General features: G+C 69.9%; 32 protein-coding genes and 1 pseudogene (1 of these 33 cut by a window edge). 15 read left to right on the plus strand and 18 right to left on the minus strand.

All coding sequences use genetic code 11. The features are described 5' to 3' along the window. The 4 genes from AB0E90_RS40010 to AB0E90_RS40025 form a co-directional block, all read left to right on the plus strand. Window positions 1-105 carry the 3' end of a Txe/YoeB family addiction module toxin gene (locus AB0E90_RS40010; protein WP_360417487.1) on the plus strand. 162 nt of this gene lie to the left of the window's left edge, so only the last 105 of its 267 coding nucleotides appear in the window; its start codon lies beyond the left edge, outside the window; it ends in the stop codon at window positions 103-105. An 18-nt stretch (window positions 106-123) separates the two neighbouring features. Continuing rightward, window positions 124-408, plus strand: coding sequence for a hypothetical protein (locus AB0E90_RS40015; protein WP_360417489.1), 285 nt, complete (start codon window positions 124-126; stop codon window positions 406-408). Between the two features lie 292 nt (window positions 409-700). Further along, window positions 701-1,393: a response regulator transcription factor gene (locus AB0E90_RS40020; RefSeq protein WP_360417491.1), complete on the plus strand. Its 693-nt coding sequence runs from the start codon at window positions 701-703 to the stop codon at window positions 1,391-1,393. Continuing rightward, the gene (locus AB0E90_RS40025) at window positions 1,390-2,838 is read left to right on the plus strand and encodes a HAMP domain-containing sensor histidine kinase (RefSeq protein WP_360417493.1); all 1,449 of its coding nucleotides are present in this window, start codon (window positions 1,390-1,392) and stop codon (window positions 2,836-2,838) included. The genes AB0E90_RS40020 and AB0E90_RS40025 overlap by 4 nt, the downstream gene beginning before the upstream one ends. A gap of 205 nt (window positions 2,839-3,043) precedes the next feature. Here AB0E90_RS40025 and AB0E90_RS40030 read toward each other — a convergent pair whose 3' ends face one another. Then, entirely contained in the window at window positions 3,044-5,131 is a 2,088-nt protein-coding gene (locus AB0E90_RS40030) for an MMPL family transporter (RefSeq protein WP_360417541.1), read from the minus strand. Window positions 5,132-5,348: 217 nt separating this feature from the next. Here AB0E90_RS40030 and AB0E90_RS40035 point away from each other — a divergent pair, with 217 nt between their 5' ends. Both AB0E90_RS40035 and AB0E90_RS40040 read left to right on the plus strand, forming a co-directional pair. Further along, entirely contained in the window at window positions 5,349-6,275 is a 927-nt protein-coding gene (locus AB0E90_RS40035) for an ATP-binding cassette domain-containing protein (protein ID WP_360417495.1), read from the plus strand. Continuing rightward, window positions 6,272-7,015, plus strand: coding sequence for an ABC transporter permease (locus tag AB0E90_RS40040; protein ID WP_360417497.1), 744 nt, complete (start codon window positions 6,272-6,274; stop codon window positions 7,013-7,015). Before AB0E90_RS40035 ends, AB0E90_RS40040 begins: the two co-directional genes overlap by 4 nt. On the opposite strand, the gene AB0E90_RS40045 is transcribed toward AB0E90_RS40040, so the two are convergent. Next, the gene (locus tag AB0E90_RS40045; protein WP_360417499.1) at window positions 6,999-10,028 is read right to left on the minus strand and encodes a BTAD domain-containing putative transcriptional regulator; all 3,030 of its coding nucleotides are present in this window, start codon (window positions 10,026-10,028) and stop codon (window positions 6,999-7,001) included. The two genes, AB0E90_RS40040 and AB0E90_RS40045, sit on opposite strands and share 17 nt — an antisense overlap. A 64-nt stretch (window positions 10,029-10,092) precedes the next feature. Here AB0E90_RS40045 and AB0E90_RS40050 point away from each other — a divergent pair, with 64 nt between their 5' ends. Further along, complete coding sequence (locus AB0E90_RS40050) at window positions 10,093-11,274, plus strand: hypothetical protein (protein WP_360417502.1); 1,182 nt, start codon at window positions 10,093-10,095, stop codon at window positions 11,272-11,274. A gap of 173 nt (window positions 11,275-11,447) precedes the next feature. Here AB0E90_RS40050 and AB0E90_RS40055 read toward each other — a convergent pair whose 3' ends face one another. Together AB0E90_RS40055 and AB0E90_RS40060 are read right to left on the minus strand one after the other, a co-directional pair. Then, a complete protein-coding gene (locus AB0E90_RS40055) occupies window positions 11,448-13,757 on the minus strand; it encodes an EAL domain-containing protein (RefSeq protein ID WP_360417504.1) in 2,310 nt (769 codons plus the stop codon). An 18-nt stretch (window positions 13,758-13,775) separates the two neighbouring features. Next, window positions 13,776-15,971: a bifunctional diguanylate cyclase/phosphodiesterase gene (locus AB0E90_RS40060; RefSeq protein ID WP_360417506.1), complete on the minus strand. Its 2,196-nt coding sequence runs from the start codon at window positions 15,969-15,971 to the stop codon at window positions 13,776-13,778. A gap of 137 nt (window positions 15,972-16,108) precedes the next feature. Between AB0E90_RS40060 and AB0E90_RS40065 the strand changes: the two genes are divergently transcribed. Together AB0E90_RS40065 and AB0E90_RS40070 are read left to right on the plus strand one after the other, a co-directional pair. Then, complete coding sequence (locus AB0E90_RS40065) at window positions 16,109-17,680, plus strand: ricin-type beta-trefoil lectin domain protein (RefSeq protein WP_360417508.1); 1,572 nt, start codon at window positions 16,109-16,111, stop codon at window positions 17,678-17,680. Window positions 17,681-17,816: 136 nt separating this feature from the next. Further along, window positions 17,817-19,277: a TIR domain-containing protein gene (locus AB0E90_RS40070; protein WP_360417510.1), complete on the plus strand. Its 1,461-nt coding sequence runs from the start codon at window positions 17,817-17,819 to the stop codon at window positions 19,275-19,277. Between the two features lie 265 nt (window positions 19,278-19,542). On the opposite strand, the gene AB0E90_RS40075 is transcribed toward AB0E90_RS40070, so the two are convergent. Both AB0E90_RS40075 and AB0E90_RS40080 read right to left on the minus strand, forming a co-directional pair. After that, window positions 19,543-20,394, minus strand: coding sequence for a hypothetical protein (locus tag AB0E90_RS40075; protein ID WP_360417512.1), 852 nt, complete (start codon window positions 20,392-20,394; stop codon window positions 19,543-19,545). 138 nt (window positions 20,395-20,532) lie between these two features. After that, a complete protein-coding gene (locus tag AB0E90_RS40080) occupies window positions 20,533-21,504 on the minus strand; it encodes an IS30 family transposase (RefSeq protein WP_360417542.1) in 972 nt (323 codons plus the stop codon). 589 nt (window positions 21,505-22,093) lie between these two features. Between AB0E90_RS40080 and AB0E90_RS40085 the strand changes: the two genes are divergently transcribed. Beyond that, window positions 22,094-23,854, plus strand: coding sequence for an NAD(P)/FAD-dependent oxidoreductase (locus AB0E90_RS40085; RefSeq protein ID WP_360417514.1), 1,761 nt, complete (start codon window positions 22,094-22,096; stop codon window positions 23,852-23,854). Window positions 23,855-23,901: 47 nt separating this feature from the next. Here the strand turns inward: AB0E90_RS40085 and AB0E90_RS40090 are convergent, their stop codons facing one another. From AB0E90_RS40090 to AB0E90_RS40105, 4 genes are all read right to left on the minus strand, one after another. Next, a complete protein-coding gene (locus tag AB0E90_RS40090) occupies window positions 23,902-24,945 on the minus strand; it encodes an NAD(P)-dependent alcohol dehydrogenase (protein ID WP_360417543.1) in 1,044 nt (347 codons plus the stop codon). A gap of 59 nt (window positions 24,946-25,004) precedes the next feature. After that, on the minus strand, window positions 25,005-25,490 hold the full coding sequence (locus AB0E90_RS40095) for a RidA family protein (RefSeq protein ID WP_360417516.1): 486 nt from the start codon (window positions 25,488-25,490) through the stop codon (window positions 25,005-25,007). A gap of 11 nt (window positions 25,491-25,501) precedes the next feature. Beyond that, window positions 25,502-27,148 carry a subtype B tannase gene (locus AB0E90_RS40100; RefSeq protein WP_360417518.1) on the minus strand — a complete coding sequence of 549 codons (1,647 nt, stop codon included), beginning with the start codon at window positions 27,146-27,148 and terminating at the stop codon, window positions 25,502-25,504. Window positions 27,149-27,334: 186 nt separating this feature from the next. Then, window positions 27,335-28,147 (minus strand): DNA-formamidopyrimidine glycosylase family protein, encoded by an 813-nt coding sequence (locus AB0E90_RS40105; RefSeq protein ID WP_360417520.1) that lies wholly within the window; start codon window positions 28,145-28,147, stop codon window positions 27,335-27,337. A 17-nt stretch (window positions 28,148-28,164) separates the two neighbouring features. Between AB0E90_RS40105 and AB0E90_RS40110 the strand changes: the two genes are divergently transcribed. Continuing rightward, window positions 28,165-28,881: a hypothetical protein gene (locus AB0E90_RS40110; RefSeq protein ID WP_360417522.1), complete on the plus strand. Its 717-nt coding sequence runs from the start codon at window positions 28,165-28,167 to the stop codon at window positions 28,879-28,881. On the opposite strand, the gene AB0E90_RS40115 is transcribed toward AB0E90_RS40110, so the two are convergent. The 3 genes and pseudogenes from AB0E90_RS40115 to AB0E90_RS40125 form a co-directional block, all read right to left on the minus strand. Then, window positions 28,865-29,629 carry a phosphotransferase gene (locus AB0E90_RS40115; RefSeq protein WP_360417524.1) on the minus strand — a complete coding sequence of 255 codons (765 nt, stop codon included), beginning with the start codon at window positions 29,627-29,629 and terminating at the stop codon, window positions 28,865-28,867. The two genes, AB0E90_RS40110 and AB0E90_RS40115, sit on opposite strands and share 17 nt — an antisense overlap. Window positions 29,630-29,669: 40 nt before the next feature. Next, window positions 29,670-30,467: pseudogene (gene dctP, locus AB0E90_RS40120) on the minus strand (TRAP transporter substrate-binding protein DctP); the annotation flags it as partial. Between the two features lie 58 nt (window positions 30,468-30,525). Further along, window positions 30,526-32,691 carry a transglycosylase domain-containing protein gene (locus AB0E90_RS40125; protein WP_360417526.1) on the minus strand — a complete coding sequence of 722 codons (2,166 nt, stop codon included), beginning with the start codon at window positions 32,689-32,691 and terminating at the stop codon, window positions 30,526-30,528. Between the two features lie 101 nt (window positions 32,692-32,792). On the opposite strand from AB0E90_RS40125, the gene AB0E90_RS40130 reads away from it, so the two are divergent. Then, complete coding sequence (locus AB0E90_RS40130) at window positions 32,793-33,809, plus strand: NADPH:quinone reductase (protein ID WP_360417528.1); 1,017 nt, start codon at window positions 32,793-32,795, stop codon at window positions 33,807-33,809. Here AB0E90_RS40130 and AB0E90_RS40135 read toward each other — a convergent pair. Both AB0E90_RS40135 and AB0E90_RS40140 read right to left on the minus strand, forming a co-directional pair. Then, complete coding sequence (locus AB0E90_RS40135) at window positions 33,802-34,287, minus strand: glutathione peroxidase (RefSeq protein ID WP_360417529.1); 486 nt, start codon at window positions 34,285-34,287, stop codon at window positions 33,802-33,804. The two genes, AB0E90_RS40130 and AB0E90_RS40135, sit on opposite strands and share 8 nt — an antisense overlap. A gap of 116 nt (window positions 34,288-34,403) precedes the next feature. Further along, window positions 34,404-35,801, minus strand: a complete 1,398-nt coding sequence (locus AB0E90_RS40140; protein ID WP_360417544.1) for an OFA family MFS transporter — start codon at window positions 35,799-35,801, stop codon at window positions 34,404-34,406. Between the two features lie 154 nt (window positions 35,802-35,955). Here AB0E90_RS40140 and AB0E90_RS40145 point away from each other — a divergent pair, with 154 nt between their 5' ends. Beyond that, complete coding sequence (locus tag AB0E90_RS40145) at window positions 35,956-37,107, plus strand: SpoIIE family protein phosphatase (protein ID WP_360417531.1); 1,152 nt, start codon at window positions 35,956-35,958, stop codon at window positions 37,105-37,107. After that, entirely contained in the window at window positions 37,104-38,636 is a 1,533-nt protein-coding gene (locus AB0E90_RS40150) for an ATP-binding protein (RefSeq protein ID WP_360417533.1), read from the plus strand. Before AB0E90_RS40145 ends, AB0E90_RS40150 begins: the two co-directional genes overlap by 4 nt. Here the strand turns inward: AB0E90_RS40150 and AB0E90_RS40155 are convergent. The 3 genes from AB0E90_RS40155 to AB0E90_RS40165 all read right to left on the minus strand — a co-directional run bounded on the left by AB0E90_RS40155 (window position 38,611) and on the right by AB0E90_RS40165 (window position 40,874). Further along, the gene (locus AB0E90_RS40155; RefSeq protein WP_360417535.1) at window positions 38,611-39,648 is read right to left on the minus strand and encodes a glycosyl hydrolase; all 1,038 of its coding nucleotides are present in this window, start codon (window positions 39,646-39,648) and stop codon (window positions 38,611-38,613) included. The two genes, AB0E90_RS40150 and AB0E90_RS40155, sit on opposite strands and share 26 nt — an antisense overlap. A 79-nt stretch (window positions 39,649-39,727) precedes the next feature. Continuing rightward, entirely contained in the window at window positions 39,728-40,189 is a 462-nt protein-coding gene (locus tag AB0E90_RS40160) for a DUF3291 domain-containing protein (RefSeq protein ID WP_360417537.1), read from the minus strand. Window positions 40,190-40,220: 31 nt separating this feature from the next. Beyond that, a complete protein-coding gene (locus tag AB0E90_RS40165; RefSeq protein WP_360417538.1) occupies window positions 40,221-40,874 on the minus strand; it encodes a transcriptional regulator in 654 nt (217 codons plus the stop codon). 71 nt (window positions 40,875-40,945) lie between these two features. Here AB0E90_RS40165 and AB0E90_RS40170 point away from each other — a divergent pair, with 71 nt between their 5' ends. Further along, window positions 40,946-41,764 (plus strand): SDR family NAD(P)-dependent oxidoreductase, encoded by an 819-nt coding sequence (locus tag AB0E90_RS40170; RefSeq protein WP_360417539.1) that lies wholly within the window; start codon window positions 40,946-40,948, stop codon window positions 41,762-41,764. Window positions 41,765-41,854 lie beyond the last annotated feature (90 nt).

Genomic DNA, 41,854 nt, shown 5'->3' on the forward strand with positions numbered 1-41,854 from the left:
TGGGCATCGCGGCGCATCACCGAAGAACACCGGCTCGTGTACCGCGTACTGGACGCCCAGGACCAGTTGGAGATCATGTCCTGCCGCTATCACTACGGTCGATAACGCTTCGTTCCTGATCAGGTGCTGCTGGCCTGGCCGGGCTTCCACCTCGGCGGCCGGTGGGTTTCCATGGCCGAGTTGTTCGGATCCGGCGAGCAACTCACCGCCGGTGGTGGGTTCACCGGCGGCGACGGAGAAATGTTCTTTGCCGCCGTGGCACGCACTGCTGTGGACTGGGACGGGGTGGCCCACGGGTTGATCTTGACCGCTGATCGTGGATACACCAGCGCGGCGAGGTGGACGAACGGTGAGCCGGGTCAGGGTATGCGTCGGCGCACGGCCGGTAGCGTCACGATCGGGCCCTGAGCTGCGATTATCTGGTTCTTATTCTGCCAACTATGGTCCACCAATAGTCAAGGCTAGTTCGCCGCCTGCCTGCGGACCTGGTAGTGCTCCTGGCGCGCCGGCACTCCGTTCTCGCAAATATCCGTGCCGGCGGTCCCACGATTCGTTGCTATCCCGTCAGTGGTCAAGTCTGAGCTCAGGCATCCGTAGAGCACGACCCGCGGGGCACCACAGAGGCGACGGTTCTAATACTGGCTTCAGGTTGGTCGGGGAGGATGAGCGGCAAAGCATCGACTGGAAGGGGCGGGCCGGCGTGCGGATCTTGATCGCGGATGATGACGGGGCCATCCGTGAGTCGCTGGAGCGGGTGCTCCAGGTCGAGGGTTACGACACCAGCACCGTCGCCAACGGTCTCGCCGTGCTCGACGCGGTCGCCGGCACGGGCGGTGACGCGCTGGATCTGCTGATCCTCGACGTGATGATGCCTCGCCTCGGCGGGTTGGAGACCTGCCGGCGGTTGCGGGCCGCGGGCCGGGATCTGCCGGTGCTGATGCTGACCGCCCGTGACCAGGTCTCCGACCGGGTCGCGGGGCTCGACGCGGGCGCTGACGACTACCTGCCCAAGCCGTTCGCCACCGAGGAGATGCTGGCCCGGGTGCGGGCCTTGCTGCGCCGGCGCACGCCGGCCGACGGGGAGTCGCAGATCCTGTCGTTCGCCGACGTCCGGGTCGATCCCGACAGGTTCGAGGCGTGGCGTGGCGGGCGGCCGCTGCGCCTGACCCGGACCGAGTTCTCCCTGCTGCAGGTCCTCCTGCGCAACGCGACCCGGGTCTTGACCCGCGACGCGCTGTTCGAGGCGATCTGGGGCTTCGACATGAGCGCCACCGCCAACAACCTGCAGGTATACGTGAGCTACCTGCGCCGCAAGATGGAGGCCGAGGGTGAGCCGCGATTGATCTACACGCTGCGCGGTCTGGGATACACATTGCGGGAGACTCCTCCGTGAGCAGGCCCGCCGGCCGGGAACCGCACCGGCTGACCCGATGGTGGCGCCGGCGGTCCCTGCGGAGCAGGCTGACGGTGATCGCGGCGACGGCCATCGCGGTCAGCGTGTTCGCGGCCTTCCAAGTGGCCAGCGAGCTGATGGACCGGAAGCTGCGGGACACCGCCGAGGAACAGCTACGCGCCGACTCCCGCGTCCTGGCGACGAACGCGGAGCGCGCCGGTCTGGCGCAGGTCGAGCTCCCGCCGTACCCCGGATCCGGTCGGCTGGTGCGGGTCATCCTGCCCGACGGCTCGACCCGGACGCCGGCCGGCCAACCCGCGCTGCCCCCGGTCAGCGAGCACGCCGGGCGTGTGGCGCAGGGCGCGTCGACCGACCTACTGGAGTCGACCGACTGGAACGACGGCTACCGCATCTACACGCTGCCGGCGGGAGACGGCGCGGTCCAGGTGGCCGACCTCGCCGACGACACCCCGATCAACCAGTTCGGGTTCGGCATGCTGCTGATCGGGCTGTTCTGCGTGGTCGGCGGCGCCCTTGTCGGGCGGACCGTGGCGCGGACCGGGCTGGCACCGATAGACCGGCTGACCGCCGCCGCCGTACGTGTCGCGCACACCCGGGATCTCGACGCCGACATCCCGGATGAGGGCGGTGGGGAGATTCGGAGGCTGATCCAGTCGATCAACGACATGCTCGCCGCGCTCCGGGACTCCCGGCGGGCCCAGCGGCTGCTCGCCGAGGACGCCGCCCACGAGCTCAAGACCCCGCTAACCAGCCTGCGCCTCAACGTCGAGCTGCTGGTCCGGCTCGATCGGCGCGGCACCCTGGACAGCGCACTGCCGGCGGAGAGCCGGACCCGGCTGCTCAACGATCTCGGCGCCCAGGTGGCCGAGTTGAGCACCCTTGCCGCCGAGCTGACCGAGGTGGCCCGCGGTGACGTCAGCGACGAGAGCACCGAGCTGCTCGACCTCGCCGACGTGGTGGTGGCCGCCGCGACCCGGGCGCGTTCCCGCGTGCCCGACATCGAGGTCGCACTCGACGTGACCTCCGTGTGGGTGAGCGGGCGTCCCGCTGCGCTCCAGCGGGCGGTGCTCAACCTCATCGACAACGCCGGCAAGTGGTCCCCCGCGGACCAGCCGGTCCAGGTCCGGCTCCGTGCTGAGGGCGCGTCGGCGGTGCTCGAGGTCGACGACGCCGGGCCGGGCATCGACGCCGTCGACGTACCGCGGGTGTTCGACCGGTTCTACCGTGCGGACAGCGCCCGGGGGTTGCCGGGATCCGGTCTGGGGCTGTCGATCGTGGAGCGGGTCGTCGACGCCCACGGCGGCCGGGCCGCTGTCGCCCGTTCCACACGCGGTGGGGCGCTGCTCCGGGTCGACCTTCCGGCCGCGGCCCCGCCCGCCCCGATCGCGCGCCGCGCCGCCGGGGAGGACACCGCGGCGCGCTGACCCCCTCCCGGCGGTGCGGCGCAGGACAAGAGACGGCCGCTTTCGGGCATGAGCCTGCGCCGTTCACCTTCGGGGCCGGACACCGCGACGCGCCGACCCCAGGCCCGGCGCGTCGCGCAGGACCGGAGGGCGGCGGCCGTCGGGCCACCGAAAGGACACGGGATGGGCTGGATGCCCGTCCCGGATCTCGTCCGTGCCACCGCGCTCACCGTTGCAGCGCGGGCTCCTCCTCCTCCTCGTCGGCGAGCGTGTGTCGACCGATCGGCGGCCCTGCCGCTGCACGAGACAGCCGGCTCGGCCACCAGATCCGCCGGCCGATCAGCAGGGTGAGGGCGGGCACCAGGACCGACCGCACCAGCAGGGCGTCGAGCAGCACGCCGAAGGCGACCAGAAACCCGAGCTCGATCAGCATCACCAGCGGAAGTGAGACGAGGACCGCGAACGTGGCCGCCAGGACCAGGCCGGCCGAGGTGATGACGCCGCCGGTGGCCGAGAGGGCTTTGAGCATGCCCTCTCTGGTGCCGAGCCGCACGGTTTCCTCCCGGGCCCGGCTGGCCAGGAAGATGTTGTAGTCGACGCCGAGCGCCACCAGGAACATGAAGGCCAGCAGCGGTACCGAATAGTCGACGCCCTTGAACCCCAGGATCTTGTCGAAGACGAACACGCTGCCGCCGAAGGCCGCCGCGAACGAGACGATCACGGTGGCCATCAGGATCATCGGGGCCGCGATAGCACGCAGCAGCAGCCCGAGGATTATCAGGATGACGGCGAGCACCAGCGGGATCACCAACTTCTGGTCGCGGCGGGTGGTCACGTCGGTGTCGAGGTGCTCCGCACTCGGCCCGCCGACGATCGCCTCCGCCCCGTTCACCGCGTGCACGGCGGTGCGCACCCGCTTGATCGTGTCGTACTCCGCGGTGGTGTCCGGCGCGTCCTTCGGGAACACGGAGATGTCGACCCAGCCGCCCCTGGTCTCTCCCGGGATGGCCTGGGCAACACCGGGGATGCCCTGGACGACGTTGAGGACCCGCTCCTGGTACGCCGGCTGTGTGAAGACCGTCATCGGCTGGCCGCCGAGCTCGGGGAAGTGCTGGCCGAGAACGGTGAAGCCGGTGACCGACTCCGGCGTGGACAGGAATTGGTCCTGCTCCCGCAGAGTGCTGGTGTTGCCCGTCAGCCCGACGGTGAGCACGCCGAGGACTCCAAGCGAAGCGAGCGTCGCCACCCACCGGCGGCGGCTGATGGCGGCGCCGAGGCGTCCCCACAGCCCCGGCTTCTGCTCCACAATCGTGGCGGAGAACCGCGGGATGGCCGGCCAGAAGATCCGCCGGCCGAGCACCACGAGCACCGCCGGGAACAGCGTCAGCATGGCCACCAGCGCGCACAGGATGCCGGCCGCACCGATCGGCCCCAACCCGCGGGTTTCGTTCAGGTCCGCGACGAGCAAGCACAGCAGGCCGGCGACCACGGTGGCCGCGGACGCGACGATGGCCGGCGCCGCGCCGCGTAGCGCGTGGACCATCGCGACCCGGACGTTTTCGTGGTGGTGCAGTGTCTCCCGATATCTAGCGATGAGCAACAGCGCGTAGTCCGTGCCGACGCCGAACACCAGGATCGTCAGCAGCGCTGAGTTCTGGCTGTTGATCACGATGCCGAAGCCCTTGACGAGCAGGTAGACCGTCGCCATCGCGGTCAGCGCGGCCGCGCCCACGGCCATCAGCGGGATGAACCACAACACCGGGCTGCGGTAGGTGAGGATGAGCAGGAGCGCGACGACGACGACGGTGGTCAGCAGCACCTGCACGTCGATGCCGTCGTAGACAGCGTCCATGTCGGCGTCGATCGCGGCCGGGCCGGTCACGTCGAGTTCCAGGCCGGCGGGGCGGTCCTTCGCGGTGTCACGCAACGGGCCGATGAGGACCGACGGCTCACCGTAGGCCGTGCTCACGTTGAGTGTGAACATTATCGCCTTGCCGTCCTTGGAGCGTTGCGTCGGCGGGCCCTCGCCGTGCTCGCCGGCCTGCGGCGCCACCTGCGGCGGGTACCGCTTGGCAAAAGTGTGGTAATGACGCTCGATCGCCGCCCGGTCGGCATCAGTCACACCGCCGGCACGGTGGTACACGAAGACGAACGTGTTGTCCTCCCCACCGGGAAGCCTGTCCTTCAGCGCCGCCACCTTGGTGGACTCGGCACTGGCGGGCAGGGCGTCCACGGCCCTGTCTTTGGTGACCGAGCTCAACTTTCCGCTCAACGGCACCATGACCGCCGCCAGCGCCACCCACAAGCCGATCACCAACCACGGCACCCACCGGCCTGCCAACCGACCGGGCGGCGCTTTCCTGGGCGGCGCTGCGTTGACTGACATCAATAGCCTCCTGATGGGTTGCATCGCTTGTCTGAGGCCAACTTCGTACCGAGCGAATCTGAGACGACCGTTAATCCGGTGATCAGACCGTTCGTGTCAGGGGCGTGGCGGAGGCGTGTCAGGGCTGGGCTTGATCGTTGTCGGCATGAGAGCGATTGAAGTGAGCGGGCTTCGTAAAGCCTTCAAGGACAAAGTCGTACTGGACGGCATTGATCTGGCGGTGGAAGCCGGCACGGTCTTCTCGCTGCTGGGGCCGAACGGCGCGGGCAAGACCACCACCGTCAACGTGCTGACCACGCTGATCAAGGCGGACGGCGGCACCGCCCGGGTGGCCGGGCACGACGTCGCCGCTGAGGCCAAGGCGGTGCGGGCGGCGATCGGGGTCACCGGGCAGTTCGCGGCGGTCGACGAGCTGCTCACCGGGCAGGAGAACCTGCAGCTGATGGTGGACCTCAGCCGGGCGCCAGGGCGGCGCACCGTTGCTGAGCTGCTCGAGCGGTTCGATCTGAGCGAGGCGGCCAAGAAGCCGGCCTCGACCTACTCCGGTGGCATGCGCCGCAAGCTCGACCTGGCCATGACACTCGTCGGCGAGCCGCAGATCATCTTCCTCGACGAGCCGACGACCGGGCTCGACCCGCGCAGCCGCCGCACGATGTGGGACATCATCCGGGGCCTGGTCGCCGAGGGCGTGACCATCTTCCTCACCACGCAGTACCTGGAGGAGGCCGACCAGCTCGCCGACCGCATCGCGGTGCTCGACCAGGGGCGCCTGGTCGCGCAGGGCAGCCCGGAGGAGCTCAAACGGCAGATCCCCGGCACCCACGTGCGGCTCCGGTTCGGCTCCGTCGCGCAGCTCGCCGCGGCCGCGGCGGTCTTCACCGAGGCCACCCGGGACGACGAGGCGCTGGCGCTGCGGGTGCCCGGTGACGGCGGGACCGCCTCGCTGCGGGCGCTGCTCGACCGGCTTGACGAGAACTCGCTGGTCGCCGACGAGTTCTCGGTGCAGACCCCTGACCTCGACGACGTTTTCCTAGCCCTGACCGGTCACGCCTCGGAAGTGGATGCCAAATGAAATCTCACTCGCTCGTCATGCTGCGCCGCGACTTCAAGCACATCACCCGCAACCCGACCGCGGTGTTCAACGCGGTGCTGATGCCGATCGTGATCATGCTGATGTTCGTCTACGTGTTCGGGGACGCGTTCGACGTGGGGGTCGACTACGTCGACTATGCGACGCCGGGGTTGCTCCTGCTGGCCGTCTGCTACGGCCTCGGCGCCACCGCGACCTCGGCGAACTCGGACATGACCAAAGGCATCATGAACCGGTTCAAGGTCATGGACGTGTCCCGCGGCGCGGTGCTCAACGGACACGTCGTAGCCAGCGTGCTGACCAACCTGATCGCGATCGCGGCCCTGCTCGGGGTGTCGTTCCTGCTCGGGTTCAGCCCGGCGGCGAGCTTCGCCGACTGGCTCGGGGTGATCGGCGTGATCGTGCTGCTGGCGTTCGCGACCGGCTGGTTCTCGGTCGCTCTCGGGCTGGCTGCGAAGACGCCGGAGACGGCCGGGATGGCCGCCGTGCCGCTGGTCATGCTGCCGTTCTTCAGCAGCGCGATCGTGCCGGCCGACCAGATGGGGCCGGGCATCAAGCAGTTCGCCGAGTATCAGCCCTTCACGCCGATCATCGAGACCCTGCGTGGGCTGCTCAACGGCGCTCCGCATGCGGGCGACGTGATCACCGCGGTCGCGTGGTGCGTCGGGATCGCGCTGGTCGGTTACGTGTGGGCGTCCTCGACGTTCACGAAGCGAGCGTGACCGCGGCGAGCTCTTCCCAGCCCGCCGCGTAGTGAGCCAAGTCATGAGCCGCCTCGGCCGACCCGAGGCGGCTCCGCGTTTCCCGCTCGATCCGGGCCACGTCCGGGTGCGAGCGATCGGTGAGGCCGCGGACGGCGGCGCTCGCCGCCAGCAACCGGGCCGCCTGTTCGGGCTGGTCGCGGCGGAGCGCGAAGTCGGCGACGCCGACCAGCGCGACGGCGATCAGGGCCGGGTGCCCGGCCTCGGTGGCCGCCGCGAGAGCCGCGGCACGGTGCCGGCGGGCCTCGTCGAGATCGTCGGCGAGGTATCCGAAGGAGTCCTCCACCACGGCGCGGATGAGCGCCTGGTCGGCGGCGCTGCCCAGCAGGTCGGTCGCGGTCCGGAGCTGCCGGCGTGCCTCGTCAAGGTCGCCGGACCCGCGGGCGATCGTGGCCTTCGCCAAGGCCAGGTCGGCCAGCGCGTCCGGCCAGGCGACCCGCTCCGCCAGCAGTTCCGCCTCGGTGATCGCCGCCGCGGAGGACGCCTGGTCGCCCAGCAGGCGGTAGAGCTGGGCCTGGCGGGACCGGATGCCGATGACGTCCTCGGTGGCGCCGAGCTCGGTGGCCACGGCGATCGCCTGTTCGTAGAGCTCGCAGGCGCCGGCGAACCCGCCGCGGCTGGCGATCCGGTCGGCCAGCTCGGTCAGCGAGAACCAGATCCCGAACCGCTCGCCCAGGGCCCGGAACTCGGCCAGCGCCGTCTCGAGGAGCGCGTCCGCCTCCCGGCCGCCGCTGCCGAGCACGATCCGCATCTTGCCGACCTGCAGCCGGGCCAGGGCGCGGGCCCACGGATCCGGGGCTGCCAGCAGGGCCTCGAACGCGGGCACGACCTCCTCCGGCGCCGTCAGCATGCGCTCCAGCGGACCGATGAACCCGAGCAACGGGTGGTCGGGACGAATGCCTTCGCTGGCCCGGTATGCCTTGTGGATCCACTCGGCGGCCCGGCGTTCGTCGGCCTTCCCATCGGTCAAGAAATGCACGGCCAGCGCGTACGCCGTGGCCCGCGCCCGATCGTCCGCCTCGCCCGGCAGCGAGGCGGCCGCCAGCACCAGCTCCATGCCTTCGGCCTTGCGCCCGCTCAGCCACCAGTACCACCCGGCCGCCGCCGCGAGTCGGATGGCCGCCGCGGTCTCGCCGGCCGCGAGCGCGCCCCGCATCGCGGCGCCGATGTTGTCGTGCTCGGCCGCCAGCACGGCCAGCCAGTCCAGCTGCTCGGCCCGGCGCAGGTGCGGCTCGGCGGTCTCGGCCAGCTCGGTGAACCAGGCCAGATGTGCCTGACGAGCCAGGTCGGCTTCGTTCGCCTCGGCGAGCCGCTCGGCGGCGTACTCCTTGATTGTCTCCAGCATCCGGTAGCGCAAGCCGCCGGTGCCCTCGCTGCGCAGCAGCGATTTCTCGGTCAGCGCGGTGAGCAGGTCGAGCACGTCGTCCGGATCGACCCCCTCGCCGGCGCAGACCCGCTCGGCCGCTTCCAGGCTCGCGCCGCCGGCGAACACCGCGAGCCGGCGCAGGACCGCGCGCTCGGCGTCGGTGAGCAGCTCCCAGCTCCAGTCGACCACCGCGCGCAGCGTGCGGTGGTGGGGCAACGCGGTGCGGCTGCCGGTGGTCAGCAGCCGGAACCGGTTGTCGAGGCGGTGGGCGAGCTGCTCGATGGACATGGTGCGCAGGCGGGCCGCAGCCAGTTCGATGGCCAGCGGCATCCCGTCCAGTGCCCGGCAGACCCGCTCCGCGGTGGCCAGGGTCCGGCTGTCCGGCGTCAGCCCGGCCCGATCAAGCAGCAGTTGTACGGCTGGCTCCCCGCGCAGCGGTTCGACCGGCCACAGTGCCTCGCCGGTGATGCCGAGCGGTTCCCGGCTGGTCGCCAGGATCCGCAGGTCCCGGCACTCGCCGAGCAGCCGGTGGGCGAAGGTCGCCGCCGCCTCGATCACGTGCTCGCAGTTGTCCAGGACGAGCAGCGCCTCCCGCTCGCGCATCGCGGCAACGAGGCGGTCGGTCGGGTCGTCGCCGCCCGCGCTGCCGAGCAGGGCGTCGCGCAGGCCGAGCGCGGCGAGCGTCGCCTGGGCCAGATCGCCATCGGCGCCGATCGGGGCCAGCTCCACCAGCCAGGCGCCGTCCGGCAGGTCGGCGAGCAACCGGCGCGCGGTCTCGGTGGCCAGCCGGGTCTTGCCGGTGCCGCCCGGCCCGATCAGGGTGGTCAGCCGATGGCCGGCGACGAGCTCGCGCACCGCGGCGACGTCGGCGTCCTTGCCGACGTAGCTGGTCAGCTCGGCCCGCAGATTGGACTCCCGCCGCCCCGCCTCGTCGCGCCCTTGCTCTCCGCGCAACAACGCCACGTGCAGGGCGGACAGCTCCGGCGAGGGGTCGGCGCCGAGCGCGTCGGCGAGGGCCTCCCTCGTCCGCTGGTAGACCTGCAGCGCCTCGCTGCCGCGGCCGTCCGCGGCGAGCGCCCGCATCAGCGCGGCGGCGAGCCGCTCCCGCAGCGGATGCGCCGTGACCAGTGCAGTCAGTTCGGGGATGGCCCGGGACGGGCCGTTCTCCAGCGCGGTCAGGCGCAGCTCGGCGAGGCGGGTGACCGCCGCGCCGAACGCCGCGCTGTCCGGCAGATCGACGTCCTGCATCGGCGCGCCGCGCCACAGCGCGAGGGCCTCGCCGGCCCGGCCGGCCGCGACGAGGCGTTCGAACCGCACCGCGTCGACCGCGTCCGGCGCCACCGCCAGCCGGTAGCCGTCGGTCTGCCCCTCGACCGATCCCTCCGGCAGCACCTTGCGCAGCCGGGAGACCAGGCGGTGCAGGGCGTTCGTCGCGTCGGCCGGCGGCCGCTCACCCCAGATCCAGTCGACCAGCGTCGCCTTCGAGAGCACCCGGCCCGGCTCGAGGGCGAGGGCGATCAGCAGCGCGCGCAGCCGGGCGCCCGGCACGTCGGCGACGGCGCCGTCGTCCGTCCGCACTTCGAAAGATCCGAGTACTCCGATTTGCACGCGGCAGATTTTGCCATGGGCCGGCGGAACGTGAGGACCTATGCTCGGCCGTGAGGAGGCCGTCGTGGGCGACTACAGCGCGGTGCGTCCCGGCACCGACCTGTCCCGGCACGCCCGGGACCTGCTCCGGGTGCACGATGCGGTGCTGGCCGGCGACCGGCCGCCGCACCGCCCCCGCGCGCTGGTCGAACGCTCCTGGTCACGCGTGCTCGGGCTCGGCCTCGACCCGAGCCACGCCAACGCCCGTGACCCGCTTCCGCCGGGCGAGGTCGAGCGCCGCCGCCGCACCTCCGCGCTCGCCCCGGTCGCCGGCGACCTGCTCCGGATGGCCGAGGACGCCGCGTTCCTGCTGGTCGTGACGGACGCCGACGGCACCATCCTGTGGCGGGCGGGGCCGTCCGCGCTGCGCCGTCGAGCCGACACGCTCGGCTTCGGGGCGGGCGCGCTGTGGACCGAGGCCGCGGTCGGCACCAACGCGATCGGCACGGCGCTGGTCGAGGCCGCGCCGGTGCAGTTGTTCTCGGCCGAGCACTTCGAGCAGGCCCAGCACGCGTGGTACTGCTCGGCCCACCCGGTGCACGACCCGCGCACCGGCGACCTGCTCGGCATCGTCGACGTCAGCGGCCCGGCGCTGACCCTGCACCCGGCGATCCGGGTGCTGGTCGAGACCGGGGTGCGGCTGGCCGAGGCCCAGCTGTGGCGGCACCACGCCGACCGGCTCGAACGACTGCGGCGATCGGCGGCGCACGTGGCCGGCACCGTGCGCGGCCCGCTGCTGATCGTCGACGACCACGGCTGGGTCGCCCATGCGAGCGGAGTGGCCGTCCGGGACCGGATCGGCGCGCCGCGGGCCGGCGCGCCCCTCGGCGTACCCGGCCTGGGCCTTTGTCTTGCCGAACGCCTGCCGGAAGGCTGGCTGGTGCGCCCGGCGGGCCCGCAATCGGCGATAACCGCAACGCTCGACCTGACCGGAAATCCGCCGCTCCTGGAGGTGCGCGGCGAGGGCGAGCCGTGGCGCACGCCGCTGACGCGACGGCACGCGGAGATCCTTGCGCTGCTGCACGGCTGCGGCCCGGCCGGCCTCACTGCGCCCCAGCTGAGCCATCTCCTGTACGGCGATGCCGACCACGTCGTCACCGTCCGAGCCGAGATCAGCCGCCTGCGCCGCGTGATCGGCGCCCTGGTCGCCACCAACCCCTACCACCTGACCGAAGGCATGACCCTGGAGCTGCACCGTCGGACCTAGTGCGCGATTCACCCGGCTGGTCGAATAGGAGACGGGTCCGGTGCCGCCCTGGCCGCCGCGCTTTCGGGCCGCCTCCGACGTCGTGGCCTGGGCTGACGCCGAGCACACCGCCAACGTCCGACGACTCGCTGGGCTGATCCGCCGGGCCGGTCCGCACGGGCATCCGCCGGCGGTCAGGCCGCCGGGCGCTGCTCGGCGGCGGCTGGCCGGTAGGTGGCGATCTCCTCGGCCGGCAGGGGGCGGGCGTAGTGGTAGCCCTGCGCGAAGCGGTATCCCAGCCGGTAGAGCTCGGCGGCCTGGTCGGCCGTTTCCACGCCCTCGGCCACCGCGCGCAGGCGCATGCCGTCGCAGATGCGGATCAGCGCCGCCGCGACGACCGCCTCGTGGCCGCCCGTGACGATGTCGTCGACGAAGGACTTGTCGACCTTGAGAATGTCGGCGGGGCAGGTGCGCAGCAGGCCCAGTGACGAGTGGCCGGTGCCGAAGTCGTCCAGGGCGATCTTCACGCCCAGCGCGGCGATGGCGCGCAACTCCTCCAGAGCGGTGCCGCCGTCGAACACCGCGGTCTCGGTGACCTCCACGGTCAGCACCTGCGGGGGCAGGCCGGTGCGGCGCAGCACCGCGTCGACCTCCGCGGCGAAGCCGGCCTCACGCAGCTGGCGGGCCGACACGTTCACGGTGACCGTGCGCGGGGCGGCGTTGCCCAGTTCCTCGAGCCAGCGCACCGCCTGCATGCACGCTTCTTCGAGGATCCAGGCGCCGAGCGGCACGATCAGGCCGGTGCGTTCGGCGGCTGGGATGAAGGTGGCCGGGCCGACCTGGCCACGTTCCGGATGCGTCCAGCGCACCAGCGACTCCACCCCGAACAGCTCGCCGCCCGGCATCGACACGATCGGCTGGTAGAGCAGGTAGAGCTGGTCGGTGTCGAGCGCGATCCGCAGGTCGGCGGCCATCCGGGCGAGGGCGGCGGTGCGCTGGTCCAGCGCCGGCTCGTAACTGACCAGGCGGCCCTTGCCCAACGCCTTGGCCTCGTACATCGCGACGTCGGCGCGGCGCAGCAGCTCCTGGGCGGTGTCCGTGCTGCGGGCCGGGGCCACCCCGATGCTGGCCTCGACGACCAGCTCGTAACCGCCGGCGAGGACCGGACGGCGCAGCTGGGCCGTGACGTCGGCCAGGGTGGCGGCGGCGTCGCCGCGCAGCAGCATCGCGTACTCGTCGCCGCCCAGCCGGGCCACCACGCCGTCGGCCGGCAGGGTCGCGGCGATCCGGGCGGCGACGGCGGACAGCAGGGCGTCGCCGACCGCGTGCCCGAGGTCGTCGTTGATGGCCTTGAAGTCGTCGAGGTCGATCAGGGCCACGCTGAACACCGACTGTTCGTAGGCCAGCGCGGTGGTGATCTCGCGGACCAGCACGGTCCGGTTCGGCAGCCCGGTGAGCGCGTCGTGGTCGGCCTGGTGGGCGAGCTCCCGCTGACGGGCGTCGAGGTCGTCGAGCAGCCGGGCGTTGTCCCGCAGCGCCACCAGCTGCCGCAGGGCGACCAGCAGGGTCACGCTGACCGAGCCGGCGGCGATCACCTCCAGGTCGGTGGCCCCCGACCGGGCGACGGACATCAGCAGGGCGCCGGTGGCCAGGACCGCGGCGTACGGCATCAGGCTCAGCCGGCGCGGCACCGGCCGCGGCAGTGGCCTCCCGGCCCGGGTGGCCCGCATCTGCCGGTCGGCGGCCAGGCAGGTCAGCAGGCAGGTGCAGGGCAGGATGACCCACGCGGAGTTCAGGTGCGGGTGACTGGCGAACAGGGGCGCCAGCGCGCCGCCGCCGGCGCCGACCGCCCCGGTCAGGGCCAGGATGTGCAGAGCCCGCCGGTCGATCGGCCCGGTGCCGGCGAAGGCGACCTTGATGAACGCGAAGACGCAGATGAACCCGGCCGCGAGCACGACCAGGAAGGACACCGCGGCGGTCGCGCTGCCGCCCAGCCAGCTGTGCCAGCGGGGATAGAACAGGTGCCAGGAGAACGTCACCACGGTGACGATCACGGTGGCGATGTCCAGCAGGAACCGGGTCCACTCGATCCGGGTTCGGTGCGCCCCGCGAATGCGCAGCAGCCCCAGCAGCATCACCGCCAGCCCGGATACGTACACCACCGAGGTGAGCGCGCTGATCGGTCCGGCCAGCGCGCCGCCGTTGAAGTAGTCGCGGGCGGCGGACGCCGCGCCCAGGCCGACCAGGCCGACGCCGACCGACAGGTAGCGCCAGAACGTGCGGCCGTGCTGCCCGGCCCGCCACGCCGTCAGCACCGCGAGCGGCACCGCCACGAACAGGGTCAGCCAGCCGAGCTCCGGCGGCGTGCGGTAGGCCAGCCCGATCGAGAACCAGGCCACCGCGGCCGCGGCCAGGCCGATGGCGGCGGCGAGGACGCGGGTGAGCCGCCACGGCGGAACCATCGCCGCGGCCGGTTCGGGTCCGGGATCCGGAGACGCGTGCACAACGGTCCCATCGGCCGGTTACCGCCGGGAGGTGAGACTTCGCGCCCCGAAAATGTCCGGCCGCGCCGAAAAGTCGGGTTCGGCGACCGGCCGGCCGAAGTAGTACCCCTGCAACAGCCGGTACCCGAGGTCACTCAACGTCTCGGCCTGCTCGGCGGTTTCCACGCCCTCGGCGACGGCGATCAGGCCGAGTCCCTCGCTGATCTCGATCAGCGCCTTGGCGATCACCGTGTGCCGTCCGGCCTCGGTGATGTTGTCGACGAACAACTTGTCGAGTTTGAGGATGTCCACCGGCACGGTCTGCAGCAGGCCGAGCGAGGAGTGGCCGGTCCCGAAGTCGTCGAGCGCGATGGTGACGCCCAGCGCGCGCAGCTCGTGCAGCGCGGTGACGGCCTGACCGCCCTGGAAGACCGCCGTCTCGGTCAGCTCGATGGTCAGGCACCGCGCCGGCAGCTGCGCCTCGGCCAGCGCCCGGGCGACGGTGCGGGCGAAGCCGGGCCGGGCGAGCTGGCGCGCCGAGGCGTTGACGCTGACCTTGAGTGGGGCCAGTTCCCCCAGTTCCGCCCGCCACCGGGCCAGCTGCCGGCAGGCGGTGGCGAGGATCCACTCGCCGAGCTCGACGATGAGGCCGTTCTGCTCGGCCACCGGGATGAACTCGGCCGGGCTGACCGGCCCGCGCTCCGGGTGCTCCCAGCGCACCAGGGCCTCCACCGCGGCGACCCGCAGGCCGGGGACGGCGACGATCGGCTGGTAGACCACCCGGAACTGGCCGGCGTCGAGCGCGACGCGCATCTGCGCCCCCAGCCGGGTGTAGTGGCTGGTGCGCTCGTCCATCGCCGGGTCCCAGCGCAGGTACGGGTCGCCGGTCTTCTTGGCCGCGTACATCGCCACCCCGGCCCGGCGCAGCAACTCGGCGGGTTCGATCGCGCCGTCCCCCTCGCTGCCGCTGCCGCCGTTGCTTTCGCTGAGCCCGACCCCGGCGCCGAGCAGCAGCTCGTAGCCGTCCACCCGGATCGAATCGTGGACGGTGGCGGCGATCCGGCGCACGGCGGCGGGCTCGTCGCCGGGAACCAGGACCGCGAACTCGTCGCCGGCCGTGCGGGCCACGACGGCGCCGTCGCCGGCGGCAGCGCGCAGCCGGTCGGCGAACGCCACCAGGAGACGATCGCCGACCAGGTGACCGAGCTCGTCGTTGATGGCTTTGAAGTTGCTGAGCCCGAGCATCGCGACTTGCGCCCGCCCGCCGGCCAGAGCGCCGCTCATCGCCTGGTAGAAGTGCCGGCGATTGCTCAGCCCGGTCAGGTCGTCCTGCATCGCCAGCCGATGGATCTTGTTGACGAAGCCGACCATCCGGGTCATGCCGAGCAGGAACAGGGCCACCGCCGCGGCCCCGATGACCAGCCGGTCGACCCCGTCGGCGCCGATGCCCGGCAGGAACAGCAGGCCGGGCGCCAGGACCGCGGAGGCGCCCAGCGCGGCCAGCCGGAGCCGGCTGACGCGGCCGTCCCTGCCGGGATCCACCGCAGCGGCGGGCGCCGCCATCGACGGGTGCAGCGCGGCTGCGGCCCAGATCACGTACGACGCCATCCAGCCGCCGTCGAGCAGATGGCCGTCGTACGACCAGTAGAGCGAGGCGACCGAGAACCCGACGTCGAAAACCAGCAGCAGTACGGCGGCGAGCCCCAGCAGGGTCGTGCTCGGCGTCCGGGAGGCCGGCTCGACGAACAGCCGGGCCAGCATCGCCAGCAGCAGCGCGTCCAGCGCCGGGTAGGCGGTGCTGATCACCCGCTCCAGCGTCGACGCCGACGCCCCGGCCACCACCGGGTGCAGGACGAACACCCACATCGCCAGGCCCAGCCCGGTGGCCACCATCGCCGCGTCGATCAGACCGGCCGTGTCACCACCACGCCGGCGGCGCAACAGCAGGAACAGCCCGGCGACCAGCGGCAGGTAGGACGCGACGTAGAACAGATCGGCGAACGACGGGTACGGCTCCTCGTGCCGGACGTACTCGTAGTACTCCCAGGTGAAGTCGCCGAGGACGGACAGGATCTGGCCAGCGGCGAAGAGCCGCCACATGCCCGGCCGGCTGGGCCGGTAGAGCCGGACCGCGACCAGGATCAGCAGGCCGGACGCCAGCCCGACCGCGTCGTAGCAGAGATTCGCGGTCAGGCTGTCGTCGGGCAGCAGGTAGTAGGCGCCGGTCGCCAGCAACCCAAACGCAATCCACCAACGCCACAGCCCGGATCCCCGCACGACCGACTATCGGCACCGAACGTCCGGACCTGAACGAAGTGCATTGCCGGGCAAACATCTAGATGTATCGATTAATTTTGTTTACGGTCGTGGGCATGACCCGCGTCTTCGCGATCGTCGCAGCCACCGTCCTGGCCGTCGTCCCGTTCTCCGCCACACCAGCCGTCGCCGCCGACAACGGCCTGGCCCGCACCCCGCCGATGGGGTGGAACGACTGGAACGCCTTCGGCTGCGACGTCTCCGAGGCGCTCGTCAAACAGACCGCCGACGTCATGGTGTCGTCCGGGATGGCCGCCGCCGGCTATCAGTACGTCAACATCGACGACTGCTGGATGCAAAGCAGCCGCGACTCCGCCGGCAACCTCGTGCCCGACCACGCCAAGTTCCCCGACGGCATCGCGGGCACCGCCGCCTACGTGCACGGCAAAGGGCTCAAGCTGGGGATCTACGAGGACGCGGGCACGCAGACCTGCGCCGGCTACCCCGGCAGCCTCGGGCACGAGCAACAGGACGCCCGGTCCTTCGCCGCCTGGGGCGTCGACTACCTCAAATACGACAACTGCAACAACAACGGCAGCACCACCACGCAGCAGTACGTCGAGCGCTACACGGCAATGCACGATGCGCTCGTGGCCACCGGCCGGCCGATCGTCTTCAGCATCTGCGAGTGGGGTGTGAACGCCCCGTGGACCTGGGCGCCCGGCATCAGCAACCTCTGGCGCACCACCGACGACATCAACACCGGCTTCGACAGCATGCTGCGCAACTTCCACCAGACCGTCGGCCTGGCCCGCTACGCCGGACCGGGCGCGTGGAACGACCCGGACATGCTGGAAGTCGGCAACGGCTGGTCCGCCACCGAGGACCGGGCCCACTTCAGTCTCTGGGCGATGCTGGCGGCCCCGCTGATCGCCGGCAACAACCTGACCACGGCGAACGCCACCACCCTCGGCATCCTGACGAACCGGGCGGTGATCGCGATCGACCAGGACCCGCTGGGCAGCCAGGGCGTCCAGGTGCAGACAGCCAACGGCGGCGACGTGCTGGCCAAGCGCCTGTCCGGCGGCGACGTGGCCGTCCTGCTCTTCAACGAGAACACCTCGGCCCGGACCATCAGCACCGACGTCGCGACCATCGGCAAGACCGGCGCCTCGTCGTACACCCTGACCGACCTGTGGACCGGCGCCACATCCAGCACCAGCGGGCCGATCAGCGCCACCGTCCCCGGGCACGGCGCCGCCCTCTACCGGATCAGCGGCGGAGCCGCCGGCAACCCTGCCGCACCGGCGAACGCGCTGGTCAGCGCCGCCTCGAACCGCTGCCTGGACGACCCGGACTGGCGCCAGGACGACGGCGCCCCGATCGAGATCTGGGACTGCAACAACGGCAACAACCAACTATGGACGCGTACGCCCGCGGGGCAACTGGTCGTCTACGGCAAGTGCCTCGACGCGTACGACAACCAGACCGCGCCGGGCACCAAGGTCCAGCTGTGGACCTGTAACGGCGGAGCCAACCAGCAGTGGCACCTCAACGCCGACGGATCGATCACCGGCATCCAGTCCGGCCTGTGCCTCGACGTCACCGGCGCAGCCACCACCAACGGCACCCTGATCGAGCTCTGGACCTGCAACGGCGGCAACAACCAGCGCTGGACGGCCATCTGACCGGCTCCGATCACCTGTAAGAGGGAACAGTGGGGCGGTTTCTGCCAGCTACGCTGGCAGAAACCGCATAAACCCCGTGTTCAAGATCGGGGGTAAAGCCCCGGTGCAGGCGTGGCGAATGACTTGGAGCCGCCCGATGGCCGCTGCGACCCTCGATCACGAAAGCTCTGCGGGCCAGGACGACTCCACCGGCCAGATAATCACCTTTTATTCGTACAATGGCGGCGTCGGGCGAACTATGGCCGTCGCCAATGTTGCCTGGGTCCTGGCTCGTGCGGGCAAAAAGGTGTTGACGGTCGATTGGGATCTCGAATCACCGGGCCTCCACCGCTTCTTCCACCCATTCCTGCGCGACAAGAATCTGCACGAGACCGAAGGCGTGATCGAGATGATCCGCCGTTTCTCCGACGCCATGACGGGCAACGACGACGACCCCCTCGAAACGACCGACCTCCATACCTACACGGTGCCGCTTGAGTGGGACTTCGGCACCGGTCGCTTGGACTTCCTCGGTGCCGGTCGCCAGAGTCCGCAGTACTCGCGGATCGTCAGCACGTTCGACTGGGACGCGTTCTGGCGAGCCAGGGGCAGCAAGTTCTTCCCTGAACTGCGACGACAGATGCTCGATCAATATGACTTCGTACTGATCGACAGCCGGGCCGGCCTCGCCGACACTGCTGGCATCTGCACCGTGGAGATGGCGGACACGGTCGTGTGCTGCTTCTCGATGAACATGCAGAGTGTCAACGGTTGCGCCGCGGTCGCGAGCTCGATCAAGCGGACACGGGAAGCCCGTGGGCAGGCCGCCCGGATACTGCCGGCAGCTGTGCGCGTTGACGGCGACGAGATTGGTGTGCTCGGCGGTAACACGGGTGGCTACGTCCGCCAGCGGTTCGATCGGATTGTGCGCAACGCGGGAATGGACGACCTGGACGCTTACTGGCGCGCTTGCGAGATCCCGTATAAAAGATCTTATTCGTACGGTGAGATGCTCGCGGAATTCGCCGACCATCCACGGCGAGGCAATGACCTGCAGTCTGCCTACGAGCGCCTATCGGGAGTCGTGGCGGGCTTTCCCTGCACCACGGCGCCGATCGCGGCCGCAGAACGAAAGCGCATCCTCGCCGAATTCGAATCCCAGATGCTACGGCCGACGGCCACCCCGACACCGCCGCGTGCCTTCATCTCCTATGTTCGGGAGGACACCGAGGCAGTTGATCGCATTGCCGAAGCGTTGCGACTCGTCGGTATCGACGTTTGGCTCGATCGGACGCATCTCAAGGCGGGCGACCGGTGGACCGAGGTCATTCGCACCGCGATCTCCGAAGGGGACTACTTCGTCGCGTGCTTTTCCGCCTCATACGCCGGGCGTAAGGCCACATACATGAACGAGGAGCTGCTCATCGCCGTCGAGCAGCTGCGCCGCCGCCCCCGCGACCGCCGCTGGTTCATTCCGTTGACCCTCGACGGCAGCGATATTCCCAAGATTCCTATCGGCGCCGACGAGACACTCGAGCACCTGCACCGGCTCGACTTCTCCGGCGACTGGTCCCGCTCGATCGCCGACCTCGTCAAGTCAGTCGTCGAATACCGCTGAGCCAGGTGGCGCGTGGTGACCGGCGCCGGTCCCGGTGAACTCTTCCGTTTCATGGAGCGATCATGGGATCTTGAATTTGGCTCATGCGCCTGCAGACCTGCGCAGATAGTCTATGAATGTCCGTTCGGTCGCGTCCCTGTGTGGTGGTGACTTCGGAAGGCCGTCCGCCGATGCGCAACCTTGGTCGAGATCGTCCAGGCCGTTGGGCGCTTCTATGCCCCCAGCCGGGCAGCCAGGTGGTAGCTGACAGCGAGTATCGAAGTGCTCAGAAAACGCGTGCTAACCATTTCAGGAAGTCAGCGTCGGTCCAATTAACTATATAGCCGATTACAAAGCTGACTAGGACAAGGACGGCTTGGACAGCAAAGCTCCGCCATCGGCTAACCTTTTGGTACCTTCCGATAGCCGCAACAAGCTTGGGATCACCTTGTATCGCATCTGACAGCTGGCTATTAATCTTACTTTGGCGGTCCAAGGCGTTGTACTCGCGAGCCAAGTCCTGCGTTACTTTGTCCAGTTCGAGTCCGACGTTGTCAAGCTTCTTCCTCGTCCGTTGCAGATCGGAGCCAACTCCTGTCATTTGATTCTGAAGGTGTGATATTCGCCTGCGTACAATCGATTGCTTCCTGCTTGTGTTGAACTGCAGGGCTGAGCCTGCGATTAGTGTGACGAGCGCGAATATAGCTATCCCTTTTTCTCCGGGAATGGGATCGGCCGTGATCGAGGATAGGACCACTAGAACGGCGGCAATGCCTCCCGCGCTAGTCAGTAATTTCCCGAGGCGATGTAGGGCAATCGATACCGTCTCAAAAAGCTGATTTGCAATCCCAGGGAGTCCTCTTCTCTTCAGTTCGGAGAAGCTACCTACTTCCCAGGCGAAGTATGAAGCGAGAACGACCAAGCACCAAACTAGCAGGAATATGCCGTCTGTTAGCCGGTCGCCCGCGTCGCGGTTCGAGGACACCATACCGCTGAATGACGTTAAGCCTAGGAAAGACGCTAACGTCCCGACTGCGACCACGATTGCGAGTTGGACCTTGCTCGGCCCTGACACGTCGCTTTCATGCGGGGTGGACTGGTCAGGATCTTGACTGGACTCAGAGCGTTCTTGATCCATTTATTGCCTCTCCAGCAACTGAGCCTTCAGCTCGCCTCGGCTAAAGCGTGTCAATGATGGGCGAGGCCCTGAAACGCCGCAATCCACCATGGAGGGCAACTTGTGTCACGGAGCCTCTGCGACGTCGAGGCGGCGAATTCAGGCAGTGGAAGCATTTTCCTCGACGAGTTCGGCGAATATCTCGGAGGGCTTCTTCCAATTATGGATCTTACGGGGACGGTTGTTGATATCGGAAGCCACCCCGGCCAGATAGGTGGGGTCGGCGGTGATCGGTACGCCTTTCGGGAAGTACTCCCGGACGATCCGGTTCAGGTTCTCGTTGCTGCCGCGTTCCCACGGGCTGTGCGGGTGGGCGAAGAACACGGGCAGACCGGTCGCGGTGATCGTGGCGTGCCGGGCCATCTCGGCGCCGCAGTCCCAGGTCAGTGACCGGCGGATCTGTGGTGGCAGGCCGCCGGTCGCGGCGATCACCGCGTCGCCGACGGTCAGCGAGTCTCGGCCGGTCAACGGCACGAGGATCAAGAACCGGGACGTGCGTTCGACCAGCGTCGCCACGGCGGTTTTGCCGCCCTTGCCGATGACCAGGTCACCTTCCCAGTGGCCCGGCACCGCGCGGCCTTCGACTTCAGCAGGCCGTTCGTCGAGATAGCGGGGCTCGCGGATCCGCGGCGCCGGCTCCGGGCGCGGCCCGGACCGGCGGGCCGGTCTCCCCGTCCGTAAGCGGATCAACTCGCGGGCGAGGGTGGACACCGGCTGGGCGTAGATCCACTGGTAGATCGCTTCGTGGGACACCCGCAAAGCATGATCGGCACGGTAGTCACCCGGCAACCTGCCCGCGATCGACGCCGGCGACCAGCCTTCGCGTAGCAACCCGGTCACCACCGACCGCAACCCCGGCGACCGTTCGACCGCGTACAGCTTCGGGCGTTCCCGGCCCGCCCGGGCAGTCAGGTCCGCGGCCGCCGCCCGGTACCCGGCCCGGCCGCCGTGCCGGTCCACCTCACGCGAGATGATCGATGGATCCCGGCCTACCCGGACCCCGATTTCCTTATACAGCAACCCTTCCGCGAGACCACGGGAGATTTCTTCACGGTCGGGCAAAGTCAACATCACACGCACGGCGGGAATCCTGTCCCACCGAACCAACAAGATCAAATGCTACGACCGTCTGAACTCGCCGGCTTCTACCTGGCCAGAGCGCTCTTGTGGCCCGCTATCATCCCGTCACGCTCGACCCGCCCATCGTGGGAGCGGCGCACCGCCGGCGCCTGCCGCGTCAACACGGCCTTGATGCTCGGCACTCAGGCTGGCGCCAGCGAGGTCTGCTCGGCTTGCCCGGGGCCGTGGCGGTGTACGCGACTATCCCGGAGCCGGAGTGCCCCCATCGATGGCGAAGTAGCCCCAACCACCTCTTAGCCCGCCTGCGCACTGCGGCCACGGGCGGGCAGCTCGGCCGCGTCGCCCAGACTTTGGAAGGCGTGCTGGGGAAAGCCCTCAGGGATTCGAAGTCCTGGACGGCGTCTTCGATGCTCAGAGTGGCCATGTCCATTGATTGGACCTGGCCTCTGAACTGGGGGGCGATACGGGGAGCGAACCAGTGACCTCTTCCGTGTCAAGGATGCCTTCAACCGGTCTTCGAGCCCCGTGCAATGTGTTGCAACCCTGTTGCGGTACGTGGTCGGGGCTGTTTCGTGGGGCTATGACTTCCGCTGAGCAACGTGTCGAAGAGTGGCTGGCGTCGTTCGAGTCCGCGTTGCGGGCGGGCGATGCCGAGGCCGCGGCCGAGCTGTTCGCGCCCGAGAGTTACTGGCGTGACCTGGTCGCCTTCACCTGGAACATCACCACCGTCGAGGGCCGCGACGGCGTCGCCGGCATGCTCCGGGAGACCCTGGAGCAGGCTGCGCCCAGCGGGTTCGCGCTGACCGGGGAGCCGGCCGAAGCCGGTGGCGTGGTTGAGGCCTGGATTCGGTTCGAGACTGCTGCCGGACGGGGGACCGGGCATCTGCGGCTCAAGCCCGAAGGAGCCTGGACGCTGCTGACGACGCTGCGTGAGCTCAAGGGCTTTGAAGAGAGCCGGCCCCAGGGCGTCGAGCACACGCTCAACAAGGGGCGGCTGACCTGGAAGGAGGAGAAGCAACGGCGGGAGGAACAGGACCCGTACGTCGTGGTGATCGGTGGTGGGCAGGGTGGCATTGCGCTCGGCGCCCGGTTGCGGCAGCTCGGCGTGCCGGCGCTGGTCGTTGACAAGCATGCGCGGCCGGGGGACCAGTGGCGGGGGCGGTACAAGAGTCTCTGTCTGCACGACCCGGTCTGGTACGACCACCTGCCCTATCTGCCGTTCCCGGCCAACTGGCCGGTGTTCGCGCCGAAGGACAAGATCGGCGACTGGCTGGAGATGTACACCCGGGTGATGGAGGTGCCGTACTGGTCGTCCTCGACGGTGCGGTCGGCCACCTTCGACGAAGCGGCGCAACGGTGGAGCGTGACCGTCGACCGGGACGACGACACGGTCGAGCTCCGGCCCACCCAGCTGGTGTTCGCGACCGGCATGTCGGGCAAGGCCAACTACCCGTCGTTCCCCGGCCAGGACATTTTCCAGGGGGAGCAGCAGCACTCCAGTCAGCATCCGGGGCCCGAGGCGTACCAAGGCAAGCGGGTCGTGGTCGTCGGGTCGAACAACTCGGCCTTCGACATCTGTGGTGCGCTCTGGGAGCACGACGCCGACGTGACCATGGTGCAGCGCTCGTCGACGCACATCGTGAAGTCGGCGTCGCTGATGGACGTCGGCCTGGGCGATCTTTACTCGGAGCGGGCGGTCGCGGCCGGTGTCACCACCGACAAGGCGGACATGATCTTCGCTTCCCTCCCGTACCGGATCATGCATGAATTTCAGATTCCGTTGTACGAGGAGATGGCCTCCCGGGACGCCGACTTCTACGCGCGGCTGGAGAAGGCCGGCTTCCGGCACGACTGGGGTGCGGACGGCTCCGGCCTGTTCATGAAGTACCTGCGACGCGGATCCGGCTACTACATCGACGTGGGTGCGGCCGAGCTGGTCGCTGACGGCCGGGTCAAGCTGGCGCACGGCCAGGTCGACCACCTCACCGAGGATGCTGTCGTGCTGGATGATGGCACCGCTTTAAAAGCTGACCTGGTCGTCTACGCCACCGGCTACGGGTCGATGAACGGCTGGGTCGCCGACATCGTCGACCAGGCGACCGCCGACAAGGTCGGCAAGGTCTGGGGCCTCGGCTCGGACACGCCGAAGGACCCGGGGCCGTGGGAGGGCGAGCAGCGCAACATGTGGAAGCCCACCCAGCAGGAGAACCTGTGGTTCCACGGCGGCAACCTGCACCAGTCCCGGCACTACTCGCTCTACCTGGCGCTGCAGCTCAAGGCCCGGTACGAAGGATTGCCGACCCCCGTCTACCGCCTCGCTGAGTCGCACCACCAGGGCTGAAATGGACCAGGCCGTCGCGGGTCACCCGCGACGGCCTGGGTAAAACCTCAGCGCAGGGTGTCGACGTCGATGACGAAGCGGTAGCGGACGTCGGACTTCATGACCCGCTCGTACGCCTCGTTGACCGCCTCGGCGTCGATCACCTCGACCTCGGGGGCGATGTCGCGCTCGGCGCAGAAGTCCAGCATCTCCTGGGTCTCGGCGATGCCGCCGATGCTCGAGCCGGCGAACGAGCGGCGGTTGCCGAACAGCGCGAACACCGGCACGGCCAGCGGCTCGGGCGGGGCGCCCACGCTGACGAGGGTGCCGTCGAGCCGCAGAAGCCGCAGGTAGGAGGCCATCTCGATGGGCGCGCTGACGGTGTTGATGATCAGGTCGAAGCTGTTCTTGAGCACCTCGAACGTGGCCGGGTCGCCGGTGGCGTAGTAGTGCGCGGCGCCGAAGGCCAGGCCGTCGTCCTTCTTGCCGAGCGTCTGCGACAGGACGGTCACCTCGGCGCCCATCGCCACGGCGATCTTGACGGCCATGTGGCCGAGGCCACCCATGCCGACGACCGCGACCTTGGTGCCGGGTCCGGCTTTCCAATGCGACAGCGGGGAGTACGTGGTGATGCCCGCACAGAGCAGGGGCGCCGCTTTCTCGTACGGGATGGCCTCCGGCACCCGCAGCACGAAGTCCTCGTCGACCACGATGTGCGTGGTGTAGCCGCCCTGCGTGACGGTGCCGTCCCGGTCGACGCTGGCGTAGGTCCCGGTGTTGCCGTCGAGGCAGTACTGCTCCTGGCCGGCCTTGCAGTTGTCGCACGTCCGGCACGAGTTGACCATGCAGCCGACGCCGACCCGGTCGCCGGTGGCGTGCCTGCTGACCTCGGCGCCGACCTCGGCAACCGTGCCGACGATCTCGTGGCCGACGGTGAGCGGGTAGGGCACGTCGCCCCACTCGCCGCGCACGGTGTGGATGTCGGAGTGGCAGATCCCGGCGTACCGGATCTCGATCAGAACATCGCGCGGTCCGAGGTCGCGCCGCTCGACGGTGGTGCGCACGAGCGGGTCGGTGGCCGAGGTCGCGGCGATGGCGTTGACGGTGAGAATGGTGTCCTCCGTAGTCAGGATGATCTTCATTCTCTCAGGTCTCCGACGTTACGGCCCGTTCAGCTGCGCAGGTGGACCTGGGCTTCGATCTCGACCGGGATGCCGAACGGCAGCGCGGCCAGGCCGACCGCGCTCCGCGCGTGGGCCCCGGTGTCCGGCCCGAACACCTCGAGGATCAGGTCGGAGAAGCCGTTGATCACCTCGGGCATGCGCTCGAAGCCGGGCGCCACCGCGACCATGCCGAGGACCTTTCCCCAGGCCTCGATCCGGTCCAGATCACCCAGCGTGCGGGTGAGGCCGGACAGGATCGACAGCCCGGTCAGCCGGGCCGCCCGGTAGGCCTCGTCGAGGGTCACCTCCGCGCCGACCCGGCCGAACGGCTCGGCCAGCTCGCCGCTATCCGCCTGCGGCCCGTGCCCCGCGATGTAGGCGATCGCCCCGACGACGTGGACCTGGTGAAACGGCAGCCGCACCCCACCCGGCGGGGTCACCGGTGGCGGGAGAACAAGACCGAGTTCCGCGATGCGACTGCCGATCACACTCATGAGCGGGAACTCTAGTGCGGGTTGCCGACCTGGCGAACGACCTTGGCGATCCAGGCCATTGCTTCCGGCACGTCGTAGTTGCCGGCGTGCGGCTGGTTCCAGGCGAGCCGGTAGTTGACGTCCTTGACCTGCCGGTCGGCGGCCAGCGCCCGGTCCAGGTTGATCGAGACGATGAAGGAGGTGTCGCGGTCGCGGGTGCCGGTGCGGACGTACCAGTAGGGCGCGGTGTCGGCGCGGGTGCCGATGAAGTCCATCGGGTCGATCAGGTGCACCTGGTCGTCGACGATCGTGCTGCGCTTGCGGATGTACTGCGCCCAGGTCAGGCCGGTGTCATCGAGGCCGCTGCCGTCCCCGGCGACGTTGTTGTGGTCCCAGCTGTACTCGGTGTAGTTCAGGTAGCGCTGGTTCGCCGGCCCGAACAGGTTGGTCTCGGCGCCGCTGGTGGTGTTGCCGTTGACCCCGAGCGGGTCGAAGGCCGGCGTCGTCTTCAGCGTGGCCTGGGTGGCGACGAAGTCCAGGTAGTTCTTCATGTTCACCGAGCGCACCTTGTTCGCCGCGTTGTCCACGTCGATCCAGTTGTTCACGTAGGACTTCGTCGACGGGGGAGTGCCGGGCGGGCCGCCGCCGGCGATGACGAACGAGTCGCCGAGCACCGGGATGGTGTTGGCCGGGTCGGCCTTGAGGTAGGTCTCCGCCGAGCGGATCACCTCGCGCTTGATCGTGTCGAGCAGATCAGAAGCACTCAACCCCAGACCAAGGCTTTTTTCGTACGCCGGGAACTGCGCGGCAATCGCAGCGGCGGCCGCCGGCAGGTTGTTCTGTCCGAGGTCGGTGCGGGTGTTCAGCACGTTGAACAGCCACTCGTACGACCGGTCGGCGTTGCCGAGGTCGGTGATCGGGCAGTAGGCGTTGACCGCGAACACGTCGTCGCGGATGGTGCTGCGGCCGTCGGCGGTGATACCGGCCGCGCCGACCTGGGCGAGATAGGGGTAGTACTCCGGGCTGTTGCCGGCCGACCCCAGGATCGACGACAGCGCGCCGCCGCCGCTGGTGCCGTTGACCACGATGCGCTCGGCGCTGCCCGGCATCCGCTTGTCGTTGAGGCGCAGGTAGCGCACGGCCGCCTTGGCGTCGACGATCGCGGCCGGTGACTTGCCGGGCCACGAGCCGTCCGCGCCGACCAGGTTGCGGCTGCGGTCGGCGACGTCGACGAACACGTAACCGGCCTTCAGTGCGGCGCCCACGTTGGAGGTGGCGCTGGCGTAGGAGGCGCCGGCGGTCACGCTCGCCCGGATGTAGCTGGCCGCCCACCCGGCGTTGTTGACCGCGAAGTAGATCGGCGCCCGCTGGTCGCCGGCGGTGGCCTGGGGGACGAAGACGTTGATGCTCTGGTAGCCGCAGCGGGTGTTGCTGATCGGGGTGCTCCCGCCGCCGAGGCCGGGCTGCTGGGCCGCCGCGGCGACCGGGCGCGCGACGTCGCAGATCTCCGAGTACGCCCGCACGGTCATCGGGGCGCCGTCGACCGTGACGGTGATCGTCGTGTAGCCGGCCGGGTTGAAGGCCAGCGCGGCGTCCTCGGGATCGCTGCCGTGGCGGCCGGCGGCGGCGGAGGCGGCCGGCAGTGACACGGCTGCCAGGGCGATGGATCCGGCGATCATCAAGCTTTTTCGAAACCGCTGCATGTTTTCTCCCATCGATGGGGTCCGCTCCATGGGCAAGGTTTCACGCGCGTTTCTCGATTGTCAACAATTTCCTCGATAATCATGTAGATCATCGGCCGACGTTGAGGCCAGGACCGCTCCGGGCCCTCCGCGTTCTGGTGTCTTCAGTAGGCGCCCGGCTGCTCAGCCCGGCGTCGCGACCTGCTCCGTCGAGCACCACCACGTGGTCCGGCCGCCGACGGTGCCGCGGACCATCGGGGCGCCGTCGTTCGGGCACCGGCCGCCGGGCCGGCGGTGCTCGGCCAGGGCGAGGGTGTGCACGCCACCGTCGCGCAGCGCGCCGCCGACGGCTTCCCGGGCGGCGGCGAAGAGGCGCTTGGCCTGCGGGCGGGTGACCCGGTCGGCGCGGAGCCCGGGGTAGACCTTCGCCTGCCAGAGGATCTCGTCGGCCAGGAGGTTGCCGATCCCGGCGACCAGGTGCTGGTCCATCAGCCGGGCCTTGACCGGCGCCGTCCCGCCGGTGACCGCCGGGAAGAACGCCGCCTCGGTGATGGTGGCCGCGTCCGGGCCGAGCTTCTCGACCGGCGGGTCCAGCCGCACCCGGCCCAGCCGCCGCGGGTCGACCAGCATGAGCCGGCCGCCGTCCACGAACGTCAGCGTGAACCGCGCCCACCGGTAGTCGCCGGCCACCCGGCGGCCCTCCCAGTAGTCGCCGCCGTCGATCTCGTCGCCGCCGGCCGAGGCCACCACGATCTTGCCGGACATGCCGAGGTGGATGCCGAGGACCGGCCCGTCGCCGGAGGTGTCACACCACATGCTCTTGCCCCGCCGGTGCGCGGCAGTGAGGTCGCGACCGACCAGCGCGGCACGGATGTCACCCGGCCGGTGCGGGCGGCACACGTACGTGTCGGAGTCGTCGACGTCGGCGACCTTGCGGCCCAGGGCGGCGCGCTCGACGACCGAGCGGGCAAATTCGACTTCCGGCAGCTCGGGCACTGCGGAAGTCTAATGCGGTGCGCGCACCCTTCCTGCTGCTGTTCCTGTCGTTCCTGCTCACCTTCGTGACGACCCGGGTGATCACCCGGATGATCCGGGCCGGCGTCGGCCCGTTCCGCAACAACATCGCGGGCGGGGTGCACATCCATCACGCGGTGCCCGGCATCGTGCTGACGCTGATCGGGGCGTACACCTCGGTCGGGGTCGGTGGCCGCCGACCGTGGGCGGAGGTCTCCGGCGTGCTGATCGGGGTCGGGTCGTCGCTGATCCTGGACGAGTTCGCGCTGATCCTGCACCTGCAGGACGTGTACTGGTCGCCCGAGGGGCAGCTGTCGGTGCAGCTGGTGGCGCTCACGCTCAGCGGCATGGGGCTGGCGCTGCTCGGCATCGACCCGCTGACCTCGGACACCGGGTTCGGCGCCGGGCACCTCGCGGTCGCCGCCTCGGCGCTGGCGCACCTCGTGACGCTTCTGATCTGCGTGCGTAAGGGCAAATACTCGACGGCCGCGCTCGGCGTCTTTCTTCCGCCGCTGGCCTGGATCGGAGCCGTACGGCTGGCCCGCCCCCACTCGACCTGGGCGCGCCGCCGTTACGACGCGGCGCGCCAGGCCCGGGCGCAGGCGCGGGCGGACGGCCTCGACGCCCGCTTCGGCCACTGGGGCCTCACCATCGCCGACCTGGTGGCCGGCCGCCCGTCGACGCCCGGCCCCGGCCCGGCTACTCCGGGGCCGTGAAGAAATCGTCCGGGAGAGTCTCGACGAAGTCGGCGGAGCGTTCGAGCAGGGTGGCGATCGGCAGCAGCGCCTGCGACGCCGGGTCGCCGGCCGCGGCCATCCGGCGGATCACGCCGGCCTGCCGCCGGGCCCGCTGCGGCACCACCTCGGCGAAGGCGTGCCGGTCGCCGTCGTAGCCGTAGGCATCGAGCAGCAGATGCAGGCGGCGCCGCCGCCCGGGCAGGTCGGCGTCGCCGTCCGGAGCGGACAGCGGCACCCACGGCAGCACCGAGAACGCCAGGTCGAACTCCCGGGTGGAGGGACCGGCGATGTCCCAGTCGAAGAAGCCGACCAGCCGGTCGCCGTCCACCACCGCGTTGTAGGGCGCCGCGTCCTGATGGCCGATGACCAGGCCGGGGCCCATCGTGCCGCCGATGAACCAGGTCTCGCCGGCCGGCGGCGTGAAGCCGGCGGTCAGGTCGTGCAGGCGGCGCAGCCATCGGCCGACCTGGACCAGCGTCGAGTCGGCGGTCGCCCAGGCGGGCCACGGGTCCTGCCCGCCGATCATCTCGCCCGCCAGGAAGGTGAGCTTCTGCCGGCCCTGCTCGTCGAGGCCGAGCACGCGCGGCGCGCCCTCGAAGCCGGCCTCCTCGAGGAAGCGCAGCAGCGCGTGCACGGTCGGCGTGGACGGCGACGACGGCTTGTGCACGACACCGTCGATCAGCGCGGCGCCGGTGGTGTTGCCGCCGGGCAGGCTCTCTTCGCTCATCCGCCCGGTCTACCGGATCCCACCCGGAGGCGACACCGAATTACTGACCGCAGGCCGTGGCCGCAGGCGCTGTGGCGGACCGGGCCTTGACCGCCCGGATCTCGTCGACGAGCTCCTTGGTCAGCGGTGTGGCGGTCAGATCGGCGTACACCGGCTCGGTGATCTTCTCGAATTGCCGCAGTTGGGCGTCGGTGGTCAGCACCACCCGGCCGCCGGACGCGCAGAACTTCCGGGCCTCGGCGGCGTCGTCGGGCCGTGCCGCGACCATCGTGTCGCGGACCTTCGCCGCCGCCTCGGTGAGCGCCTGCTGCTGGCCGGCCGGCAATGCGGCGAACGTCTTCTCGTTGACGACCAGCACGTTCGCCTTCGGGAACGGGGTGAGGTTGCCGGTGGCCGTGGCGACCGCGGGCAGGTTCGTCGCGAGCACGTAGCTGTTGTCGTAACCGGCGAGCGAGCCGTCCGCGAGAGCGCTGTCCACCTCGTCGCCGACCAGATCGGCGGGCGTCGCGCCGAGAGCGCGGAACAACGCGTACCCAGAATCGGACCTGGGGGTTCTGATCTTCTTGCCGGCGAAGTTCGCGGGCGCCGTCAGCGGCTTCCCGAAGCCGAACGGGTGCCGCAGGCTCTCCGGGATGACGGTGAGGCCCCGGACGCCGTGCCCCTGCAGGCCGGCCGTCATCCGCGCGGCCAGGTCGCCGGTGGTCACCTGATCGAGCAGGTCGTCCGAGGTCACCAGGAACGGCGCCTGCAACGCCTGGAACGAGGTGACGCCCTCGGTGTCCCAGGTCCGGCTCGGGATCATGGCCAGGTCGAGCTCGCCGGCGACGACCTTGCGGGCGACGACCTGGTCCCAGTCGTGGACGTCCTGCCCGGACGCGGACGCCGCCGGGAGATACCTACTCGGGGGTCTTGAACTGCTCGTCCGGCTTGCCGTCCATGTAGTCGGCGACCGTGTTCCACACCGCCGGGTTGACCACGCCGTGCTGCATGTGGTCGGTGTGTGCCTGCCAGTCCGGGTTGACCAGGTAGCCGGCGACCACGATCGACGTGGTGCCGACGACCAGTGCGGCCGTCTTCTCGGAGTCGGTGGTGCCGGTCTTGCCGAAGACCGGGTGGCCGACGGCGCCGCGGGACTGCGGGGCCGTGGCGTGGCCGCCGCAGCTGCCCAGCTGGGCCTGGTCGCCGACCGGGCAGCGGGTCGCGTCGAGGGCCTTGCGGGCCACGTCGGGGGTGGTCACCCGCTTGCAGGACGACTTGCCGACGTCCAGCTTCTCGCCGGTGTGCGTGGTGATCTGCTCGATCGGGGTGGGCGCGCAGTACATGCCGTCGCCGGCCAGGGTGGCGTACGCGTTGGCGATGTCCAGCGGGGTCGACGCCGAGACGCCGAGGGTGAACGCGCCCCAGTCGTGCGCGGAGTGCAGGGCCAGGTCGAGGTCGCCCTGCTCGCGGAACGTGATGCCGAACCGCTCGGCCACGTCGACGACCTTCTCCGCGCCGACCTGCTCCTGCAGCGGCACGAAGTAGGTGTTCACCGACGCCCCGAAGCCCGTCCACATGTTGAACGGGCCCTTCTCCTTGTCGCTGGAGTTGCTCGGGCAGTAGTGGCCGTTGCAGGCGGCCGGCGCGGCCGAGTCACGGTAGAGCGGCGAGACGTACCGCGGCGTGGTGTTGATGTTGTAATCCAGCCCGTAGCCGTTCTCCAGGGCCGCGACCATGGTGAACATCTTGAACACCGAACCGGCCTGGTATCCGTGGATGTCCCCGCCACCGGTGATGATCGGGTTCGTGGTGTTCGGGTAGGTGGCGCGGACGCCGGCTTTTTTCTTCTTCGGGTCGGAGGAGAGCGGGTTGGGCTTGTCCGCGGTCGGCAGCTTGAACTTGCGGTTGGCGGCCAGCGCCCGCACCTTGCCGGTGCCCGGCTGCACGGCCGCCAGCAGCAGCGCGTTGACCGAGTTGTCCTTGGTCTGCTCGAGGATGCGTTTGCGGGCCGACTTCTGCGCCTTGACGTCGAGCGTGGTGACGATGCGGTAGCCGCCGCTCTTGAGCCGCCGCTCCCGGTCGTAGCTGTTCTCGCCGAACGCCGGCTGGCTCAGCCACCAGCGCTGGAAGTAGTCGCAGAAGAAGCCCCACTCGTTCTGCGACACCGAGGTGCAGCCGTTGCCGACCGGCTTGGTCTTGTTCGGGACCTTCTCGGTCTTGGCCTTGGTCGCCTGGTCGGCGGTGATGAACTTGAGCGTCAGCATGTCGTTGACGACGTAGTTGCGCCGCTCCACCGCCCGCGGGTAGCCCTCCGTGCTGGTCGGGTCGTACCACGACGTGCCCTTGACCATGCCGGCCAGCAGCGCCGACTCGGCGACGTCGAGGTCCTTGGGCTTCTTGCCGAAGTAGACCTGGCTGGCCGCGTAGATGCCGTAGGCCGCGTTGCCGAACGGCGCGATGTTCAGGTAGCGCTCGAGGATCTGCTCCTTGTTGAGCTGCTTCTCCAGCTCCAGGGCGTACTTCATCTCGGCGACCTTGCGTTCGGGCGTCTTGGCCGTCGCGGCCACCACCTCGGACGCGCTGGTCGCCGAGTAGGCCAGCGACATGCGCACGGTCTGCATGGTCAGGGTCGAGGCGCCCTGCTGGTCGCCGCCGCCCTGGTTGTTGACGAACGCCCGGGCCAGACCCTTGAAGTCGACGCCGTGGTGCTCGTAGTACTTGTGGTCCTCGGCCGCGATGATCGCGTGCTGCATGTTGACCGAGATGTCCTTCAGCGGAACGTCGCTGCGGTACTCGTCGTACATGACCGCGATCTGGGTCTTGCCGTCGGACGCATAAATCCGGCTCAGCTGCGGCGAGGTCTGCTGCTTGAGCTCGCTGGGCAGGTTGGTGAACTCCTGAGCGCTGGCCTTGGCGGCCAGCCCGGAGATCGTCGCGGCCGGGAACGCGGCAGCAGCGACCACCACCCCGGCGAGCAACCCGCACACAAGCAGGGAACTCACATTTGTCAACGGATGGCGGTCGCGGCGACGAATGGAAAACGGCACGGCGGTCACGTTAGCCGCATCGATCAAGCCAGGCATCTCGGCTGATTCGCCCCTACCAGCGGTTAGCGACTGGGTGACACCGCCAAACGCCGAATACTGTGGGAATCAACACGGCCGGGGCGGGCAGAATCGGGCGTATGAAGGCCATCATCTACCGCGCCAACGGCGACGCCGGTGTTCTCGAGCTCGCCGACCGTGACCGGCCCGAGCCCGGCCCCGGCGAGGTCCGCGTCCGTGTTGCTGCGTCCGGGGTCAACCCGACCGACTGGAAGACCCGCTCCGGCGCCACCAATCCCATGCAGTTCCCCGAGGTCACTCCACACCTCGACGGCGCCGGCGTGATCGACGCCGTCGGCGACGGGGTGACGCCGAGCCGGGTGGGGCAGCGGGTCTGGCTGTTCATGGCCACCGCCGGGCGGCCGACCGGCACCGCCGCCGAATACACCGTGGTGCGCGCCGACCGGGCGGTGCCGCTGCCCGACGGGGCCGGCTTCGAGCTCGGCGCCTCGCTCGGCGTGCCCGCGCTGACCGCGCACCGCGCGCTGACCGTGTCCGAGGACGGTCCGAGCCGGCTGCGGCCGGGTGCGCTCGACGGCAAGGTGGTGCTCGCCGCGGGCGGGGCGGGCGCGGTCGGGCACGCGGCGATCCAGCTGGCCCGGTGGGCCGGCGCCACCGTCATCAGCACGATCAGCGGCCCGGCGAAGGCGGCGCTGGCCACCGCGGCCGGCGCGCACCACGTGATCAACTACCGCGAGGGCGACCCGGCCGCCGAGATCCGCACGATCGCCCCGGACGGCGTCGACATCGTCGCCGAGGTGGCGCTCGGCGCGAACCTCGCGCTCGACCTGGCGGTGCTGCGGACCCGCGGCGTCATCGCGACCTACGCCAACGACGGCGCCAAGCGGGTCGAGCTGGACGTGCGGCAGAACATGGGCCTGAACACCCGGTTCCAGTTCCTGGTGCTCTACACCGTCGGCGACCAGGCGCTCGCGGCCGGCGCCGAGGACGTCGCCGCCGCGGTCGGCGACGGCGCCCTGCCGGTGGGGGAGGAGCACGGCCTGCCGCTGGTCCGCTTCCCGCTCGACCGCACCGCCGACGCGCACCGCGCGGTCGAGAGCGGCACGGTCGGCAAGGTGGTCGTGGACGTCAGCTGAGGGCTGACTCGATCGCGGTCACGACGGCAGGGTCGTCCGGGGCGGTGCGCGGCCCGAACCGGGCCTGGACCGTCCCGTCCGGCCCGATCAGGAACTTCTCGAAGTTCCACCGGATGTCGCCGGTGTAGCCCTCGGCGTCGGGCTCGCCGGTGAGCTGCTGGTAGAGCGGGTGCCGGTCGTCGCCGTTGACCTCGACCTTCTCGGTCATCGGGAACGTCACGCCGTAGGTCGCGCTGCAGAACTCGGCGATCTCCTCGGCGCTGCCCGGCTCCTGCCCGCCGAACTGGTTGCACGGCACGCCGAGCACGGTGAAGCCGCGGTCGGCGTAGCGCTCGTGCAGCTCTTCGAGCACTCCGTACTGCGGGGTCAGCCCGCAGCGGGAGGCGACGTTGACCACCAGGGTGGCCGTCCCGCGGAACTGCGCGAGGTCCAACGGCTTGCCCTGGAGGTCGGCGATCTGAACGTCATAGATGGTCACGCCCGCAAGCGTAGCCACCGATCATTCGAACAGCTTGGCGGCGGTGATCACGGTTTGCACGATGCCGTAGCCGAGCATGACGGCCACCAATAGCCACGAGACCAGCAAGCGAGCGCTCACGACGCGGCCTCCTTCTCCAGAGCGGTCACGGTGCCGGCCGGCTCGTGGAAGCGGTCCGGGACCGGGCGGATCAGCAGGTTGGCGACGAACCCGATGGCCAGCACGCCGACCATCGTGAACAGGGCCGGTTGGTAGGCGGACGACGTCAGGCTGCCCGGTTTGCCCTGCGCGTCGAGGAAGCCGTTGATGATCAGCGGCCCGGCGATGCCCGCCGCCGACCAGGCGGTCAGCAGGCGGCCGTGGATCGCGCCGACCTGGTAGGTGCCGAACAGGTCGCGCAGGTAGGCCGGGACGGTCGCGAAACCGCCGCCGTAGAACGACAGGATGATGCCGGCCAGCACCACGAACAGGGCCGTCGCCGAGTCGCCGACGGTGGCCAGCAGCAGGTACATGATCATGCCGACGCCCAGGTAGAGCATGTAGATCGGGCGGCGGCCGAGCAGGTCGGAGGTGGACGACCAGGCGAACCGGCCGGCCATGTTGAACAGCGACAGCACCCCGACGAAGCCGCCCGCCGCGGCGACGCTGACGCTGGAGACGCTGCCGTCCCGGAAGAAGTCCTGGATCATCGGGCTGGCCTGCTCGAGGATGCCGATGCCCGCGGTGACGTTGCAGAAGAGCACCACCCACAACAACCAGAAGCTGCGTGTACGGATGGCGTTCGCGGCCGACACATTCGCGGTCGTCACCAGGGACTTCTCGGCAACGGTGGACGGTTCCCAGCCGGCCGGCTTCCACCCCGGGGCGGGCACCCGGATGTTGGCGACCCCGAACATCATGATCAGGAAGTACGCGATACCGAGCGTGACGAACAGCAGCACCAGCGCCTTTCCGTCGGCGACGGAAGTGGCCACGCTGGAGTTGTAGTTGGAGTCGTACGCCGAAAGCAGTTGTCTTGAAGCCGGACTCGCGATGAGCGCGCCGCCGCCGAAGCCCATGATGGCCAGGCCGGTCGCCAGACCGGGCCGGTCCGGGAACCATTTGATCAGCGTGGACACCGGCGAGATGTAGCCGATGCCGAGCCCGATCCCACCGATCACGCCGTAGCCCAGATAGACCAGCCACAGCTGTTTCGTGCCGATGCCGAGCGCCCCGACCAGGAAGCCGGAGGCCCAGAAGCAGGCCGAGACGAACATCGCCTTACGTGGCCCGTTGGCCTCGACCCAGGTGCCGGCGACGGCCGCCGACAGGCCCAGCATCACGATCGCGATGCTGAAGATGATGCCGATCGACGTCTGGCTGGCGTCGAAGTGCTTGATGAACGAGTTCTTGTACACGCTGGTCGCGTACGCCTGGCCGATGCACAGGTGAACGGCGAGCGCGGCCGGCGGAATGAGCCAGCGGCTGTAGCCCTCGGGCGCGATGGTGTGCTTGCGATCGAGTGCGGTGAGCAGAGACACGTGGCCTCCCAACCCCTCGTCGGGCATTGAAGACCATCATCAACCCGTACGCCGCACCCGGCAACCGGTGATCGGTTCATGTTTGCTGCAGGGCAACGGCTTGTGGACAATGTGGTGCCCCCGCGCATGAACCGAAGGAGAAGCCGCCATGGACCGCCTGCGTGTCCTGCTGGTCGAGGACGACGAGGGCGACGCCTTTCTGGTGCGTGAGCTGCTGAGCGAGGCGGAGGCGCCGTTCGATCTCGCGGTGGCGACGTCGATGCGGGCGGCCACCTCGATGATGCGCGGCGTGCACTGCGTGCTGCTCGATCTGGGGCTGCCGGACGCCGAGGGCATCGACGGCCTGCGCCAGTTGCTGGCGATGGCCGGCAGCGCCGCGGTGTGTGTGCTGACCGGCCGTTCCGACGAACACCTGGGCGTGGAAGCCGTTGCCGAGGGAGCGCAGGACTACCTGGTCAAGGGCCAGGTCGACGGGGTGCTGCTGACCCGGGCGCTGCGGTACGCCGTGGAACGTAAACGGGCCGACGAGAACGCGCGACGACTGCGTGAGGTGGAGCTGCGGCAGGCCGAGTCGGCCCGGCTGGAGCGTGGCTTGCTGCCACAGCCGTTGATGTCGACCGACGCGTTGCAGGTGCACACGTTCTACCGGTCCGGGCGGGCGATGGGTCTGCTCGGCGGTGACTTCTTCGACGTCGTGCAGGTCGGCGCCGACAAGCTGCATGTGATCGTCGGCGACGTGTGCGGGCACGGCGCCGAGGAGGCGGCCCTGGGTGTCGAGCTGCGGGTGGCGTGGCGGGCCCTGGTGCTGGCCGGGGTGCCCGAGGAACAGGTGCTCGGCTCACTCGAGCAGGTATTGATGACGGAGCGGCGGGCCCGCGAGGTGTTCGCCACGGTCGCGTCGGTGGTGCTCGACATCCCGGCCAACCGGGCGACGGTGCGGCTGGCCGGGCATCCGACGCCGGTGCTGCTGTCCGGGGGCCGCGCCGAGCCGGTGGCGGCGAAACCTGGCATCGTGCTCGGCGTGCGGCCGCGGCCGGCACCGCCCACGGTGCTGGAGCTGCCGTCCGACGATTGGTCGCTGCTGATGTACACGGACGGTTTGATCGAGGGCCACACCGGCAACGGCGTCGAACGTCTCGACGTGGACGGCCTGTGTGCCCTGCTCGACGAGCCGGCCGGGCCGGGGGTGCCGTTACCGGCGCTGCCCGCCTGGCTGGTCGGCCGGGCCGAACAGGCCAACGGCGGCCCGCTCGCCGACGACGTGGCGATGCTGCTCATTTCCCGCGGAGGCGACCGGTGAAGTTCTTCGACCTGCATGCCTGGACACTGCGCCGGCGAGTGGCGACGCTGTTCGCGATCGCCGGGATCGTGCTGGCCGGCATCGGTGTCTCGGCCGCGATCACCGCCTCGGCCAGCAACGGCCACCTCGACACCATCCTCGACAAGACCGGCCCGATGCGAGTGGCCGGCCAGGAGCTCTACTCGGCCTACCTCGACCAGGAGACCGGCATCCGGGGGTACGTCCTCAGCCGGTCGGCGAAGAACCTCGAGCCGTACCAGCAGGGCGTCGCCGCCGAGCAGAGGTTGCTCACCCAGATCGAGAAGCTGAACGGCACGCACGGCCGGGCGGCGATCACCGCCGACCTCCAGCACGTGCGGCAGCAGGCGGAACGGTGGCGCACCGACATCGCGGAACCGGTCATCGCCGGTTCGGACAGCCGGCCGGTCGACGAGGCGGCGAGCACCGCCCGGTTCGATGCGGTGCGGGCCTCCGTCGACCAGTTGCAGGCGGACATCCTGGCGCTGCGCAACGAGGCGGCGAGCGCGGCACGGCGTACCGCATCGGTCATGATCGGTTTGCTGGCCGGGGCCGGCGGCCTCGTGCTGTTCGTCGGCGCCCTCATGATGCTTCTCCTGGACCGGCTGGTGACCAGGCCGGTCACCGCCCTCGCCGAGCAGGTCCGGCAGGTCGCCGCCGGTGACTACGAGCGGGAGATCGTCAGCTCGGGCTCGCCGGAGCTGCGCGTCCTGGCCGCCGACGTGGACGGCATGCGCCGCCGGATCGCCACCGAGCTGACCGAGGTTCGCGCCGCCCGGGCCGAGGCCGTCTCCGCCCACGAGCGGCTCGAGGCCAAGGCCGAGGAGCTGACCCGCTCCAACCGCGATCTCGAGCAGTTCGCCTACGTCGCGTCGCACGACCTGCAGGAGCCGCTGCGCAAGGTGGCCAGCTTCTGCCAGTTGCTGCAGCGGCGGTACTCCGGGCAGATGGACGAGCGGGCCGACCAGTACATCGCGTTCGCGGTCGACGGCGCCGAGCGGATGCAGCGCCTGATCAACGACCTGCTGGCGTTCTCCCGGATCGGCCGGCTGACGACCGGCTTCAAACCGGTCGAGCTCGGGCGGGTGCTGACCGAGGTCAACTCCCAGCTGGAGCACCGGGTCGACGACGCCGAGGTCAGCTGGGATGAGCTACCCCAGGTGGAGGGGGAGGAGCCGCTGCTCACCACGCTGTTCGTCAACCTGATCGGCAACTCGCTGAAGTTCCGCCGGCCCGGCGTGCCGCCGGTGGTGCGGGTCACCGCCCGCCGCGACGACGACGAATGGGCGATCAACGTGCGGGACAACGGCATCGGCATCGAGAAGGAGTTCGCCGACAAGGTCTTCGTGATCTTCCAGCGGCTGCACCCGCGGGACGCCTACGATGGCACCGGGATCGGGCTGGCCATCGTGAAGAAGATCGTCGAGTACCACGGCGGGCGGATCTGGCTCGACCTCGACGTCGAGGAGGGCTCGTCGGTCTGGTTCACGATGCCGGCACCGGCTGCCTGATCACGCGGGCGAGCTCGGACCCGCGGCCACGCATGTACGGCTCGTGCACCCAGGTGGTGAACGCGCTCAGCGCCGCCGGCGACGAGCCGGGTGACCAGGACTCCTCCTTCGTCAGGTCGAACCAGGTCAGCAGCTTCAGGGCGGGATAGGCGCCGCCGCGCAGCGTGGTGTTCGCGTCGGCGATCCACTGCGCCTTGTCGCCGCCGTCCTCGGTCGAGGCGAACTCGCCGATCATCACCGGGCGCCGCGGGGCGACCGCGCGGGCCTTGGCGTACGCGGTGGCGAACGTCTGATCGAAGCTCGCCCAGTGATCGCCCGCCGGATCCCAGGACGGCCCGAACCCCCAGTTGTAGCCGTCGATGCCGACCCAGTCGACGTAGCGGTCACCGGGGTAGGCGGCCGCCGGGTCGTTGTAGGCCTCGTCCGGCGAGGACCCGTTGTTGAACGCCCACACCCACTGCACGTTCCGGGCCCCGGCCGCCTCGACCAGGTCGTGCACGTGCCGGTACGCCCGCACGTACAGCGACGGGTCGGCATTGTTGTTGGCGATGCCCCACGGGTACCAGTTGCCGTTGAACTCGTGCCCCCACCGCACCAGGATCGGGAGTTTCACCGCGGCGAACTCCCGGGCGCGGGCCTTGATGTAGCCGTCCCACGAGCCGTCGATGATGTCGCTCAGGTGGATCTGCGCGGGGTCGGTCGCGCCGAGCGCGGTGTCCCAGGGCTCCCACGTGTAGTGCGGCATGATGCCCTGCCGCCACAGCGCCCGGGCCGCGTCGACCGGGAAGGCCTGACCGCTGCCCCAGCTGTCGAACCACATGACGCTGGCCGGGGTGACGCCGTAGAGGTCCTTGACGTCGGCGGCGATCAAGACCGGGTCCTCCTCCCGGAACACGCCGAGATAGCGGACCGCCGCCTGGCCGTGCGAGGGCGCCGCCGGCGCCGCACTGGCGCCGCCGACCGCCACCGTGACCGCAACCGTCGTCGCACACAGAACTCTCCATACCCGCATGATCGCCACGATTGTTCATCGCTTCGATACAAGTCAATGAATGGCGGGCGGTGCGTGCCCCTTCGGGCACGTTGCGTGTCTACAGCAGGTGGGGCTCAGGGGCGGGGAAGAGCTGGCGGAACGTGAAGGCCTCCGGGGTGGGGCCGCCGGCCTGCAGCCGGCCCAGCCGGGAGATGCCCTGCCGCAGGGTGGGGAGCTTGCCGGCCGGGATCCACCAGAGGACCAGCGCGACCTGATGGCCGTGCGGGACGAACCAGTCGCGGCGGCGGCGCAGGTAGTCGAGGTGCTGGGACTGGTAGGCGTACGCCCGAAGGTCTTCCGGGGTTTCCCAGACCGAGAGGGTGAAGATGCGGCTCGGGTCGGTGGGTGCGGCGATCGTGCCGTCGCCGGTCTCGTCGGCCAGCCGCCAGACGAAGCCGGGTGAGCGGTCGGCGAGGTCGTTCATCAGCGAGACGCCCTCGGCGAACTCGATCATCGAGGGGTCTTCCAGCGGGGCTCGGAGCCGGGCGGTGTTCATCTGGGCCAGGTGGAAGGCGCTCATGCACTCACCTCAGCAGCTCAGAATTCTAATGTCAATCGGATTGATTTTTAGAAAGCGTTACACAGCAGCGGCCGGGGGCGGGATCCATCCGGGCGGTCCACTCGCTGTCCAGGCCGGCGCCCGCCAGCAATCCGTCGATCATCGCGAGGTTCATGCCGCAGATCAGTGGCGGGAACTGATCTGCCAGCCGGTGGAAGGGGCAGTTGCGCAGCTCGATCCGGTCGTGACCGGCCACCGGGGCGTAGCCCTGCCCGGTCAGCAGTTCGGTGACCCCTTCGCCGGCCGCGGCGCGGCTGCCGTGCCGCCGGGCGACTTTGAAGAGGGTGTTCTCGGCGCCGGCCTGTTCGATCGCCTCGGCGAGGAGCTCGGCGGCGGTGCGGTAGGCGCGCGGCGGCACGCTCACCGCGTGCTCCGCCGCGGCGAGGTGGTAAAGCTTGGCGGGACGCCCGGCGCCGGGGCCGGTCTTTCCCGACCTTCGTGCGTACGACACCTCGAGCAGCCCCGCCGCCACGAGTTTGTCCAGGTGGAACGCGGCGAGCGTGCGCCCGACACCGAGCGTCTCGGCGACCTCGTCCCGCCCGACCGGCCCGGTGCCCTCCGCGACCACCCGGTAGGCCCGGCGCCGCACCTGGTCGGTGAGGCTGGCCAGCGCGTCGAGGTCGTCGAGGTCGTCCGATGTCGTCACGCCGCAATCGTATTACCAACGCTGTTTGTCGCTAGAAAAAGTGTCGTACCCGCCGGGCAGGATCGGGCCCCATGAAGTCCTGGTTCATCACCGGCGGCACGCCCGGCGGTCTCGGCGTCGCCTTCGCCGACGAGGCCCTCAGCCGCGGCGACCGCGTCGCCCTGACCACCCGCAAGCCCGACCAGCTCATCCCGCACGATCGGCTTCTGCTGCTGCCGGCCGACGTCACCGACCCGGCCCAGGTCGGGGCGGCCGTGGCCAAGGCCGAGGCCGAGTTCGGCGGCATCGACGTCGTGGTCAACAACGCCGGCCGCGGCTGGGTCGGCTCGGTCGAGGGCATGCCCGACCAGTCCGTGCGCGACCTGTTCGAGCTCAACTTCTTCGCGGTGCTGAGCGTGCTGCGCGCGGTGCTGCCCGGCATGCGGGCCCGGCGAGCCGGCACGGTCGTCAACATCTCCTCGGTCGCCGGCCTCGCCGGGGTGCCCGGCTTCGGTTATTACACCGCGGCCAAGCACGCCATCGAGGGCGTCACCGACGTCCTGCGCCGCGAGGCCGAGCCGTTCGGCATCCGGGTGCTGGCGGTCGAGCCGGGCGCGTTCCGCACCAACGCCTACGCCGGCTTCGCGGCCGAGCCGGTCGACGAGGGCATCGGAGACTACGACCAACTGCTGAGCGCGGTGCAGACCGCGATGGTCGAACAGGACGGCAAGCAGCCCGGCGACCCGCGCAAGGCCGCCCGTGCGGTGGTCGACGCGGTCTACGCCGACCAGCCACCCCGGCAGTTGGTGCTGGGCGGCGCCGGCTTCGACCGGGCGGTCTCTCACCTGGGCGAGGTGCTGGCCGGCATCCGCGCCACCGAGGAGACCTCCCGCGGCGTCGACTTTCCCTAGAGCGCATCTGACGGATCATGGTCGGCTCCGGTCGGGTTTCGCGCGTAGCCAGATCATGATTGAGGCGATGGTTACCGTTGCTTCGTAACG

The organism is Actinoplanes sp. NPDC026619, assembly GCF_040638295.1.
In the GTDB taxonomy this organism is placed as follows: domain Bacteria; phylum Actinomycetota; class Actinomycetes; order Mycobacteriales; family Micromonosporaceae; genus Actinoplanes.

What these genes read in the sequence shown, in the direction of transcription:
- AB0E90_RS40035 (WP_360417495.1), top strand. Translation starts at nt 5,349, where the DNA reads ATGAGAGCGATTGAAGTGAGCGGGCTTCGTAAAGCCTTCAAGGACAAA.
- AB0E90_RS40040 (WP_360417497.1), top strand. Translation starts at nt 6,272, where the DNA reads ATGAAATCTCACTCGCTCGTCATGCTGCGCCGCGACTTCAAGCACATC.
- AB0E90_RS40065 (WP_360417508.1), top strand. Translation starts at nt 16,109, where the DNA reads ATGACCCGCGTCTTCGCGATCGTCGCAGCCACCGTCCTGGCCGTCGTC.
- AB0E90_RS40070 (WP_360417510.1), top strand. Translation starts at nt 17,817, where the DNA reads ATGGCCGCTGCGACCCTCGATCACGAAAGCTCTGCGGGCCAGGACGAC.
- AB0E90_RS40075 (WP_360417512.1), bottom strand. Translation starts at nt 20,394, where the DNA reads ATGGATCAAGAACGCTCTGAGTCCAGTCAAGATCCTGACCAGTCCACC.
- AB0E90_RS40080 (WP_360417542.1), bottom strand. Translation starts at nt 21,504, where the DNA reads ATGTTGACTTTGCCCGACCGTGAAGAAATCTCCCGTGGTCTCGCGGAA.
- AB0E90_RS40085 (WP_360417514.1), top strand. Translation starts at nt 22,094, where the DNA reads ATGACTTCCGCTGAGCAACGTGTCGAAGAGTGGCTGGCGTCGTTCGAG.
- AB0E90_RS40095 (WP_360417516.1), bottom strand. Translation starts at nt 25,490, where the DNA reads ATGAGTGTGATCGGCAGTCGCATCGCGGAACTCGGTCTTGTTCTCCCG.
- AB0E90_RS40100 (WP_360417518.1), bottom strand. Translation starts at nt 27,148, where the DNA reads ATGATCGCCGGATCCATCGCCCTGGCAGCCGTGTCACTGCCGGCCGCC.
- AB0E90_RS40115 (WP_360417524.1), bottom strand. Translation starts at nt 29,629, where the DNA reads ATGAGCGAAGAGAGCCTGCCCGGCGGCAACACCACCGGCGCCGCGCTG.
- AB0E90_RS40125 (WP_360417526.1), bottom strand. Translation starts at nt 32,691, where the DNA reads ATGCCTGGCTTGATCGATGCGGCTAACGTGACCGCCGTGCCGTTTTCC.
- AB0E90_RS40130 (WP_360417528.1), top strand. Translation starts at nt 32,793, where the DNA reads ATGAAGGCCATCATCTACCGCGCCAACGGCGACGCCGGTGTTCTCGAG.
- AB0E90_RS40145 (WP_360417531.1), top strand. Translation starts at nt 35,956, where the DNA reads ATGGACCGCCTGCGTGTCCTGCTGGTCGAGGACGACGAGGGCGACGCC.
- AB0E90_RS40155 (WP_360417535.1), bottom strand. Translation starts at nt 39,648, where the DNA reads ATGCGGGTATGGAGAGTTCTGTGTGCGACGACGGTTGCGGTCACGGTG.
- AB0E90_RS40160 (WP_360417537.1), bottom strand. Translation starts at nt 40,189, where the DNA reads ATGAGCGCCTTCCACCTGGCCCAGATGAACACCGCCCGGCTCCGAGCC.
- AB0E90_RS40170 (WP_360417539.1), top strand. Translation starts at nt 40,946, where the DNA reads ATGAAGTCCTGGTTCATCACCGGCGGCACGCCCGGCGGTCTCGGCGTC.